Annotated in this window: 47 protein-coding genes, 4 tRNA genes and 1 pseudogene (1 of these 52 running past the window's edge); 16 read left to right on the top strand and 36 right to left on the bottom strand. The window is 44.3% G+C overall.

Going from position 1 to position 57,671, the window contains the following annotated elements; all coding sequences use genetic code 11:
• The 8 genes from nqrF to MHM87_RS16085 all read right to left on the bottom strand — a co-directional run.
• Window positions 1-251, bottom strand: partial view of an NADH:ubiquinone reductase (Na(+)-transporting) subunit F gene (nqrF, locus tag MHM87_RS16120; protein WP_014950793.1) — the beginning only. 982 nt of this gene lie to the left of the window's left edge; only the first 251 of its 1,233 coding nucleotides appear in the window; it begins with the start codon at window positions 249-251; the stop codon falls past the left edge of the window.
• Between the two features lie 20 nt (window positions 252-271).
• Entirely contained in the window at window positions 272-880 is a 609-nt protein-coding gene (nqrE, locus tag MHM87_RS16115; RefSeq protein ID WP_014950794.1) for an NADH:ubiquinone reductase (Na(+)-transporting) subunit E, read from the bottom strand.
• 3 nt (window positions 881-883) lie between these two features.
• A complete protein-coding gene (locus tag MHM87_RS16110) occupies window positions 884-1,516 on the bottom strand; it encodes an NADH:ubiquinone reductase (Na(+)-transporting) subunit D (protein ID WP_014950795.1) in 633 nt (210 codons plus the stop codon).
• Window positions 1,517-1,526: 10 nt separating this feature from the next.
• Window positions 1,527-2,291: a Na(+)-translocating NADH-quinone reductase subunit C gene (locus MHM87_RS16105; RefSeq protein ID WP_014950796.1), complete on the bottom strand. Its 765-nt coding sequence runs from the start codon at window positions 2,289-2,291 to the stop codon at window positions 1,527-1,529.
• Window positions 2,281-3,483 carry an NADH:ubiquinone reductase (Na(+)-transporting) subunit B gene (locus MHM87_RS16100; protein ID WP_014950797.1) on the bottom strand — a complete coding sequence of 401 codons (1,203 nt, stop codon included), beginning with the start codon at window positions 3,481-3,483 and terminating at the stop codon, window positions 2,281-2,283. The genes MHM87_RS16105 and MHM87_RS16100 overlap by 11 nt, the downstream gene beginning before the upstream one ends.
• A gap of 3 nt (window positions 3,484-3,486) precedes the next feature.
• Entirely contained in the window at window positions 3,487-4,827 is a 1,341-nt protein-coding gene (locus tag MHM87_RS16095) for a Na(+)-translocating NADH-quinone reductase subunit A (RefSeq protein ID WP_239260163.1), read from the bottom strand.
• A 512-nt stretch (window positions 4,828-5,339) separates the two neighbouring features.
• Window positions 5,340-6,518 carry an enoyl-ACP reductase FabV gene (fabV, locus tag MHM87_RS16090; protein ID WP_239220026.1) on the bottom strand — a complete coding sequence of 393 codons (1,179 nt, stop codon included), beginning with the start codon at window positions 6,516-6,518 and terminating at the stop codon, window positions 5,340-5,342.
• 299 nt (window positions 6,519-6,817) lie between these two features.
• Window positions 6,818-7,438, bottom strand: coding sequence for an FKBP-type peptidyl-prolyl cis-trans isomerase (locus tag MHM87_RS16085; RefSeq protein WP_239220028.1), 621 nt, complete (start codon window positions 7,436-7,438; stop codon window positions 6,818-6,820).
• Window positions 7,439-7,671: 233 nt separating this feature from the next.
• Here MHM87_RS16085 and ppc point away from each other — a divergent pair, with 233 nt between their 5' ends.
• Entirely contained in the window at window positions 7,672-10,293 is a 2,622-nt protein-coding gene (gene ppc / locus MHM87_RS16080) for a phosphoenolpyruvate carboxylase (protein ID WP_239260161.1), read from the top strand.
• A gap of 437 nt (window positions 10,294-10,730) precedes the next feature.
• Here the strand turns inward: ppc and mdh are convergent, their stop codons facing one another.
• Complete coding sequence (gene mdh / locus MHM87_RS16075) at window positions 10,731-11,669, bottom strand: malate dehydrogenase (protein WP_014950802.1); 939 nt, start codon at window positions 11,667-11,669, stop codon at window positions 10,731-10,733.
• A 237-nt stretch (window positions 11,670-11,906) separates the two neighbouring features.
• Here mdh and argR point away from each other — a divergent pair, with 237 nt between their 5' ends.
• Window positions 11,907-12,371: a transcriptional regulator ArgR gene (gene argR, locus MHM87_RS16070; RefSeq protein WP_014950803.1), complete on the top strand. Its 465-nt coding sequence runs from the start codon at window positions 11,907-11,909 to the stop codon at window positions 12,369-12,371.
• Window positions 12,372-12,436: 65 nt separating this feature from the next.
• On the opposite strand, the gene MHM87_RS16065 is transcribed toward argR, so the two are convergent.
• Both MHM87_RS16065 and MHM87_RS16060 read right to left on the bottom strand, forming a co-directional pair.
• On the bottom strand, window positions 12,437-13,120 hold the full coding sequence (locus MHM87_RS16065; RefSeq protein WP_014950804.1) for a type 1 glutamine amidotransferase domain-containing protein: 684 nt from the start codon (window positions 13,118-13,120) through the stop codon (window positions 12,437-12,439).
• Window positions 13,121-13,306: 186 nt separating this feature from the next.
• Entirely contained in the window at window positions 13,307-16,474 is a 3,168-nt protein-coding gene (locus tag MHM87_RS16060) for a TonB-dependent receptor (RefSeq protein WP_187447207.1), read from the bottom strand.
• Between the two features lie 424 nt (window positions 16,475-16,898).
• Between MHM87_RS16060 and MHM87_RS16055 the strand changes: the two genes are divergently transcribed.
• The 5 genes from MHM87_RS16055 to MHM87_RS16035 all read left to right on the top strand — a co-directional run bounded on the left by MHM87_RS16055 (window position 16,899) and on the right by MHM87_RS16035 (window position 21,765).
• A complete protein-coding gene (locus tag MHM87_RS16055; RefSeq protein ID WP_239260160.1) occupies window positions 16,899-17,753 on the top strand; it encodes a PhnD/SsuA/transferrin family substrate-binding protein in 855 nt (284 codons plus the stop codon).
• Window positions 17,750-18,700 carry a hypothetical protein gene (locus tag MHM87_RS16050; protein ID WP_239260158.1) on the top strand — a complete coding sequence of 317 codons (951 nt, stop codon included), beginning with the start codon at window positions 17,750-17,752 and terminating at the stop codon, window positions 18,698-18,700. The genes MHM87_RS16055 and MHM87_RS16050 overlap by 4 nt, the downstream gene beginning before the upstream one ends.
• 208 nt (window positions 18,701-18,908) lie before the next feature.
• A complete protein-coding gene (udk, locus tag MHM87_RS16045) occupies window positions 18,909-19,532 on the top strand; it encodes a uridine kinase (RefSeq protein ID WP_014950808.1) in 624 nt (207 codons plus the stop codon).
• A 12-nt stretch (window positions 19,533-19,544) separates the two neighbouring features.
• Window positions 19,545-20,756 (top strand): NupC/NupG family nucleoside CNT transporter, encoded by a 1,212-nt coding sequence (locus MHM87_RS16040; protein ID WP_014950809.1) that lies wholly within the window; start codon window positions 19,545-19,547, stop codon window positions 20,754-20,756.
• 169 nt (window positions 20,757-20,925) lie between these two features.
• Complete coding sequence (locus MHM87_RS16035) at window positions 20,926-21,765, top strand: 2OG-Fe(II) oxygenase family protein (protein ID WP_014950810.1); 840 nt, start codon at window positions 20,926-20,928, stop codon at window positions 21,763-21,765.
• A gap of 55 nt (window positions 21,766-21,820) precedes the next feature.
• Here MHM87_RS16035 and MHM87_RS16030 read toward each other — a convergent pair whose 3' ends face one another.
• Entirely contained in the window at window positions 21,821-22,978 is a 1,158-nt protein-coding gene (locus tag MHM87_RS16030; protein WP_061095918.1) for a tetratricopeptide repeat protein, read from the bottom strand.
• Window positions 22,979-23,263: 285 nt separating this feature from the next.
• Here MHM87_RS16030 and MHM87_RS16025 point away from each other — a divergent pair, with 285 nt between their 5' ends.
• From MHM87_RS16025 to MHM87_RS16015, 3 genes are all read left to right on the top strand, one after another.
• Entirely contained in the window at window positions 23,264-23,770 is a 507-nt protein-coding gene (locus tag MHM87_RS16025; protein WP_061095919.1) for a fasciclin domain-containing protein, read from the top strand.
• 207 nt (window positions 23,771-23,977) lie between these two features.
• Window positions 23,978-24,397, top strand: a complete 420-nt coding sequence (locus tag MHM87_RS16020; RefSeq protein ID WP_014950813.1) for an MAPEG family protein — start codon at window positions 23,978-23,980, stop codon at window positions 24,395-24,397.
• A 134-nt stretch (window positions 24,398-24,531) separates the two neighbouring features.
• Window positions 24,532-25,512, top strand: coding sequence for a diguanylate cyclase (locus MHM87_RS16015; protein WP_239260156.1), 981 nt, complete (start codon window positions 24,532-24,534; stop codon window positions 25,510-25,512).
• 32 nt (window positions 25,513-25,544) lie between these two features.
• Here the strand turns inward: MHM87_RS16015 and MHM87_RS16010 are convergent, their stop codons facing one another.
• The 4 genes from MHM87_RS16010 to MHM87_RS15995 all read right to left on the bottom strand — a co-directional run bounded on the left by MHM87_RS16010 (window position 25,545) and on the right by MHM87_RS15995 (window position 30,143).
• The gene (locus tag MHM87_RS16010; protein ID WP_039231290.1) at window positions 25,545-26,234 is read right to left on the bottom strand and encodes a 3'-5' exonuclease; all 690 of its coding nucleotides are present in this window, start codon (window positions 26,232-26,234) and stop codon (window positions 25,545-25,547) included.
• A 4-nt stretch (window positions 26,235-26,238) separates the two neighbouring features.
• Entirely contained in the window at window positions 26,239-28,068 is a 1,830-nt protein-coding gene (locus MHM87_RS16005) for a putative nucleotidyltransferase substrate binding domain-containing protein (RefSeq protein WP_239260154.1), read from the bottom strand.
• A gap of 98 nt (window positions 28,069-28,166) precedes the next feature.
• Window positions 28,167-29,873 (bottom strand): sodium:solute symporter family protein, encoded by a 1,707-nt coding sequence (locus tag MHM87_RS16000; RefSeq protein ID WP_239260152.1) that lies wholly within the window; start codon window positions 29,871-29,873, stop codon window positions 28,167-28,169.
• Window positions 29,874-29,876: 3 nt separating this feature from the next.
• On the bottom strand, window positions 29,877-30,143 hold the full coding sequence (locus MHM87_RS15995) for a DUF4212 domain-containing protein (protein WP_014950817.1): 267 nt from the start codon (window positions 30,141-30,143) through the stop codon (window positions 29,877-29,879).
• A gap of 257 nt (window positions 30,144-30,400) precedes the next feature.
• On the opposite strand from MHM87_RS15995, the gene MHM87_RS15990 reads away from it, so the two are divergent.
• The gene (locus tag MHM87_RS15990) at window positions 30,401-33,844 is read left to right on the top strand and encodes a PAS-domain containing protein (protein ID WP_039228591.1); all 3,444 of its coding nucleotides are present in this window, start codon (window positions 30,401-30,403) and stop codon (window positions 33,842-33,844) included.
• 47 nt (window positions 33,845-33,891) lie between these two features.
• Here MHM87_RS15990 and MHM87_RS15985 read toward each other — a convergent pair whose 3' ends face one another.
• Window positions 33,892-34,515 (bottom strand): mechanosensitive ion channel family protein, encoded by a 624-nt coding sequence (locus MHM87_RS15985; protein ID WP_014950819.1) that lies wholly within the window; start codon window positions 34,513-34,515, stop codon window positions 33,892-33,894.
• Between the two features lie 276 nt (window positions 34,516-34,791).
• On the opposite strand from MHM87_RS15985, the gene rimK reads away from it, so the two are divergent.
• From rimK to MHM87_RS15965, 4 genes are all read left to right on the top strand, one after another.
• Window positions 34,792-35,697, top strand: a complete 906-nt coding sequence (gene rimK, locus MHM87_RS15980; protein WP_014950820.1) for a 30S ribosomal protein S6--L-glutamate ligase — start codon at window positions 34,792-34,794, stop codon at window positions 35,695-35,697.
• A gap of 48 nt (window positions 35,698-35,745) precedes the next feature.
• Complete coding sequence (locus MHM87_RS15975) at window positions 35,746-36,777, top strand: succinylglutamate desuccinylase/aspartoacylase family protein (protein ID WP_014950821.1); 1,032 nt, start codon at window positions 35,746-35,748, stop codon at window positions 36,775-36,777.
• 17 nt (window positions 36,778-36,794) lie between these two features.
• The gene (locus MHM87_RS15970; protein WP_014977481.1) at window positions 36,795-37,229 is read left to right on the top strand and encodes a RimK/LysX family protein; all 435 of its coding nucleotides are present in this window, start codon (window positions 36,795-36,797) and stop codon (window positions 37,227-37,229) included.
• Window positions 37,230-37,297: 68 nt separating this feature from the next.
• A complete protein-coding gene (locus MHM87_RS15965; RefSeq protein ID WP_239260150.1) occupies window positions 37,298-38,287 on the top strand; it encodes an amino acid ABC transporter substrate-binding protein in 990 nt (329 codons plus the stop codon).
• Here the strand turns inward: MHM87_RS15965 and MHM87_RS15960 are convergent.
• Window positions 38,247-38,891, bottom strand: coding sequence for a response regulator transcription factor (locus tag MHM87_RS15960; RefSeq protein WP_014950824.1), 645 nt, complete (start codon window positions 38,889-38,891; stop codon window positions 38,247-38,249). The two genes, MHM87_RS15965 and MHM87_RS15960, sit on opposite strands and share 41 nt — an antisense overlap.
• A gap of 18 nt (window positions 38,892-38,909) precedes the next feature.
• Complete coding sequence (gene acs / locus MHM87_RS15955) at window positions 38,910-40,856, bottom strand: acetate--CoA ligase (protein WP_239260148.1); 1,947 nt, start codon at window positions 40,854-40,856, stop codon at window positions 38,910-38,912.
• 245 nt (window positions 40,857-41,101) lie between these two features.
• Between acs and MHM87_RS15950 the strand changes: the two genes are divergently transcribed.
• Window positions 41,102-42,265 carry a DcaP family trimeric outer membrane transporter gene (locus MHM87_RS15950; protein ID WP_239260146.1) on the top strand — a complete coding sequence of 388 codons (1,164 nt, stop codon included), beginning with the start codon at window positions 41,102-41,104 and terminating at the stop codon, window positions 42,263-42,265.
• Window positions 42,266-42,358: 93 nt separating this feature from the next.
• Here MHM87_RS15950 and MHM87_RS15945 read toward each other — a convergent pair whose 3' ends face one another.
• From MHM87_RS15945 to MHM87_RS15865, 17 genes and pseudogenes are all read right to left on the bottom strand, one after another.
• Window positions 42,359-43,513 (bottom strand): Na/Pi symporter, encoded by a 1,155-nt coding sequence (locus tag MHM87_RS15945; RefSeq protein ID WP_239260144.1) that lies wholly within the window; start codon window positions 43,511-43,513, stop codon window positions 42,359-42,361.
• A 109-nt stretch (window positions 43,514-43,622) separates the two neighbouring features.
• The gene (locus MHM87_RS15940; protein ID WP_239260142.1) at window positions 43,623-44,675 is read right to left on the bottom strand and encodes an aldo/keto reductase; all 1,053 of its coding nucleotides are present in this window, start codon (window positions 44,673-44,675) and stop codon (window positions 43,623-43,625) included.
• Window positions 44,676-44,757: 82 nt separating this feature from the next.
• Window positions 44,758-44,898, bottom strand: a complete 141-nt coding sequence (locus tag MHM87_RS15935) for a hypothetical protein (RefSeq protein ID WP_239240177.1) — start codon at window positions 44,896-44,898, stop codon at window positions 44,758-44,760.
• 242 nt (window positions 44,899-45,140) lie between these two features.
• Window positions 45,141-45,755 (bottom strand): ankyrin repeat domain-containing protein, encoded by a 615-nt coding sequence (locus MHM87_RS15930; RefSeq protein ID WP_239260140.1) that lies wholly within the window; start codon window positions 45,753-45,755, stop codon window positions 45,141-45,143.
• Between the two features lie 158 nt (window positions 45,756-45,913).
• A pseudogene (locus tag MHM87_RS15925) lies at window positions 45,914-46,381 on the bottom strand (catalase-related domain-containing protein); the annotation flags it as partial.
• A gap of 7 nt (window positions 46,382-46,388) precedes the next feature.
• A complete protein-coding gene (locus tag MHM87_RS15920) occupies window positions 46,389-46,565 on the bottom strand; it encodes a hypothetical protein (RefSeq protein ID WP_155279885.1) in 177 nt (58 codons plus the stop codon).
• A 274-nt stretch (window positions 46,566-46,839) separates the two neighbouring features.
• On the bottom strand, window positions 46,840-48,192 hold the full coding sequence (locus MHM87_RS15915; protein WP_239260136.1) for an alkaline phosphatase PhoX: 1,353 nt from the start codon (window positions 48,190-48,192) through the stop codon (window positions 46,840-46,842).
• Between the two features lie 172 nt (window positions 48,193-48,364).
• The gene (locus tag MHM87_RS15910; protein WP_239260134.1) at window positions 48,365-50,923 is read right to left on the bottom strand and encodes a GGDEF domain-containing phosphodiesterase; all 2,559 of its coding nucleotides are present in this window, start codon (window positions 50,921-50,923) and stop codon (window positions 48,365-48,367) included.
• A 415-nt stretch (window positions 50,924-51,338) separates the two neighbouring features.
• Complete coding sequence (gene tuf, locus MHM87_RS15905; protein WP_014977498.1) at window positions 51,339-52,523, bottom strand: elongation factor Tu; 1,185 nt, start codon at window positions 52,521-52,523, stop codon at window positions 51,339-51,341.
• Window positions 52,524-52,590: 67 nt separating this feature from the next.
• Window positions 52,591-52,666 (bottom strand) — tRNA-Thr (locus MHM87_RS15900).
• A 7-nt stretch (window positions 52,667-52,673) separates the two neighbouring features.
• Window positions 52,674-52,748: transfer RNA gene (locus MHM87_RS15895), tRNA-Gly, on the bottom strand.
• 33 nt (window positions 52,749-52,781) lie between these two features.
• Window positions 52,782-52,866, bottom strand: a tRNA-Tyr gene (locus MHM87_RS15890).
• 7 nt (window positions 52,867-52,873) lie between these two features.
• Window positions 52,874-52,949, bottom strand: a tRNA-Thr gene (locus tag MHM87_RS15885).
• Window positions 52,950-53,058: 109 nt separating this feature from the next.
• Complete coding sequence (locus tag MHM87_RS15880; protein ID WP_239260132.1) at window positions 53,059-53,817, bottom strand: type III pantothenate kinase; 759 nt, start codon at window positions 53,815-53,817, stop codon at window positions 53,059-53,061.
• Window positions 53,818-53,964: 147 nt separating this feature from the next.
• Window positions 53,965-54,951: a bifunctional biotin--[acetyl-CoA-carboxylase] ligase/biotin operon repressor BirA gene (birA, locus tag MHM87_RS15875; protein WP_239260130.1), complete on the bottom strand. Its 987-nt coding sequence runs from the start codon at window positions 54,949-54,951 to the stop codon at window positions 53,965-53,967.
• Window positions 54,948-55,979 carry a UDP-N-acetylmuramate dehydrogenase gene (murB, locus tag MHM87_RS15870; protein ID WP_239220445.1) on the bottom strand — a complete coding sequence of 344 codons (1,032 nt, stop codon included), beginning with the start codon at window positions 55,977-55,979 and terminating at the stop codon, window positions 54,948-54,950. Before murB ends, birA begins: the two co-directional genes overlap by 4 nt.
• 172 nt (window positions 55,980-56,151) lie before the next feature.
• Window positions 56,152-57,498 (bottom strand): methyl-accepting chemotaxis protein, encoded by a 1,347-nt coding sequence (locus tag MHM87_RS15865; protein WP_239260128.1) that lies wholly within the window; start codon window positions 57,496-57,498, stop codon window positions 56,152-56,154.
• Between the last annotated feature and the right edge of the window lie 173 nt (window positions 57,499-57,671).

Genomic DNA, 57,671 nt, shown 5'->3' with positions numbered 1-57,671 from the left:
TCTACACGACACTGGCCACACGAGCCACCGCCGCCACACGCAGACGATACGAAGTAACCTGCGTCAGCTAGTGCACCAAGTAGTTTGCCACCCGGTGCAGTTTTGATTGCCTTGTCTGGGTCACCATTGATAGTGATAGTTACATCACCACTTGGTACCAATTTAGACTTGGCAAACATAATGATAAATACTAGCGCCAATACGATGGCAATAAACATGCCGACGCCAAGAAATATTTCTACGTTATTCATTTATATGCTCCCGAGCTCTATTACAGCTGAATACCAGTGAATGACTGGAAGCCAAGTGCCATTAGGCCAGCGATCATGAATACAGAACCAAGACCACGAACACCATCAGGCATATCAGCATACTTCAGCTTTTCACGTACTGCCGCTAGCAATACAATTGCTAGTGCCCAGCCCATACCACTACCAACGCCGTAAACGATGCTTTCAGTGAAGTTGTATTCACGCTGTACCGCAAACGCCACACCACCGAAGATTGCACAGTTAACGGTAATTAGCGGAAGGAAGATACCTAGTGCGTTGTAAAGCGCAGGGAAGAACTTGTCTAAGCTCATCTCTAGAATCTGTACCAACGCCGCGATAACACCGATAAACGTTAGGAAGTTAAGGAAGCTTAGGTCAGCTTCTGGGAAACCTGCCCATGCTAGTGCGCCTGGAGCAAGAATGTTTACATAAATAACTTGGTTAACGGGTACAGAGATACCTAGTACCACGATAACTGCAACACCAAGACCCATAGCAGTTTTAACTTTCTTAGATACCGCTAGGAATGTACACATACCTAAGAAAAGTGATAACGCCATGTTCTCAACGAAAATTGAGCGAACAAATAACGACAAATAATGTTCCATGACTTACTCCTTAGGCTCTACTTGCTCTGGACGGATAGTACGGATAAACCAAATCATACCGCCGATTAAGAAGAATGAGCTGAATGGTAGGATTAACAAACCGTTACCCTGATACCAGCCACCGTTTTGAACCAGTGGAAGGATTTCGAAACCTAAAATAGTACCGAAACCAAATAGCTCTTTAATTGTACCAATAACAATTAGAATGAAAGAGTAACCCAAGCCGTTACCAATACCATCAAGGAAGCTCATCAGAGGTGGGCTCTTCATGGCGTAAGCTTCAGCACGACCCATTACGATACAGTTAGTAATAATCAGACCAACGAATACCGACAGCTGCTTCGATATTTCATACGAATACGCTTTCAGAATTTGGTCAACAACGATTACCAACGACGCAATGATAGTCATCTGGATAATAATTCGAACGCTAGATGGGATCTGGTTACGAATTAGTGAAATAAACAAGTTTGAGAACGCTACAACGCTTGTAAGCGCAAGCGACATTACCAATGCTGTTTCCAGCTTAGTGGTAATTGCCAGTGCTGAACAGATACCCAACACCTGTAGGGCGATCGGGTTGTTGTCCAGGATTGGCCCAAAGAGGGCCTTTTTCATTTCTTTAGTATCTGCCATGAGACTTCCCTTATGAACGCCATGCTTGGTTCTTCAGGAACTGGCCGAAGCCTTGCTCGCCTACCCAGTAACGAATAGTGTTTTCAACACCGTTGCTGGTTAGGGTTGCACCTGAAAGCGCATCGATAGTGTGAGGATTGCTAGGGTTAGCATTTTTCACTACGCGAATAGCAACTTCGCCATTCTCGTAAAGCTCTTTGCCGTCCCATTTGTCCTGCCAAGCAGGGTTTTGCACTTCACCACCTAGTCCTGGCGTTTCTTTTTGCTGATAGTAAATAAGCTCGCGAACCGTTTGGCCGTCTGCGTCTACCGCTAAGAAACCGTACATAAGATCCCAAAGGCCGCTGCCGTGAACAGGAAGGATGATACGAGATACATCACCTGCGTCGTCGCGAACTAAGTAAACACTTGCCACGTTAGGGCGGCGTTGGAAACCAACATTGCTGTTAGTTACCTTTGTGCTGTACTCAGTTTCTTTGGCTGCTTTATACATATCGTAATCTGGCTTAGGCGCTTCTACGAAAGTACCTTCGTCAAGATTAACAAAACGCTGTTCTACTCGCTCGCTGTACGTGCTTTCAATTGCGCTATTGCTCATGCCCATTTCATAAAGGCCTGCAGCATTAAGAATGTTGCTCTTTTTATCTAGAGCTGCGTTTGTTTGTTGTAGAGAGCGAAGGCCAACAGCCGCACCAGAAACAACAATTGAACAAACTAAACATACGGCAACAACAATACCTACCGTTTTGCCTAAAGATTCTTTCTTAGCCGACACGTGCTACCCTCCGCTTGATATTGCTTTGTGCGACGAAATAGTCGAACAGTGGCGCCCACAAGTTAGCAAATAGAATTGCTAGCATTACACCTTCAGGGAAGGCTGGGTTTAGGACGCGGATTAGTACCGTCATGAAACCAATGAAGATACCGTAAGCCCACTTACCTTGGTTTGTGAATGACGCAGAAACTGGGTCTGTCGCCATAAAGAACATACCAAAAGCAAGACCACCAACAACAAAGTGCCAATGAGCAGGCATTGCAAACATAGGGTTCGTATCGCTGCCGATTAGGTTTAGCAAGGTTGCGAAGAACGCCACACCAATTGCTACACCAGCAACAATGCGCCAGCTTGCTATACGCATGTACATGATGAACAAGCCACCAAGAATAATAGCAAGGGTAGACACCTCACCCGCTGAACCTGAGATAGTACCGATGAAGCTGTTCATCCACTGATCCATGTTCGCGTAATCAAGGTTGCCTGAAGCCGCTTGGCTTAGAGACGTTGCACCAGAATAACCATCTGCCGCTACCCATACTTGGTCACCTGAAATTTGCGCAGGATACGCAAAGTAAAGGAATGCACGACCAGACAATGCTGGATTAAGGAAGTTACGACCTGTACCACCGAATACTTCTTTAGCAATTACAACACCGAAGGTAATACCTAGTGCAACTTGCCATAGAGGAATAGTAGCTGGAAGTGTTAGTGCGAATAGTACCGATGTAACGAAGAAACCTTCGTTAACTTCGTGCTTGCGCACAGACGCGAACAATACTTCCCAGAAACCACCTACCGCGAACGTTACCGCGTAGATTGGCAGCCAGAAACATGCGCCATAGAAGAATAGACCTAGTGTACCCGCATTTGCCAAGTCACCGCCAAGGGCAGCGAATAGGCCTGCTTGCCACGTATCAGGTAGTGTTCCTGCGCCAGCAGCAATTGCTTCTTGCGCTTGGAAACCAATGTTATACATACCAAAGAACATAGCTGGGAATGTTGCCATCCATACCATGATCATGATGCGCTTAAGGTCAATGCTGTCACGCACGTGCGTGTTAGCTTTATTTACTTTACCTGGGGTGTAGAAAATGGTCGCCGCAGCTTCGTAAAGCGCATACCACTTTTCATGCTTACCACCTGGTTCGAAGTTTGGTTCGATCTTTTCTAAATACGCTTTTAAACCCATGACTTAACCCTCTTTCTCTATCGTGGTCAAACAGTCGCGTAAGATAGGAGCGTAGTTGTATTTGCCAGGGCATACATAAGTACACAATGCCAAATCTTCTTCGTCCAACTCTAAGCAACCCAACGTCTGAGCACCGTCAGTATCACCAGAAATCAGGTCCCTAAGCAGAAGCGTAGGAATGATATCTAGGGGCATAACGCGTTCGTAATTACCAATTGGAACCATAGAACGTTCAGAACCATTGGTAGTTGTTGTCATATCAAATTTCTTGCCGCCACTTAGGTGACCTAAGTAAGCACGAGTCACTGAGTGTTGGTTTGAACCAGGTAGGATCCAACCGAACAATTTCTTCTCGCGACCTTCTTTTAGTAGTGAAACTTGGGTGTGGAAACGACCAAGGAAGCCGTGAACGCCCATCGCTGTCGTACCGCTAAGTACAGAACCAGAGATAACACGTACTTCACCGTCTACTTGCTCGTTAGCAGTAAGCTCGGTCAAGTCTGCGCCCATTACGGTGCGCACTAGGCGTGGGTTAGTTGCTGCAGGACCTGCAAGTGAAATAACACGACGGTTATCTAGCTCGCCAGAGGTCAGCAATGCACCAATTGCCATAACGTCTTGGTAGTTGATGTGCCAAACCGTTTTGTTCATGCCAGCAGAATCAAGGAAGTGGATGTGAGTACCCGGTAGGCCCGCAGGGTGAGGACCGCCAAATTCTTCAACATCAACTGCCGCATCGCCAGTAGCAACAGATGCACCTGCCGCTTTACAAACGTAAGTCTTGCCACCGCTCAATTGCGTTAATGCTTTAAGACCATTTACGAAATCGTCTTGGCGCTCAGCAATAATCACTGCAGGATCTGCTGCTAGTGGATTGGTATCCATTGCTGTAACGAAAATTGAACTTGGAACAGAGTCTAGCTTAGGAGATTTGCTAAATGGACGTGTACGGAACGCTGTCCACATGCCTGACTCTACAAGGATTGACTGAAGCTGCTCGCGTGAAGCGCTCGCGATCTGGTCAGCTGCAATTTTATCAAAAGTTACAGCATCGCTGCCGTTCACTTTGATAACTACAGACTGAAGAACACGTTTTGCACCACGGTTAACCTCTACCACTTCACCCGCTGCTGGGGCAGTGAATTTAACGCCAGGGTTCTTTTTGTCTTCAAAAAGCACCTGACCTTTCTTCACTACATCGCCAACTTGGACGTGCATGGTAGGGCGCATACCCACATATTCTTCTCCCAGAATGGCAACGCGCGTTGCAGCAGATGCATCAGCAATCTCCTGCTTTGGCGCTCCCTCAATTGGGAGGTCGAGACCTTTCTTGATTTTTATCATATGTAATCGCACTACTCTAATAGAAATACCCTTTTGCATGACCGCAGAAAACCTGCCTGTCAGCATGCAAAAACGCACTATTAACAGGTGTAGAACACCTTTTCGTTGTTGATTGATGGAACTTGCTGCAATTGCTACGGTCAGCCTGTTATGAAGCCGTAACGCATAATTCCTTTTGCGGACGCTTAATTCGCCCTTTCTTTATAGACCACCAGCAGAAATTTACACTTATTATTGTTGTTGTGTAGCTGCAATCGCTACTGCTGTTTTGGTAGAGGCAGAAAAGACCCCTACTTAATTTCGGGATTTTAGCATTAACCCATACGTTTGTGCCACGCTATTTCTAGATAAAGGCAAATTTTTCTACAATTTAATGTAAACCTTTGGTCTTATTCATTTACATTTTGCAAATCCATATGCCGTATCAACTTGTAATCAGGTACAAAAAAGCCGTCAAATCAGACGGCTTTTGCGCATATAAGCATTAGGTTAATTAATGGTAAGTTTAGGTTTTACCAATTAACCATTGGGTCAACTTCACTGTCGTAATCAACACTTGAAATGTCAAAACCGAACAGTTTTAAGAACTCATGGTTGTAACCTTTGTAGTCACTTAAGTCATGAAAGTTCTCTTGTGTCACTTGATCCCATAGCGCCTTAATTTTTGCCTGTGTTGCGTCGTTAGTTTCTTTGCCATCCATGCGATAGCGATTTGCTTCATCTAACGTTGGTGTATTGCCGAACAGGCACTGTGTGAACAAGCCATGAATCTGCTCAATGCACCCTTCGTGGGTGCCTTCCTCTTTCATCACTTTGTAAATAAGTGAAATATACAGAGGCATTACAGGAATGGCTGAGCTTGCCTGCGTTACCAGTGCTTTCAACGAGCTCACATTGGCTTGCACAAGCAAATCACTGTTTTTACCAATAATGGCTGCGGCAGCGCGATCTAGGTCTTCTTTCGCTTTACCAATCGTCGCTTGACCATAAATAGGCCATGTTAGTTCTTTACCGATATAGGTATATGCGGTGGTTTTACAGCCTTCAGCAAGCACATCGGCTTCACGTAAAAAGTCCATCCAACGTTCCCAATCTTCACCGCCCATCACTTTGATGGTGTTAAGGATTTCTTCGTCGTTGGCTGGCTCTAGCGATACTTCATGCACTTTGTCTTTATCAGTATCGTAGGTTTTCGTAGTGTACGCCTGCCCTACAGGCTTAAGCGTAGATTTATACGTTACGCCTGTTTCTGGGTCGGTTCTACGCGGGGATGCAAGGCTATAAATGACCAAATCAACCTTGCCCATTTCAGCTTTGATTTTTTCGATGGTTTCATTTTTGATTTCATCGGAAAACGCATCGCCATTAATAGTTTCTGCATACAAGCCTTTTGCTTTGGCTTTTTCGTGGAATGCAGCGGTGTTGTACCAACCGGCAGTACCCGTTTTACGTTCCGTTGGTGCTTTTTCAAAACACACACCCAGCGTTTTAGCGCCATAGCCGAACGCAGAAGTAATGCGTGATGCTAGGCCGTACCCCGTAGAGCTACCAATAATCAATACATTTTTAGGGCCTTCGCCTAAGTCGCCTTTTGCTTCTACATAAGCAATTTGTTCGTCAACCGCCGTTGCACAGCCAACAGGGTGCGCGTTTGTACAAATGAAGCCTCTCACTTTAGGCTTGATAACCATAATAATTTTCCTTATTTGAGCGTGGGGCTATTGTAATGCCGAAGCCACTGATAACAACTCGGAGCAGATGAAACCTAGCATATCGCAAACGCAAGGCGACACCAATGAAACAACGTGCCAAATTTAGCTTTGCTTTGTATTTACGAGAAAAGACAGAGAAGAAAAGAGATAGGAAAAAGAAACATTAGGCCATATCGCTAAATTCAACGAAGTGCGGGCTAGTTTTTAAAACGTTATGAACTATGAATAAGAAAAAATGGAACACAGGTGTACAGAACTGCACACCTGTGAACAACACATTAACCTAGAACGTCTAGAAGCTCTACGTCAAAGATAAGCGTGCTGTATGGTGCAATAGCTGCACCCGCACCTTGCTCACCGTAAGCAAGCTCATGTGGCACGTATAAACGGTACTTAGCACCTACTTTCATAAGTTGAAGTGCTTCAGTCCAACCTTTAATAACGCCGCCTACTGGGAATTCAGCTGGCTGGCCGCGCTCGTAAGAGCTGTCAAAAGTGGTACCGTTAATAAGTGTACCGTGGTAGTGAACACGTACAGTGCTAGCCGCAACTGGTGTTTCACCGTCACCTTCAGCAATAACTTCATACTGAAGACCAGATTCAGTAACGGTTACTTCGTCACGCTTCGCATTTTCTTCAAGGTACTTTGTGCCTTCTTCAATAACCGCTTTGCTTGCTTCTTCTTTAGCCGCTTGCATACGCTTGTGAATTTCGCCGAACGCATCACGTAGTGTGTCGTTATCAACCTGAGGCGCTTGACCTGCGAAGGCGTCTTTTAGGCCAGCTACAACAGCGTCAATCGCTAGTCCGTCAAACGGATTTGATTGTAATTGTTGACCCATTTGAAAACCAATGCCGTAACTTGCTTGGGTTTCTACTGTATTGAATGTATCAGTCACAAGAACTCCTGAAATTAAATTACAAATGCAGTACAAATTTCAAACAAAACGCATAACGCGAGAATGTTTCTGCATTTTCCGGTGCAAGAGTGTATCACACCACAAAATATCTTGCTTTGAGCAATGTTAACTAGGGTGCAAAAGTATCAAAATGTTGTAAATTATAACCGAAAGTGGTTAGACAAGTCGCAAAGGACACAGTATGGTTAAGGCCATATATTTAGGAGGATAGCATGCAAACACACTACGATGCTGAACTGAAAGATACCGTTCGATACCTAGGTAAAACCTTAGGTGAAACAATCAAAAATCAATTGGGTCAAGAGTGGCTAGACCGTATTGAAAAGATTCGTAAAGGCGGCCGAGCTTCTTATCAGGGAGACGCTACATGTAGCGAAGAACTGAAAGAAACTTTCAAAACAATGTCTGACAGCGATTTGCTTACTGTTGGCCGTGCATTCGCACAATTCTTGAATTTGGGCAACATTGCTGAGCAAGAATACAATGCGGCAATGAATGTTGATGCGTCTATTGATGCACTATTTAAACACCTAGATAAAGCTGAATTAACAGCTGAAAAAGTGCAGGATGCGGTTGCAAAACTGAACATCGATCTTGTACTGACCGCGCACCCAACTGAGGTTACGCGCCGTACACTTATTCACAAACATAAAGAATTGGCGAACTGCCTTCAGGCTATTCACCAAGAGTCGCTTAATGATGTTGAGCGTAAGAAAATTGAAACCCGTATTGCTGACCTTATTGCACAGGCTTGGCACACTGAAGAAATTCGTTCAGTACGTCCAACACCGGTTGATGAGGCACGCTGGGGCTTCTCTGTTATTGAAAACTCATTATGGGAAGCAGTGCCAGACTTTATGCGCGAGCTTGATGGTCGCCTAAACGAAGATTATGAAGTATCACTGCCACTAGATGCGTCTCCCGTTCAGTTTAGCTCTTGGATGGGCGGCGACAGAGACGGCAACCCATTTGTAACGTCAAAAGTGACTGAGCAAGTATTATTACTTGCTAGAAAACGTGCGGCCAAGCTTTTCGCGATTGATCTTGATCGCTTGCAAGTTGAGCTTTCAATGTACGACTGCAACGACGCGTTACGCGAAAAAGTCGGCGACGCCAACGAGCCATACCGCGCCCTTCTTCGTCCACTTGTGGACAAGTTCATCGCAACCCGCGATGGCATTAGCGACTACTTAGCAGGTAAAAACCCAGATACTTCAAACTGGGTTGAAAGTGATGATGAGCTAATTGAACCACTGATGCTTTGCTACCAGTCACTGTTAGACTGCGGAATGCAAGTTGTAGCAAACGGTCTGCTGCTAGACACTATTCGTCGTGCTCGTGTATTTGGCATTCACCTTCTGCGCCTTGACGTGCGTCAGGACTCTGAACGTCATGCAGACGTTTTCAGCGAACTAACACGCTACCTAGGTCTTGGTGATTATGCTCAGTGGAGCGAAGCCGACAAGCAAGCGTTCTTATTGCGCGAGCTTGGCTCAAAACGCCCGCTATTCCCTGCTCAATGGGATGCGTCTGATGACGTGAAAGAAGTGCTTGATACCTGTAAGGTAATTGCGAAGCACAGCAAACACGGTTTTGGTATCTATATTATCTCTATGGCCAGTGAGCCATCGGACGTTATGGCCGTTCAGCTGCTACTTCAAGAAAGTGGTGTAGATTGGGCAATGCCAGTGGCGCCATTGTTCGAGACGCTAGACGATTTGAACAACTCGCCTGACGTAATGCGCAAACTTCTGTCTATCGACTGGTATCGCGGTTACGTTAAAGGTCGTCAATTCGTTATGATTGGTTATTCAGATTCAGCCAAAGACGCAGGTGCACTTGCTGCGGGCTGGGCTCAATACCAATCACAAGAAGCCTTGGTTGCGATTGCTGATGAGTTTGACGTAAGCCTGACGCTATTCCACGGCCGTGGCGGTACAATTGGTCGTGGTGGCTTGCCAGCACATGCTGCCATTTACTCTCAGCCTCCTGGCTCGCTAGACGGCGGCTTCCGTGTAACTGAGCAAGGCGAAACTATTCGCTATAAATTCGGTATGCCTAAGCTGGCTAAACGCAGCCTAGGTATTTACGCCAGCGCCATAATTGAAGCCATGTTATTCCCGCCTCCGGCACCAAAAGAAGAATGGCGAGAGCTTATAACTGCAATGGCAGCCCAAGGTCGTGACAACTATCGTGCAACCGTGCGTCACGATAAAGAGTTCGTACCTTACTTCCGTGTTGCAACGCCAGAGCAAGAGTTAGGCAAACTCCCACTAGGTAGTCGCCCAGCGAAGCGTAAGCCACAAGGCGGTATTGAGAGCCTACGCGCTATTCCATGGATATTTGCTTGGGCACAAACCCGTTTGGTGCTACCAAGCTGGCTAGGCGTTATGCGTGCTATTGATAGCGTGAAGACCCCGGAAAACGAAAAAGTGGTTAACGAAATGTTCAGCGAATGGCCGTTCTATCGTTCACGTCTTTCAATGCTGGACATGGTGTTCCATAAAGCCGATCCGCGTATCAGTGAAGCTTATGATGAGCGCTTGGTACCCAAAGAGCTCAAACATTTTGGTGAAGCGCTGCGCAGCGAGCTAAAACAAAGTATCTCCTCGCTGTTGGCTATCACTGGCAACGACGACATAATGAAGAACGACCCGCAGGGTAAAGAATCGATGGAGATCCGCGCAGGATACCTTCAGCCCCTTCATTACCTGCAAATTGAGCTTCTAGATCGTATCCGTAAAGCCGGTGACGATGCACAGAACACCAGTCTAGAACGCGCCATGATGGTTACCATCGCGGGTATTGCCATCGGTATGCGTAATACGGGGTAATACCCAATTAAGCGCTTAGCGTTGTTACTAGAAGCCTGCTCATTGAGCAGGCTTTTTTTTGCATGTTGCTTAACTCTAGCGAGCGAGTTTTATAAGGTTTTAACAGGCTCGCTTCTTTCTCAAGTCATGAGTGTGCCAAAGGATGTTCGGTAATGGATTGAATTGGCAGGAGTTTGAGAAACAGGCTCTCCTATAACAAGGATGCGGTGACGAAGCCTACAAAGACGCAACAAAAAGACTGGATACGTAAGGTCGTTACAGGCTTTCTACTCTAGAGTAATGAGGACTTATAAAATCGCATCTTGATGTAAAGACTGGGAAGGCACTTAAAATGTAGGCTCTCCACCGCAGGGATGCGGCGGCGAAGCCTACATGGACGTATTAACGGCGGGCCTACGTTTTGATTGCCTTTTCAGGCTAGCCCGCCAATAGCGCTATTAGCCGTTTACGAAGTCAACGCCTAGCTTGATGTCGCCACGTAGGCCTTCAAGCATGTCGTTTTTCGCTTTTTCTTCGAATGCGCTTAGCTCGCCGTATGGCAAGATTTCTTCAACACCATTTGCGCCTAGGCGAACTGGGTGTGCAAAGAATGCTGCGTCGTCGCTGTCGTCAGTTTGTACATAAGTGTACTCAACCACGTTCTCGCCTTGCATTGCTGCAACTAGAGATAGACAGAAGCGTGCTGCTGCTTGACCCATTGATAGGGTTGCAGAACCGCCGCCCGCTTTAGCTTCAACAACTTCAGTACCCGCGTTTTGGATACGAGTAGTTAGGCTAGCAACTTCTTCGTCTGTGAACTCTACGCCTTCAACTTGTGAAAGTAGAGGAAGGATAGTTGTACCAGAGTGACCACCGATTACCGGTACGTGCACAGAAGATACGTCTACACCTTTAAGTTCAGCAACAAACGTTTCAGCACGGATAACGTCTAGTGTCGTTACACCAAAAAGCTTGTTCTTGTCATAAACGCCTTTTGCTTTAAGCGTTTCAGCTGCAATAGCAACAGTAGTGTTAACTGGGTTAGTGATGATACCAACACACGCGTTCGGGCAGTTATCAGCTACACCTTCAATTAGGTTTTTAACAATGCCGGCGTTGATGTTGAATAGATCAGAACGATCCATACCTGGCTTACGAGGCATACCCGCTGGAATTAGAACAACGTCTGCTCCAGTTAGTGCATCAGCTAGGTCATCTTTACCGTGACCGGTTACTTTTACCGCAGTGGGGATGTGGCTCAAATCAACGGCAACACCAGGAACAACTGGCGCTACGTCGTAAAGCGCTAAATCTGAACCTGCTGGCAATTGTGTTTTCAACAACAAAGACAGCGCCTGACCAATACCACCGGCAGCACCTAACACGGCTACTTTCATACCATTTCTCCTATGGGATTACTTCACGTATTTAAACGGAACGTCACACTAATGCAACGCGGGGGAAAACTCAATCACCGGATCGTCTTATTAACGTTATTTATGGCGATTTTATCTCGATATTCATTATCATGAATGATTATGCAAAGAAATTGCGCAAAGTCTACCTGTACGGCACAATATACGCATACTAAATATAATTCCTAACGATAACCCTCAAAAAAGAAAAGAGCGCTAATGGCAAACGCAAAACAAGAGCTACTCATCAAAGCTTTTAAAGAAATTCTTAAAGCAGAAAGTTACGGTTCACAGGGCGAAATTGTTGATGCATTAAAAGCACAAGGCTTCGACAACATCAGCCAATCTAAAATCTCTAGAATGCTAAGCAAATTCGGCGCGGTACGCACGCGAAATGCCCGAGGTGACATGGTGTATTGCTTGCCTCCAGAGCTAGGTATGCCTACGGCTAAAAGCCCTCTTAAACAGCTGGTACTGGATATCGTTCACAACAACGTAATGGTAATCATTAGAACCAGCCCTGGTGCTGCACAGCTTATTGCGCGCTTGCTTGACTCATTAAGTAAGAAAGACGGAGTTTTGGGCACCATAGCAGGTGACGACACTATTTTCATCGCGCCAGCGGATGTGTCTAGAATCGAAGAACTAAGACAGCGTGTTGAAGACCTGTTTGAGAACGTTTAGGTAGCCACGCTATTAAAACGGTGCCCTCTCATTGAGGGCACTATATATTCTGCTGTTCGCTGACGCTAACTCAATAGCTTAATCAGCGCATCGGCTGCTGGTCGTGATGACGGCGGATTCTGTCCCGTCACCAGTAACCCGTCGGTACACACTTTTACAGCAAAATTGTCGGCGCTCTCATACTTACCGCCTTTTTTAACCAGTTCATCTTCAACCAGATAAGGCACTACGTCTGTAAGTTCCATTGCAGCTTCTTCACTGTTTGAAAATCCGGTAACAGATTTTCCCTCTACCAGGTATTTGCCATCAGGCGTTTTAACGTCCTTAAGCACAATTGGCGCGTGACATACTGCCCCAACGGGTTTATTAGCTGCGATAGTGTCTTCGATTAGTTTTATCGAGTGCACATTGTCAGAAAGGTCCCACAACGGACCGTGTCCCCCTGGATAGAACACCGCGTCAAACTCTTCAGCTCTCACATCTTCAAGCGGAATAGTCGACGCTATAGCGCTACGCGCCAGCTCATCTTTCGTATATCGCATAGCGTCATCGGTCATTGCATCGTCAGCCAGACTATTGGGATCGATAGGCACTTGCCCTCCCATGGGTGACGCCAAAGTTATCGTATATCCTTGGTCTTTAAATGCGTAGTACGGCGCAGCAAACTCTTCCAACCACATGCCTGTCTTTTTGCCGGTATCACCCATAATTTCGTGAGATGTCATTACCATTAGCATACGTTTTGACATAAGCCCTCCTTGCGAGCATTTAAAAATTTGTCGTCAATTACTTCGGCTAATGTACGTAGTTAGATCATTAAAAAAGCGGAGGATCGTTTGATTGCATGATTGTGAGATTAATGGCGGGCATAAAAAAGTGCCACTTCCTGTTAAGGAGAGTGGCACCTAACACTACAATAGGTTCACACCATTGGATTAGAAGCTGTACTTAACACCAACTCGGATTTGCCATAATGATTGCTCATTAAAGAATCCATTTTGATTAGTGTTACCTTCAAAGAACTCGTTGTACGTATATGTACCATCGCTATTTAGCGATGCATCAAGTACAGGAGCTGAAACGAATGGACCAATTTTACGAACGCCCCAATCATCATTTAAGAAGTTACCAACGTTCTTAAGGATGAAGTATGCACTTGCGCGATGACCTTTCATGAAACCAGGAAGTTGCTGGTCAATACGGAAGTCAACTCGAGAATACCATTCAGCATTTTCAGAGTTACGCTCAAGGATTTCGCCGCGAGCAAAACCACCTTCATCGATGAATGAGTTGAATGCACCTAAGTCGAAGCCTTCTGCATACGTCACGTTTGGATCATCAACTTCTGGGATGTAAAGAAGTGCATTGTTTGTTCTAAACTGCGCGTCGCCGATCGTGATACCGTCAAAGGTGTACGAGAATGGACGACCTTGCTGGCGAGATCCGAATAGCGAGAAGCTTGTTTTGTAACCGTCAACAATTTCAGTCGAATAACGCAAGTTAAACGTAAAGCGATGTGGCACTTCGTAGTTCGAAGTTGCGATACCAGGGTTTAACGGGTCTGATGAAGCAAAGTTAGTAAAGTTCGAGAACGCTACTGAACTTGCCATTGGTGTAACGTCTTCAGAGCGGTTGTATGCATAACCGAATGAAGCATCTAAACCAAAGTCATATTCTTTTTGAACAGCAAAAGAGATAGTGGTCGACTTGCCATCTTCACGAGCATTGGTAAGTACTAAGTCACTCTTACGGAAGTTACGGAAAACAGCGTCACCATCGTCATTAGTTCCAACTTGAATATAGTCGTAGATAGGTCGACCGTCAGCTGCAAAAGTAACGTTTTCTGTGTCCCAACCAACATTTATGATTTGTGCACTATCTTGCTTCTTGTTGTGAAGAATATCTGCTTGGAATACATAATCGCTGTCTGTTACCCAAGTGAAACCAAGATTGAACTTCCATTCGCTAGGAATCTCAAAATCAGGGTCTACGGCATTCGTTGAAGGCTCATTACCCAAAGATGGATCTGCATCAGCAACTTCATCAAACATCTCTTGAAGTGGTGAGTAAATTAGGCGACCACCATTAACCAGCGGAACCGTGTTACCGTTCTCATCGAACAACTCAAAATCACTGCGATAAGTATCAATATTTGTAATACCGTCGTTAGAGAAAGAGTTTGATAGCCAAACGTTAGGGTTACCACCAGAGTATAGGCCTACACCACCACGTACTTCCATATTGTCATTCAATGTATAGTTGAAGCCAAAGCGAGGCTGCAATAAATCAATTCCATCGAATGTTGAAGTGTTGTCATAACCATAGCGTTGAGCAAATACTTCATTGCGCTTAGGCTTGTCATCACTGCTGTATTTGTCATAACGAAGACCGAACAACAAAGTTAGGTCATCAAGGATCCACTCGTCTTGAACATAAAGCGTGTTCGTTTCATAAGAGAATCGTTGCGCTGCGTCCTGAGGATTATTTGTGCCAGCAGAGTTGTTGTAGTAGATGTCGTCAGCCAAACCAGCTTCAAAATCATCAATAGTTTCGAAACGGTATTCACCAATAGTATGTTGCATGAACAAGTTAAATGCTTCTAGCTCTTCATACTCATAACCGAATGTAATTGTATGGTTATCTAGGTAGTACGTACCAGCGAACTTGGCAGTTGTGCTATTCCAATCCATTTCGTTAGATTGACGAGAGTCATCTGGACCGAAAAAGACGTCTGCACCGTTTACTCTATCGATGCGAATTTCACCAAAACCACTGTCAGCATCTAGTGAGTTTTGACGGTTGGTAAGCTTGATTCGACCTAAGCGAACTTCGGTAGAGAAGTCGTCGGTCCAGTCTGAGTACAATGAAGCAACTGTTGAATTAAGCTTTGCACCTACTTCGTAGAAATGGCTATCTAAAGAAAGAGCTGTCGAGTAGTCATCAGATTGGTCGATTCTAAAGCCATCGTTATAGTTATAAACTAATGATGCACGGTGAGCGTCGTTGATGTTCCAATCAAGCTTAACAAGTACTTTCTCGTCTTCCACAGGCATTGAGCCAGGCGTACCGCCGATATCGTAATCGTAAACACGTGACGCAATTTCACGAATGCGATCGATATCTTGTTGTGATACTTGGTTACCTAGAGGGCCGTAAGAGAAGATTTGAGCGCCTTCAAGTTTTTCATAAGCACCAAAGAAGAAAAGTTCATCTTTGATTAGTGGAAGACCAACGTTTACACCGTAGCGCTTTTCAGTAAAGTCGCCTGTATCAACGTCTGTATCTTCTACTTTATCACCCATTAATGAATCACTAGTGTAATCATAGAAAGCACTACCGTGAACTTCATTTGTACCCGATTTTGTAACTGCGTTGATGTTACACGCCGTAAAACCACCGTATTGCACGTCAAATGGTGCAAGCTCAACGGTTACTTGGTCAATTGCATCGAAAGAGAATGGCATTCTAACAGTCGGATAACCATTTTGGTTCAAACCGAAACTGTCGTTCATACGAACACCATCAACAGTTAGTGCACTAAAACGTGGGTTACCACCACCACAGATGATCGCCTCTTCGCCGTCGCTTTCAGAAATACTAATACGAGGATCTACACGAACGATATCTTTTAGGTCACGGTTTGCAGAAGGAGCAGACTCTAAATCTTCAAGATTGAATGTTGACGCAGGACTTTTTTGACCGAATACGTCGTACCCCATTTGAGAAGCTGTAACTTGAATTCTTTCAACGTCAGCTTCGTCAGTTAGCGCTAAATTAAGAACTAAAGGCTCACCTAGTTGCAAATAAACATCACTTATGACTTTATCATCAAACTTATCTGAATCAAATTCAACAGTATAAGGACCACCTACGCGTAGACCTTGAGAGCTAAATTGCCCTGCGTTGTTAACTTGAACGGTTTTTCTGGCGCCAGTGGGGACGTGGGTAATAATAACTGTAGTTCCTGCTGCTGGAGCTCCTGCTGGACCAACTAGGCTACCTTTAATTGATGAAGACGTTTCTTGCGCCATTACAGCGGTAGACAACCCGATGGACAGCGCAACAGCAGCCGCAATACGGCTGAATTTAGCTGGAGAGTTCATGTGTGTGTTTCCCTTTTTGTTTAAAATTCTTTTTTATGGACTTGCGCAGGGCGTTGTCCCTATCAAGACCACTTACTATTCTAGTACCACGAAGAATTGTTATCGAGATTCATGTCAAATTTATTACAGTTTTACATTTTTGTTTAACACCAATTGCCCGACGCTAGTGACTTTGTAAAAAATTACTTGACCATGTAGTCAAGTTAACTTACTTGTTATTGTTGTTGTCTATCTGCAGCAATTGGACAGTGCTATTCTTGGCAGATGTGCGACTAATAAACAGCGTTTAATAAAAATCAGATTTACCTATAAAAATAAACTATATTTCAATAGCTTAACGATTTAAAATAAATTTACCTATTGCAATAAATAACCTTAACTGATGAAATCCCCACATAAATCGTTAATTCATTTGGTCGTTTTTTTGGCGAATTTTAGAATTGTTGCCTCCGGAAAGTGGATATTATTTGTCATCGTCGCTATCGCGTGCGGTACTTTTAGCTATTTACAAAAAAACAATGTTTATAGTGACATCACCCCACAAGCTGGTCAATTTTTATACTGCAAAACTAAATTAAGTGCGAATAGCGACATTTTTTCAGTGTATGTTACCGACGGTCGCATTGCTGAAATGGCAAGAGATAGATTGTGCGCTGACAGCACAATAAAGAAGCAATTCGGCGAAGTAAAAATTATCATCGGTCAAAGCGACTATGACACGTTTCGCTACATCAACCACGGCGTTGTTGACCTTGCATTAGTGAAAAAGAACGTGGTCGACGCGTTTGGCGCTGACCAAATATATGGGCTGTCTAAAGTGGCATCGCACCCTAATTACAGCGCCTTTTTCATTGCGTTACGCGAACGCCCGCAATTAAGTAAAGAATACTTGCTCGGTAAAAAAATTGGTTTATTAGATTACCCAAGTAGTCGCTCAGGCCACATTGTACCCAAAACTATCCTACAAAATTTAGGGTTAAGCGACACAAACGTATCAATTGTATATTACAGTTCCCATCAAGAGCTTCGCAGAGCACTGTTAGCAGGTGATGTTGACATTATTTCGTCTTATTGGGCTGAAGATGACAGTGATCGCTTTTCAAGAAATTACGCAACACCCTTACAAGAAAGCATAGGTGGAATGCAGTGGTACCTGAAAATGCAGACACAAAACACCGATTTGTTCTGTGCTATGCAGTCTGTTGTACATGAAATAGCAATGGCTCGCCCGCGACCATATTACAAAAATATTACACTTGAAGCGGGGTGTAACAAATGATCAAACCTAAGTTCAAATCGCCTGCATGCATAACGTTAAACTGGGCACTGCTATTTCTGTGCTTACAGACTATCGCGCTGATTGGCCAGTACTTTTCATTTAAGGCTGATATTCATGAAGCGCAAGATAAAGTCGAACGTCGTATAAGCCTAGACAGCGCATTTCTAGATGTGGGCAATGTAACGCTTAATACGCCGGTCAATCAGCATGCTATCTATAGCTATTTAGATAGATTAAATAGCGAACTAACCAAAGAAGGCTATCCTATTTTAGTGAGCCATATTCAGGAAATCAGCGTTCAATCTCAAGATTTCACACAATACCCTAACGTGACATCTACCTTACTGATAAATGCAGAGCAACGTATTGTACTTGAAATGCGCAGTAAGTCGTCATGGAGTGGAGTAGGATTTAGTTTTATAGCATTGCTCTGCTCACTTTTACTACTTCCAGTATTTTCTATTGCAACGAAAAAGCGTAAGAAAGTGTCGGCTGTTGAAGAAGAATTGCTGCCGCCAACACCGAAGCTCATTATTAATCTCAAAGATAAAACACTTTCAAACGGTGTTGATGACAAGGTAGTTGCACTACAGAATAAGCCATTATGTTTCTATACTGCTTTAGTTAAGTTTTGTATTGAGTACCCCAATCAGCCGCTTCCTCCGCATAAAGATGTACCACATGAACTTATGATTCTTGCTAACAAGAGCTTTGGTAGACTGATTGAACTTGGGCATACTAAACGCAAAAGGCCAGACTTCAACGCGAATTTAGACAAAACCTTGAGCGAGATCCGTGCAGCCCTTGATGAAGTGTTTGCCGGATTCACTGAAGAAAAAGAAACCTATTATCCGCCTAGAGCTCAAGGTGAAGGCTCTCGCTCTAAACAACACTCGTACGCATTGCCGAATATTAAGGAAGACGATATAGAAATTATTGGAAACTAGTAATTTTTTAATTCTGGCAGTTAAAAACTGACCACTTGGAGAACTTTTTACTATTTTTTGCAAGTCGACTAAACGCCCTGCAATACCTTGAAAATACAATAAAGTTCTAGCAAAGACCGATCCAAATACCGATAACTTGTGAATATAACATTGATTCGCGAGGCCTAAACGCGTATCTTTGCACCAACAAAATCAGCTTTATAGTACTATGCAATCGCCACTTATTATTGCCATTTCTGGAGCTTCTGGCTCTGGGAAGTCTCTTTTTACAAAAAATTTGTTTAACGGCTTCAGTGCTCAGGGCCGCCCTGTTCAAGTGCTGCGCGAAGATCACTACTATCGCGCGCAAGATCATCTTCCCATGGAACAGCGTGAGAAGAATAACTACGATCACCCAAATGCCTTTGAACATGAGCTTTTGAAAGCACACTTACAAGCATTGCGCGATGGTCAGCCTATTGACTATCCACATTACTGCTATAAAACGCATACGCGTTTGCCTGAAACTGAGCGTCTAAATCCTGCGCCAGTCATTATTCTTGAAGGTATCATGCTACTTGCCCGTACTGATCTACTTCCTTTGTACGACGTGAAGATCTTCATTGATACTCCGCTTGATATTTGTTTGATGCGCAGAATGATGCGCGACCTAAAAGAACGCGGTCGTAGTATTGAATCTGTGGCAAAACAGTACGAAGAAACTGTTAAGCCTATGTATCATCAATTTATCGAACCTAGCCGCTTCACTGCCGACGTAGTAGTGACGCAAGGTGGCAAAAACCAAATTGCATTAGATGTGATCAAATCACACATTCAGCAAGCGCTTCTTTAAGGGAACATTACTATGGTGAGTTTACTGGGCATTGCAGTCCTTCTGGGTATTGCCTTCGCGTTATCATCGGCGAAACGCAATATAAATTGGCGCACCGTTGGTGGCGCATTTGCTATTCAAGCATCCGTTGGCGCGTTTGTCCTGTATTCTGAACCTGGTAAAGAAGTATTGTTGAGCGCGACGCGTTTTGTCGCCAACATCATTGCTTATAGCCAAGAAGGCATTAATTTCTTGTTCGGTCCTATTGGCGACAAGTCGATCGCGTTTATTTTTGCCTTTAACGTGCTTCCAGTTATCGTGTTTTTCTCGGCGCTTATTGCCGTTCTTTATCACCTCAAAGTAATGGGTTTGATCATCAAGGTTATCGGTGGCTTTTTACAGAAAGCGCTGGGAACTAGCCGACCTGAATCCATGTCTTCTGCTGCCAACATTTTTGTGGGCCAAACAGAAGCGCCTCTTGTGGTTCGCCCTTTTATTCCACACATGACGAGCTCTGAGCTATTTGCCATTATGGTGGGTGGTTTGGCGTCAATTGCTGGTTCAGTAATGGCGGGCTACGCTGGCATGGGGGTAGATCTTAAGTATTTGCTAGCAGCTAGCTTTATGGCTGCGCCAGGTGGCTTACTTATGGCAAAAATCATGTTGCCAGAAACCAGTAAGCCAAATGAAGATTTACACGACGTAGATGCGGAAGATACCGGCTACGCCAATGTATTTGATGCAGCCGCCAGTGGCGCTGCATCAGGCATGCAACTTGCGTTAAACGTAGGTGCAATGCTACTCGCTTTCATAGCACTTATTGCCATGTTTAACGGCCTTATTGGCTGGACAGCAGGATTATTTGGCTATGAAAACGTGACGTTTGAAGGGATCCTGGGTTATGTGCTTCAACCTCTTGCATGGGCAATCGGCGTACCATGGGAGGAAGCGCAACTTGCAGGCAGCTTTATTGGTCAGAAAATGGTAGTTAACGAATTTGTTGCCTACCTAAACTTCCTAGAGAACCAATCACAGCTATCTGAAGCATCTCAGGCCATTATCACCTTTGCACTTTGTGGTTTTGCAAACTTCTCTTCTATCGCTATTTTGATGGGTGGAATTGGTGCCATGGCACCAACACGCAGAAAAGAAATTGCGAGACTGGGGTTAAAAGCTGTTATTGCTGCAACGTTATCTAACTTAATGAGTGCCGCGCTAGCGGGCTTTTACCTCTCTCTTGGTTAAATTTCATTAATTTGGACCAGTTGGTCAAGATTTTACTAGACTAACTGGTCAGGTTTCTGTAAATTACGCGCAAATTCCTCGCGGGGTTGATTTATGTCAATTTCTGCGACTTTTTTCTGTAGCCCGTCTACCTTTATAATGCCGCAGTCAAAATATACGGGATAAAGTTATGCAATTAGTTGCTGTTGATTACCAAGCGGAGAACGCACAAGAAGAATTCGTGAAGTCACTTCGCGAGACAGGGTTCGGTGTTTTGAAAAATCACCCTATCCAGCAGTCATTAGTTCAAGGCATTTACGACAATTGGCAGGGCTTCTTCGACAGTGAAGAAAAGAATGATTACCTGTACAACAAAGGTAAACAAGACGGATTTTTCCCTCAGAGCGTATCTGAGGTAGCCAAAGGCTTTACGAAAAAAGACATTAAAGAGTATTACCACTTCTATCCGTGGGGTCAGTGTCCAGAAGCGCTACACCCGCAGATTTCCCAGTACTATGGGGAAGCAAACACACTAGCGAAAGAGCTATTGGGTTGGATAGAAAAACATTCTCCTTCAGAGGTGAGCGATAAGTACAGTCAACCGCTGGGTGACATGATCAAAGATTCTGATCAAACCTTGCTACGTATACTGCACTACCCACCACTAAAAGGTGATGAAGAAGTAGACGCAATTCGCGCAGCTGCTCACGAAGATATTAATTTGATTACTATCTTGCCTGCAGCCAACGAGCCTGGATTGCAAGTACAAGCTAAAGACGGTAGTTGGATTGAAGTTCCTTGTGATTTCGGGAACTTGATTGTGAATATTGGCGACATGCTTCAAGAAGCGTCTGGCGGATACTTCCCATCAACTACGCATAGGGTTGTAAACCCAGATGGTGCTGACATGACGAAATCTCGTATTTCATTGCCACTGTTCTTACACCCTAGACCAGATGTTGTTCTTTCAGAACGTCATACCGCAGGGTCATACCTGCAAGAGCGCCTTCGTGAGCTGGGCGTTATATAAATTAAGTTCCTTTTGTAGTGTTATTCTTTTGCCGCAGCTAGTCTGCGGCTTTTTTTTAGCTGCTTGCTAACGTTGCCAGTTTTGAAGAATAGCGTTGCTTTTCTTGCTCATTGGGCGAATACCTGACCGCTCGCTCTAGATAACGTTGAGCTTCACTTACATCACCTAACTCGTGATAGGCCTTTGCCATCCCAAATAGAATCTCATGGCGCGCGTTATCAAGTCTTAGTCCTCTTTCGTAATGAACTATTGCCAATGCAATATCACCTGCCTCAAGTGCCTGTTCTCCTAAAATGTAATGGTAATATGGATTATGCTTCCGCTTAGCTTCTACCATTTGTGTTATTTTTAAAGCCTCGTCATCTCTATCTTGATAAGTGTAAAGAATGGATAAATTTTCCCATGCGGTTAAGTTTTCTTCATTTAGCGATAGTGCGTGTTTGTATGTCATTTCAGCCTGCTCATATTCATCCACCATTCTATAAAGCACACCTAAATTCACCCAGCTCTGCTGAAGTTCGGGAGCGACTTTTGCTGCTGCACGAAAATAGCTATAGGCCCGAGTGTAGCTGTTCGCCACTAAGGCATCCGCTCCTTTGTTGTTGTAATACATTGCTATTACTTTGTTTTTGGAAACGGCATTTCTTGGGAAGTAATTTCGCAGCATTTGTGGATCAAAATCAACGTCTGCCCACGTTCCTCCCACAGCTGCAACAGGACTTTCATTTGGCAATGAGAGTCGAAGGTTAATGTGCCCATTCAGTAAGCTATACCCTTCTCGTCGTGTCCAGTATTCCGGAATTTCCACCTCGTAAAATGTTGCATTGAGTCCAACGTGTTCTGCCAAAGCGTACGTCATAATAGAAAGAGACAGACAGTTCGCGGCTCGGTTATTAAATGTTGTATTTGCCGTTGTATTTGCGCTGTTACGATAAAGCATCCCATGATCAGAATGATCGAAAATTGCTTTTACTAACCCTTTTACATTCTTTTGCAGGATACTTTTTTCGTAAACTGCCCTTTCGGCAAAAAACTGTGCGTCTTCGTCTAAGTAAAAAATTTCATCTGAAGACTCTACTGGAAATAACGTATAGGAAGGAAAGAGACTGTCATTTAACAAAGTGGGCGCAGCTTTTACATGCTGATTATCTGTGGATTGGCAAGCGGCAAGCACTATGCATAACAGCAAAGGAACAGCGAGTCGAGCATTCATAATAGGCACCTTTCTTATTTACTCGATAGATTAAGTATAGCAGCGCGCCATGAATTTACATTTTATTTACAACCCAGTTTAAAGCTCGTTCAACGCATAATTTTACTCGCTTCCTTAGGTGCTCATACATTGCGACTTGGCATTACACAAAGTTAATCATCAAATTTCCCTGAAGTGCCGTAACAATTCTCAATTCAGTAGCTTTCAGTGGCGTAGGTCAGTAGTTGGCGAAACGAAGGATGTTGAATTTCACTTAACGTAATGTAATAGGTAAAAGGAAAGAATATGAAAAAGTTAATTAGTGCGTTCTTCTTAGTTGTATTGAGTGCCTCAGCGCTTGCCGGCCATCATGCCAAGGATGGGCATAAAGATATTGTCGACACCGCTGCAAGCAACGACATGTTCTCTACACTTGTCACCGCAGTTAAGTCTGCCGACTTGGTTACTACACTAAAGGGAGATGGGCCATTCACTGTTTTCGCTCCCACCGATGAAGCTTTTGCTGCACTGCCGGCAGGCACCGTTGAAATGCTATTGAAACCTGAGAATAAACAAACCCTTGTTAAAATTCTCACTTATCACGTAGTAACGGGTAAAGTCACAGCAAAAGATGTAGCTGGGCTATCTGATGCCACTACCGTTGAAGGAAGCAAGGTAATGGTCTCAACTGATATGAATAAGGTTATGATAAACGACGCAAATGTGATTAAAGCCGACATCATGACGAGTAACGGTGTTATTCACGTGATCGATACTGTGTTGCTTCCAAACGATGTTAAAGCGGCGCTGTAATCCCTCTTGCAAAGAAAAGCGCTGAAAACGAAAGCACTAAAAATTAGTGCTTTCGTTCATCGATTTATGCATGTGCTTCGATCTCTTCAACAAGTCTCGGCGTAGAAACATTAAACGGTTAGTTGGTCACGGGCATGTTTAAACAGGCCTTCGTTGTCATCTAACCAGTCGTCTGAATCCATTCAAGGAATAAAGAAAGGAGTTCACGTGTTCACAGTCTACACATATAGTATTGCGGGCCTTTTGCTTATAAGCTTTACCGTTTTCGTGCAAAACATCGTTGCCGCTATCGCTCACAGAAAACAGTCTCGCTATATTCCAGGGAAAGTCAGCGAGGAATTGAGTCATGATAGTTTCGTATTCAGAAGCCACAGAACATTTCACAATTCGCTCGAAAATATTCATCAGTTTACGCTCCCAGCTCTTCTTTGCATTTTTCTTGGCGCATCAACCAGCATACTTGCAGCACTTGTTTGGATTTACGCGCTAAGTCGCATCATTCATATGGGACTGTATTACGCAATCGCTACAGAAAAAAATCCAAGCCCGAGAAGCTATTTTTATATGATAGGCACGCTGTGTACCTTCGGCGTATTTGGTCTTGCAGTGTTTAATTTGTTTTCCTAGAAACGATATAAAGTAAGAAGATAAGAGTGAAATTGAACCAAATGGTTAAATATTAAACTTTTGGTTAATCCACATTTTCTAAAATTAGGCGTACTCTTGAACCTGAACACTCACCTTTGTGTTTAGGAGTACTTGTGTATATTGAACAAGTTGGCGACCGAACTTTAGCAGATTGCAAAGTACTGATTGTCGACGACCAAGCCAGCAGCAGACTTGTTCTGGAAACTTTACTTGAAGACACAGTCGCCTGCGCCTCTGTGGGCTCAGGTAAAGAAGCAATTGAATATTGCAAGTACCATACGCCTGACCTAATCCTCATGGATGTTTCAATGCCCGAATTAGACGGGCATCAGACCACCGCATTGTTAAGAAAAAAGCCGTTGTGTGCTCACATTCCTATTATTTTCGTGACCTCTTCGTCAAGTGATGAAGAAGAGTCGAGATGTTGGGAATCAGGCTGCGTAGACTTTGTGGTGAAGCCGGTAAACGCTTGTACCCTACGCAACCGTGTAAAATCACACATCAATCATAAGCTTAGAAACGATTTGCTCGAAAAGCTTATCTATGTAGATAAGTTAACAGGTGCCTACAATCGCCACTATTTAGATGACTATTTACCCCGTTTAGTGAGAGATGGGTTACGTAATGTTACTCCTCTCTCCTTGGTTATTTTTGATGTTGATCACTTTAAACTGTTCAATGATATGTATGGTCATATAGATGGCGATAGCTGTTTGTGGAAGGTCAGTAAAACGATCAACGACGCCCTACTTCGACCCATGGACAAATTAGTGAGAATTGGCGGTGAAGAGTTTTTGGTTATTCTACCTAACACCGATGTAGACGGCGCGAAGGCTGTCACTGAGCGCTTATTGCGAACGGTTTATGACCTGAATATTCCTCATGCAGCATCTGAGTATGAACGCGTTACGCTAAGTGCTGGCTTAGCCGTCAAGCATGCTGATGACAATAAAACTATCGACTACGTCATGTTAGAAGCAGACAAAAATCTGTATGTGGCCAAAACCTCTGGGCGAAATCAACTAGTGGCGCCGACAGCAGTAAGCGCTGGCAAAATAAAAGCACCGAGTCATCCCACAAAACTTAAGGCCTAAGCGCTATAGCTAGAATTGCCTTGTCTTCGACGCTAGTGCAGTACTCCCAGCCTAAAACGGCCAACAGCATTCGTATGAGCCAAAGACTCGAGTGAATTCTCCAAAGTAATTCCCAATTCATTTAGCTGGGCGTAAAACAACTGCATTGTCGCTAGCGCGTCATCTAGTGCGTTGTGTTCAGGAAACGCGGGTAAGTCTAACCGTTGCCTACAAACCGTTAGCGTTGCACTATTACTCGGTAGCACCTGATGTTGTTTGTTTAACTGATAAAGTGCGAGCTGAAGTGTATCAATATAGAGTACTTCCATCTGCGGTAATCCACACCGTTTGAAGGCACTATCAAGCGCCATCAAATCTAATCGCGCATTGTGAAAAATTAGAACATGTGTCTTCAGTAGTGGTAGCAATGAATTGATGGCGTCTGCCAAGCCTTCGCCTTGTTGCAAAATATCTAAGGTCAATCCATGTATTACAGGGCTTTGTCCTAAGTCCGCTGACGTATTTATAACGTGATAGCCACTGGAGGAAAGCGCAATTTTTCCAGCTGAACCACTTACATAACCAATCGATGTAATTTGAGTTGTCACAGGGTCTAACGATGTGAGTTCTAAATCAACAGACGCCAAAGGGGTGTCGCCCAACGTTTTATCACGTAACGACTTTCTGAATTGACGATTCCCAAACAGTACCGATGCACAGGCTTCGATTATTCGCGTTATCATGGGGCTAACTTACGCCGCCAGAGAACTTCATAACCATTGCTTGATTGGTTCGCTCTATAGCCTTGAATGCGGCTTTTAGCTGATGCTTTTCTATCGATGATAAACTTGAAACCGACACACGATTGTCCGTTACTTTATTTTCCAACTGATGACGCCAACGCAAACGATTTAAGAACAGCCAAATATCACGTAGGTTAGTCGCATCTCTTTTTGAGAGCTGTGAATTTTCCGATAGCGCGTCTAACCGGGCAAGTGTATTAGGCAACGTCACGCCATCAGCTAGCGCGTATATACGGGCGATATTGTTGATTAAGGCCACGGCTCGGGTTTTAAGGTCGATCACGTCCCTCTCTTTACGGCCTTTTTCATAAATGAACTTTTGAAACATGGAAAGCGGAACCGATATTTCGTTACTATTTCTCGTAAGCGCTGCTAAGAACATATTTTGCTTCATCAAGGGGGCCCTTTGACGCTGCAACTGCTTAAATAAACTTATATCCCCGGCTGCGCAGCGAACATCAAGAAAAATATTAAAGTGCATAATCGCATCTTTAGTTGGTGCTTTTACCCATCGCTTAGCTTCTTCAATGGCTTCTTCAAGCGAGAGTCTAAGCTTAGGATTACTCGCCATAATATTACCATCGCACAGTTTAATGCCGCATTTGGCCAAACCGTTACACACATAATCAGCCATTTTTGCGAAATATTCAGCTTGCGTTTTGCTTGGCCGCTCAGCAAGAAGCAGTCCATTGTCTTGATCCGAACCCATCGTCTGATCCTCTCTTGCCTGTGATCCATAAACAAGCCACGCAAACATCATGGGGGCTTTCCCGTTAGCCTGTTGGAAAAAGCCAATAAGCTTTCTTGTCATGATATCGGTAGCTTGAGATAAAATTTTGCCAGCAATGTCATAGTCTCCTGCTTTTTTCGCATGAGCAGAGAAATAATGCGGCAATTGCCAGGATAGCCGTGTTAACTCGTAAAGGTTCTCCGCTTTGCTTAGCTCGCCAATAATAAAAAGAACGTTACCACGCTGATGACGAATAATATCGCTGGCTGTCACCATACCCAATGGCACAAGCGTTTGCTGGTCGATAACGGGTAGGTGATGGATGTTCCTTTCGGTCATAAGCGCCAAGGCATCAAATAGCGTTCTATTTTCCGTTATCTGAGCAGGATTAGTCGTCATTATCTGGCTGACTGGAAGATGAGTATCGAGAGAGGCGGCAACCACTCTTGAACGTAAGTCTCGGTCGGTGATAATGCCAATAAGCTTATCTTCTCGTGTAACCAGTAATGACGATACCTTTTGATTCGTCATGATCTGCGCCGCCATTGTTATTGACGTTTCTACGTCCACCGACACGGGAGACTTATTAATAACGTCCTCAAGCCCTTTATAAAGCCACATGGAATTACTATCGGAAATAGCATGGTTTTGAAGGGCATTATTGCGCAGCCCATCAAAAAAATTTCGAATTGCTGGCAGTTCAAATAACGGGGTAACAGCAGATGCTTCAAAACAGTAAACCAGACCTGGACTGTCTACACTGATGCTTAATGAAAAATTACGTTTTTCCATTATATTGGTGTAGCCGAAGTAGTCGCCCTCACTTAAATGGCGTAAAGGGGCATCAGAATCTTGGACGGAAAACTGTCCATTTTGAATAAGAAAAAGTGACGATTTACCCTTTTGAAGGTCGCCCACATTATCCGCTGTCAGGTAAATCAATTCAGTATGTTTTACTAGCTCAAGCTTTTGCTCTTTATCCAGCATGTCAAAAGGTGCTGATGTGTTGAGAAAGTCTTCAACTTGTTTGGCCATCGCAGTCATAGGAAATGTCCAGTTTACAAAAAGAAAAAACCAACCTACTCACTTTCGCCAGTAGATTGGTTTTATTTTGCTAAAGCCTATCTTAAGGCAACATTAGTTTAGTGCGCTGATGCTTCACCCGCTCCTTTAGGATAACGAATGCTTTCAACCAGTTCTTGGATTTCTTCTGGCGCTTCATCTGTTGCTTTGAACACAAGGAAAGCCACAATAAAGTTCACTATCATACCTAAGGTGCCAATACCTTCAGGAGAAATACCAAACCACCAGTTGTCAGGCGTATTGGCCGCTGGGTTTACGAATTTGAAGTAAATAATGTAAGCCGCAGTGAAGGCAATGCCTGAAATCATACCAGCAATAGCACCTTTATCGTTCATGCGCTTGCTAAAGATACCCATAATAATTGCCGGGAAGAAACTCGACGCCGCTAAGCCGAAGGCAAATGCCACCACCTGTGCAACAAAGCCTGGCGGATTGATACCGAAGTAACCTGCTATAACAATGGCCACCCCAGCAGCAAGTCGCGCATACATGAGCTCGGCTTTATCGGTTATGTTTGGCATAAAGTTTCGTTTCAGTAAATCATGGGAAACAGAGGTTGAAATAACCAGCAGCAAGCCTGCGGACGTTGACAGTGCTGCTGCCACACCACCCGCTGCAACGAGTGCAATAACCCACGCAGGTAAGTTCGCAATTTCAGGATTAGCCAATACCATGATATCGCGGTCAACTTTCATTTCGTTGCGCTCGTCACCCGAATAGAACATCTTGCCATCACCGTTCTTATCTTCATATGAGATAAGGCCAGTTTGTTCCCAGTTTTTAATCCACGACGGCGCTTCTTCATAGCTGGTTCCCGTCATTTCAGGTCCATTAATGGTTTCGATCATATTCACACGGGCAAACGCTGCTAGTGACGGTGCTGTGGTATATAAAATTGCGATAAACGCTAGTGCATAGCCTGCAGATTTACGCGCATCGTGAACCTTAGGCACAGTGAAGAAGCGAACGATTACGTGTGGAAGACCCGCTGTACCTACCATTAACGCAAAGGTGATAAAGAATACATCAATGGTACTTTTTGTTCCTGAGGTGTATTCGTTAAAGCCTAACTCGACAGACAAATTATCGAGTTTCTGCAGCATATGCACCCCCGAACCGTCTGCTAAGGTCGCACCAAAGCCGGTTTGCGGCAGGATATGTCCTGTTACCATCATAGAGATAAATACCGCCGGTACAATGTAGGCGAAAATCATTACACAATACTGTGCAACTTGCGTGTAAGTAATGCCTTTCATACCGCCAAGTACGGTGTAGAAGAACACGATAACCATACCGATAACCACGCCAGACACAATATCAACCTCTAAGAAGCGGCTGAATACCACACCTACGCCACGCATTTGACCTGCAACGTATGTAAAGCAAACGAAGATTGCACAAAATACAGCAACCGTACGCGCGGTTTGTGAGTAGTAACGATCCCCAATGAAGTCAGGTACCGTGAATTTGCCAAATTTACGTAAATAGGGAGCTAAACAAAGCGCAAGTAGAACATAACCACCTGTCCACCCCATTAGATATACTGCACCGTCATACCCCATAAATGAGATAAGACCCGCCATTGAAATGAACGAGGCTGCCGACATCCAATCTGCTGCCGTTGCCATCCCATTCATAACGGGAGGTACGCCGCCACCTGCAACGTAAAAATCGTTAGTTGAGCCTGCGCGAGCCCAAATAGCGATGGCGATATAAAGCGCAAACGATGCGCCAACGATAATAAACGTTAAAGTTTGAACGTCCATGATTTACTCCTCATCTACGCCGTAGCGTTTGTCCATGGCGTTCATCTTCGCCATGTAGACAAAGATCAATGCAACAAATACGTAAATTGCGCCCTGCTGCGCAAACCAGAAGCCTAATTTAAAGCCAAAGAATTGGATTTCATTTAAGATATCGACAAAAATAATGCCGGCACCGAATGATACGATAAACCAAACGACTAAAAGCTTGGCGAGAAGAGCGAGATTCTCCCTCCAATACGCTTTTTTGTCCTCTTCGTTTCTAAATGCCATTGTTTCACCCTCATGTCAGGTTAATTGATTGTTATGATTTTACATATTCCTAACGCCCGGCTTTGTTAACGTTATTGCTGCGTGTTACGTGGTTGAGGAAAGACAATCACAAGCAGCAAAGTCAAGCATTTAGGAGCTCGCGTATTACTCTAGACCTGCCTTGAAAAATTCAAAATGAGACCATGGTCGTAGGTAGACCATGGTCGAAATGATTATAATAGCGACAGCATTGTTAAAACTAAGTTAAAAGGAACGTTATGGTTTTTGGTTGGGTAACACTTGCAGTACTGTACCTCTTCTTGCTGTTTTCACTGGCGAGTTGGGGTGAAAAGAACTCGCCCACCGCTAGAGCACTAACGTCACATCCCGCTATATATTCGCTGGCCCTCGCTATTTATTGTACCGCATGGACTTTTTTCGGCATGGTAGGCCAAGCAAGTAGAGACACCTGGATTTACCTGCCAATCATGCTTGGGCCTATTCTCGTTTACGTCTTGGGTTATAAGTTTATTTACAAGTTAACCCTCGTCAGCAAGAAGCAACACATCACTACCATTTCCGACTTCATCGCGTCGCGCTATGGCAAGCGCCAAACCGTAGCTTTGGTAGTTACGCTTATCGCGCTCCTTGCCACTATTCCTTATATCGCGCTTCAATTAAAAGCAGTGGGCGCTACTTTCCAACTTCTTACTCAGCAGCCTAACAGCAACGGCATTATTATTGCCGCCACTGGCTTCATCGCGGCATTCGCAATATATTTCGGTACCCGGCAAACGGACGTCACCGAATACCGACGGGGCTTGATGCTGGCTATCGCCTTCGAGTCGACCATTAAATTGCTGGCGTTAGTGCTGGTTGCCATTGTTGGTTATAGTGCGTGGAAGCGCACCCAGTCTGGTCCATTCTTCGAAAGTTTCACCAATGAAATAGCCTTGGCGCAGTTTGGTTCGTTTACTTTCATCGCTCAAACTATCATGGCGGCAGCGGCCATTGTTTGTTTGCCTAGGCAGTTTCACGTTGCCATTATTGATAACCTAAGCCTAGGTCATCTGCGCACGGCAAGGTGGTTATTCCCTCTCTACCTGACCATTATTTCAGCGGTAATTCCTATTATCGCCATTGCAGGCAAAGCCATTTTTGCTGGCGCTAATATCGAGCCCGACTCTTACGTACTGTCGCTAGCTGTATTTTCAGAGTCAGTTCTTCTTCAAGTGATTGTTTTTGTAGGCGGGCTCTCTGCCGCAACAGCTATGATCATTGTGGCAACACTCACACTGAGTACTATGCTCACCAACGATGTGATTCTGCCGCGCATTCTCGCGTTTACAGGTAATACCGATGACAAACAGGATGTGTCGAGCAAAATCAGGCTTATTCGCCGTATCGTCATCGCGTTTATCTTGCTTATGGCGTTTTTGTACCACCAGCAAATGACCAGCAGCCGCTCGCTTCATTCAATTGGGCTTATTGCGTTCTCGTTAGTTATCCAGCTTATGCCAGCCATTGTTGGCGGACTTTACTGGAAGCGCGCGCATGCGCACGGGGTTTACGCAGGGCTAATGGTGGGATTAGTGATTTGGGTATTGTGGCTTGTGCTTCCCATTGTGAGCGAGCAAGTTTCACAAATGGAACAAAACGAACTCATTAGCCAAGGCGCTATGATTAGCTTAGCGGCAAACAGCTTTGTTTACATACTCTTTTCACACTTTGCACCGCAGCGTCTTATCGACAGAATGCAAGCTGAAGCCTTTGTGTCTCCTGCCATTTCCACTAACAATACCGTTAAAGCGCAGGCAACTAACGTGACCGTCTCCGATCTTATAACGCTATTGTCGACCTTTATGGGATCCGGTCGTTGTGAACAATTGTTGGAACAATATCAACAACTCAATAATTGCCAATTAAAGCACGACGATACGCCGAATGAGTCGTTTTTATCATTTTGCGAACGCGCCTTGGGTGGCGTTATTGGCGCATCGAGTGCCAAAGTACTGCTAGACAGCGCATTGCGTGGTAAGAAGATGGACTTTACCGAGGTTATCAACTTCTTCGATGACACAACGCAAGCCATGCAATTTAATATGACTGCACTACTCACGTCACTTGAAAACATGGACCAAGGCATTAGCGTAGTCGACAAACACTTAAATTTGGTAGCGTGGAATAAACGCTATGCCAACCTCTACCCTTACCCTGATAACTTGTTGGCAGTAGGTACGCCTATAGAAAAGCTTATTCGGTATAACGCTTCACAAGGTGAGTTCGGCACAGATAACGTAGACGGTGAAGTAGAAAAAAGGCTGGCTCATTTGCGCTCTGGTATGCCCCATCGCTTCACACGACAACGAATGGATGGACGGGTTATTGAGATGGTAGGTAATCCTTTACCTGGCGGAGGCTTCGTAACAAGCTTCAACGACATCACCGGACACGTGGAAATACAGCAAGCGCTTGAAGAATCAAACATTGATCTTGAGGCTCGTATTAAGAAGCGTACTGAAGAAGTACACTCCATAAACGCCGAGCTTCGACTTGAAATAGAACGGCGCTCTGATGCCGAGAAAGAACTGATAAGGGCACGAAAGGCTGCAGAAGATGCCAATGCCAGTAAAACCCGCTTCTTAGCGCTCGCAAGCCATGATGTTTTGCAGCCGCTAAATGCGGCCAAGCTCTACGTGAGCGCCCTTGAAGAACAAGAACTGACTGAGTCAGCGCTAGCCATTATTCAAAAGCTTAGCCATAGCGTGACGTCTAGCGAAACACTCATTGGCACTTTGCTGGATATTGCACGCTTAGATCAAGGTGAAATGAAACCCGATATTGAGCCTATTGATGTAAGGACCCTGCTGTCACCACTTGTGGACGAAATGGCAATGCGCGCGCGGGAAAAAGGACTTGGTTTTAAAGCGATTATACGCCCGTGCTGGGTAAAAGCTGACAAAACGTACTTATATCGAATAACGCAAAACTTGCTTTCAAATGCGGTGAAATACACGGAAAATGGCCGCGTCTTGTTCATTATCAAGCCTGTCAAAGACACCGTTTATTTCAAAGTTATCGACACGGGCATTGGCATATCTACCGATAAAAAAGACAGCATTTTTGGTGACTTTTTCCGCGCAAACGAAAGTAAGGAACACGGTATTGGTCTTGGCTTGGGGGTTGTTCGACGTTTAAGTCTGCAGTTGAACAGCGATATTAGTGTTACCTCGAAAATAGGCAAAGGCAGCTGCTTTGCGTTTAGCTTGGATAAAGCTGAGCCAAAACAGGTATCCAACGTTACAGCAAAGCCCCGCAGTACAACATTTACAGGCATGGACGTACTTTGCGTGGACGATCAAAGAGAGAACTTAGATGCCATGCAGACCCTATTACAGAAATGGGGAATCAATGTGGTGCTTGCGAACAATTGGGATGACGCGTTGAAAGTCTGTGAGACTATTCAGCCTCAAATCTTACTCATGGATTATCAGCTCAGTCATGACAGCGAGAAAAATGGGCTAGCTTTGATTGAAGAGATAAGACATCGACTTAATATTGTGGTGCCAGCAGCGCTTATAACGGCGACACCAGATGAAAGCTTAGTTACACAGTGTAAAGCCCAAGGCGTAAACTTCTTAGCTAAACCGCTAAAACCAGCGAAACTGCGCGCACTACTTCAAAGTATGACGCGCTACATCAGGGAGGCGAAAAACGTGTAGCTAGTAGCTCGCTGCAGGTTTTTCGCTATATGTGTAAGGAAAGACGTCTAGAGTAATTCGTCGTGTGGTTTACTTTCTTCAATTTTGACCACCGGCGTTTCTACGCTCGACTTTGCCACCACTTTTCCCATTGCTCCCCACTTCTCTTTAGGGTTGAGCAAAACAGGACGGGTTAAAATTAGGTTATTAGGATACATGAGGGTTTCACGCTCAGCGGTAAGCAAGCGCGTGCTAAACGGCCCTACATCGGCAATCACACCTTCAATGAAGTTATCGCCGTCGAGAATGCGCACATAATTACCTCTGCGATAGGCTACGTTTGTGAGCAAAATAAAGTACGCAGTGATGTTACTGATGAGTGACCAACTAGCAAAAAGCGCAACACCGGTTACCGTGATGATAGAAGTGGAAAGCACTAAGAGCCCAGAAAAATCGATCCCCCATGCTAGCAACAACAAGGCTAACGATACTGTAGCGACAATAACCCGTGCAGCAAAAAGCCCTTTAATAGCACTATTTGATTTTAGCTTTGACTTTACGATGTTGGTTTCTAATTTTGGCAGCAACTTACGAGACATCGCCAAATAAATTAGTAAAACCAAACCACTCCACACGACATTTGACTGGTACTGAGTTAACCACGCCAAAAACCCATGCCACCACTCATTCATTAACACAAATCCTTACATTTTTTCGTTAAGCAGACTGACCTTAAATTCTGATTTTACGTTAAAAAGGCCGACGCGCTCTAATGCTAACGCGAAAAACAGTCAAGTTCATGCATTAAAAGCAATCGACACAACAAGAATTATTCGTAAGACACCCCCGAACACTTACATTAGTATGCGCGCAAAAATGACTTGTCTATTTAACAATCACGTTCTAACGTGGTAGTAGATTGGTCGATAAAACGACAAAATAAAACACAAACTACAGGCTTTTTTATAATGCGCATTGCAATTCTTTCTAGAAATCCTCGTCTTTACTCTACTTCACGCTTAGTCGAAGCTGGGCAGGCTCGCGGGCATCAGGTTGACGTTATCGATACCATGCACTGCTACATGGATATCACCAGTGCGCGACCGTCAGTTCGCTATAACGGTAAGCGACTACCCTATTACGATGCAGTGATCCCGCGAATTGGCGCATCGGTTAGCTTTTATGGCACATCAGTCGTTCGCCAATTTGAAATGATGGGCACATACAGCCTTAACGAGTCGGTTGCTATCAGCCGCTCTCGAGATAAATTGCGTTCATTGCAGCTTTTATCACGTAAAGGCATCGGTATGCCGAGAACAGGCTTCGCACACCACCCTGACAAAATCGACGATGTTATTAAGACGGTTGGCGGCGCCCCAGTGGTTATTAAGTTACTTGAAGGCACGCAAGGTATTGGCGTGGTATTGGCAGACACGCAAAAAGCGGCAGAGTCGATCATCGAAGCCTTTATGGGTCTTAACGCCAGTATTTTAGTGCAAGAGTTCATTAAAGAAGCGGGCGGTGCAGATATTCGTTGCTTTGTGGTAGGTGGAAAAGTTGTAGCAGCGATGAAGCGCCAAGCAGCACCTGGGGAATTCCGCTCTAACCTTCACCGTGGCGGTCAGGCAAGTTTAGTTCGCCTAAGTCCAGCGGAACGCAAAACAGCGGTAGATGCGGCTAAAACGATGGGACTAAATTGTTGTGGCGTAGATATTCTTCGTTCGAACAACGGTCCAGTCGTTATGGAAGTAAACTCATCGCCGGGCCTTGAAGGCATTGAGAAAGCGACCAATAAAGATGTCGCCAGTATGATCATCGAGTTCATTGAAAAAAGCGCAGAGCCGCACAAAACAAAAACCCGTGGAAAGGGCTAGCGCCCTTTAACCTTTGCTATGCAATAACGTAAATATAGGAAAACGTTAGTGGTAAATGATGTTTTAAGAATTGGGGGTGAAAACATTGCTCCTGGCGAAACAAAAAAGATTGAGTTAGAAATGCCGCCGTTGTACACGGCCACCAATATGAGCATTCCGGTTTACGTTAAACGAGGAAAGCGACCAGGTCCCATTATGTTCGTCAGCGCAGCCATTCACGGTGACGAATTAAATGGCATCGAAATAGTAGGCAGACTTATCCGCTCAAAAGCGATTGAACGCCTAAGAGGAACCCTTATCGCGGTGCCTATGGTTAATGTGTACGGTGTACTAAACCAGTCTCGTTATTTACCCGATAGACGCGATTTGAACCGCAGTTTTCCAGGGAGTAAAAAAGGTTCGCTTGCCGGTAGGTTAGCCAACTTGTTTTTCAAAGAAGTGGTAAGTAAGTGCGATGTCGGCATTGACCTTCACACCGGCGCTATACACCGTAGTAACTTGCCACAGATTCGCGCTGACTTAGACGACCCAGAAGTACTGGAAATGGCAAAAGCGTTTGGCGTACCTGTACTTCTTAACGCAGAGTTACGCGATGGCTCTTTGCGCGAATCGGCCAGTGAAAGTGGCGTTAAAATTCTGCTTTACGAAGCAGGCCAAGCGTTACGTTATGACGAGTTTTCTATTCGTGCTGGCGTAAGAGGCATTATTAATACCATGCGTCATTTGGGCATGCTGAATAAAAGCCGCAGCAAGGGCCACAGTATCGAGCGTTTTATAGCGCGCCAAAGTGGATGGGTTCGAGCGCCAGAAAGTGGCTTTGTGACGCATTTAGCACAGCTAGGTGACCATGTTGAGAAAGGTGACAAACTGGCCATTATTGCTGATCCGTTTGGCAATTATTTAGACAGCCTTGAAAGCCCTGCAGAAGGTGTTGTAATTGGTAAACAAAATATTCCGCTTACCCAAGAAGGTGAAGCGGTTTACCACATTGCATACTTTTCAGAGCCTGATACTGTTGCAGAACACGTAGAATTATTACAAGACAATTTATTGCCACCAGAACAGGGGCCTGTTTTATAAAATTGGTAGAAAAACTGATGAACAATAAAAAAATTGTTGGTGCGGTAGAGCTGTGCGATTTACCAAAACTCGCCATCTCTGATTTGAACGTACGCGTTGATACAGGGGCGGCAACGTCTTCACTTCATGTTGACAACATTGAAGAGTTTGATCAAGACGGTGAATTATGGATTAAATTTGATATTCATCCGGACATTCACAACGTTGAACGCGTGGTTCGCAGAGAAGCACGTGTAGAAGGACAAAAACGCGTAAAAAGCTCAACGGCTACACTTGAGAAGCGCTATGTTATAATTACGCCTATAATAATGGACGGGTACCAGTGGGATATTCAGTTAACCCTAACGGACCGCTCTGAAATGACCTATTTGATGCTGCTCGGAAGAGAAGCGATGAGGGGTCAATTTATTGTAGACCCCGAGCACGACTTTTTGCTGACGGGAAAAGACTAGCAATACAAGTTTGCCAATGGATATTCAGCGTTAAAACCTGCGGCAACTTGCAGTAAGGCATGCGTTTAGTGCATGAAATACAAAATATGGACGTTACGAAAAAAGCCCTAAGTGTTGCCTCTCTGCTGTTGAGTGTATTTACACTATTGAGTGCTAATGCTCAGCAGCAAAACACAAACGAGGTAAGTACTGACTTACCTCACACCGTTCTCCGCCTGCCAAATATTCACCCTGGGCGAGACGCCGTATACGCCTACGCTAAACGTCTTCTCACAGAATCACTACGCGTTACTGAACCTCAATACGGTTCTTTTGAACTGATTGTCAGCGACCAAGAAACCGCGCAAGAACGTCAATTACGCAGCCTCGAGCACAACATGCTGGACGTAACGTGGAGCGTTACATCAACAGAGCGTGAACGCCAGTTTCTTCCCATTCGCATTCCCATTATGGCCGGACTATTTGGTAAGCGTGCATTGTTTGTAAGAGAAGACGACACGCGGTTAAAAAGTGTAGAGTCATTGGAAGAGTTGCGGGCCTTTAGAGCGGTTTTAGGCTACGACTGGCCAGATACAAAAATTTTTCGCGCAAACGACATTCCTGTTCTAGAAACGACTTATCGAGCATCATTTCGCATTGTCTTTGAAGGCTTTGCTGATATGTTTCCAAGAAGCGTAATGGAAATCAAAGAGGAACTCTCAGACAAAACCCTTTCTCGCGGCCTAACTATTGATGAACACCTTATAATATCGTATCCAAGCCCCATCTTTTTCTTTGTAGGAAGCGACAACCAGGCATTAGCCGGGCGGATAGCTGAAGGCCTGTTAAGGCTCTTCGAAACGGGTAAGTTTCAGGAGCTACTGTTAGCTCACGATAATTTTAGAGAAGGTATGGCACTTACCGAAGGGCGAACGGTTATTGAAATTGACAATCCTTTGCTAAGTGAACAAAGCCGCTTGGCATTGGAAAAGTTCTTACCGGAATTTGCTACCTCAGAAGCCGTGCTTAAGTTCGACGCTACTGAACCGGCGGCTCCAACTCAAGTTGTGAAGCAATAAGTACCGCTTGTGTGCGGTTGTTTATGCCCAGCTTTTTAAAGATAGCAGTAACATGCGCTTTAACCGTGGCCTCTGCGATATCTAAATTAAAGCCAATTTGCTTGTTCAGCAAGCCGTCTCGCATGTAACAAAGCACTTTGTATTGCGAAGGCGTTAGCGAGGCAACTTTGTCCGCTAATTCAGAGAATTCTTCATTCACCTCATCAACGTCTTCACTTAAGTTATCAGGTAGCCATACATCGCCATCCAGAATTGCTTCTACGGCGTTTGCAATATCTTGCGCACTGGCTGTTTTTGGGATGAACCCTAGCGCGCCCACGCTAATAATCTTTGAAATAAGTGTGGTGTCTTCTGTGCCAGAGACTACGGCAACAGGAAGTTCGGGAAAGAGTTTTCGAATATGCAGCAAGCCAAACAAATCATTGCTACCCGGCATGTGCAAATCAAGCAACAATAAGTCGATATCCTCGTTGTTGAGAATATCGACTGTAGTGTTAAGGTCTCCCGCCTCTTTGAGGGTTAAGGCTGGAAGTGACAACGACAACGCGCCTCTTAGTGCATCGCGATACAGCGGATGATCATCAGCGATTAGAAGGGTTATCATTGTCTATATCCTTAGTTTTTACTTATTTAGACGTTCCTCTATCAGTGTATCAACAACCGATGGATCCGCCAACGTAGATGTGTCACCTAATTGCTCATGCTCATTGGCGGCAATCTTACGCAAAATACGGCGCATAATTTTACCAGAGCGGGTTTTAGGTAATCCACGAGACCATTGGATCATATCAGGTGTAGCAATCGGGCTTAGCTCTTGACGCACCCACGCCTTAAGCTCTTTAGTAAGGGCTTCATCTGCTTCAACCCCTTCATTTGGCGTTACGTAAACGTAGATACCCTGCCCTTTGATATCATGTGGGAAGCCAACAACGGCAGCCTCAGCCACTTTAGAATGGGCAACAAGTGCACTTTCGATTTCAGCGGTGCCCAAACGGTGTCCAGAAACGTTTAGCACGTCATCTACACGACCGGTGATCCAGTAAAAGCCATCTTCGTCGCAACGAGCACCATCACCGGTGAAGTACACACCTTTGTATGCGCTAAAGTAGGTGTTAATAAAGCGCTGATGATCGCCATAAACCGTTCGAGCTTGGCTCGGCCAGCTGTCTTTAATAACAAGATTACCTTCTGCTGCCCCTTCAAGCTCATTACCGTCAGCATCAAATAGCGCAGGCTGAATGCCGAAGAATGGACGAGTCGCTGAGCCAGGCTTCAACTCCGTAGCGCCAGGTAAAGGCAGGATCATGTGTCCACCTGTTTCTGTCTGCCACCATGTATCGATGATAGGACAACGGCTCATACCAATTACGCGGTGGTACCATTCCCATGCTTCAGGATTAATAGGTTCACCTACTGTTCCTAACAGACGAAGCGATGAGACATCACACCCTTCAACTGGAACATCTCCGTGGGCCATTAATGCGCGGATCGCAGTTGGCGCGGTATATAAACTATTTACTTTGTATTTTTCCACTACCTGAGCAATACGCTTAACGTCTGGATAGGTGGGTACACCCTCAAAGAACACTTGTGATGCGGCGTTCACCATTGGGCCATAAACCATGTAGCTGTGGCCAGTGATCCAGCCTACATCAGCGGTACACCAATAAACATCGTCTTCTTTGTAGTCAAAGGCATATTTAAAGGTCATCGCAGAATATAAGAGATACCCGCCCGTGGTGTGTACTACACCTTTTGGCGTTCCAGTAGAGCCTGATGTATAAAGGATAAACAGTGGGTCTTCCGCGTTCATTACCTCTGGTTCACACTGCGCTGACACGCCATCAACAGCGTCATGCCACCACACATCGTGCTTAGCATTCCAGTCTACTTCTCCTCCTGTGAGCTTATGAACTAAAACATGAGTAATAGACGGACACGCATCACCAGACAGTGCTTTATCCACATTCGCTTTCAGTGGAATACTTCTTCCAGCACGACGGCCTTCATCAGCAGTAATCACGACTTTGGCGTTGCTGTCGTTGATACGATCGGCAATAGCGTTAGGTGAAAATCCACCGAAAATCACCGAATGTACTGCACCAATTCGGGCACACGCTAGCATGGCGTAGGCAGCCTCAGGTACCATCGGCATGTAAATCGCAACACGATCACCTTTTGCTACGCCCATTTCTTTAAGTGCATTTGCTAATTTACAAACTTCATAGTGCACTTGTTGATACGTGATATCTTGGCTATCTTCTGGTGAGTCACCTTCCCAGTGAAAGGCGACTTTTGTGGCATTATCAGCTAGATGGCGATCAATACAGTTATAGCTGGCATTTAACTCACCATCTTCAAACCACTTAATAGACACATCGTTTTCACCAAACATTGTGTTTTTAATTTTGGTGGGCTTTTGATACCACTCAAGCATGGATGCGTGCTCAGCCCAGAACGCTTCAGGTTGCTCTACAGATTGCTTATACATCTCATCATATTGAGATGCGGTTAAATGTGTAGACTGAAGAATGTTCTCAGGCACAGGATAAGTTTTGCTGGCGGTCATAAAGATTGCCTCCAATATCAATGATGTAAAATTCTTGTTGTATGGTGAAACACTCTAGCCATTCACCCACAAAGCAAAATGAGACTTTGGTCTTAGCAGCATACAACTAAGGTTCTACTAGAAAAGTATTACGACTATAGTCTTATGCGACCATTGGCTTATTTAATTTTGAGATAATAAGTACACAATCAGCAATGTTAACGTTGAATTTACATTTATTTAACCACTTTTTTGGAACAGACACGATGAAAGCTAAAATAAAAAATACGGCTACAGCAGTAGCGCTGTGCCTAGCAGCATCTACCGGTGCAGCGCAAGCAGCAACAATCGGCGACACAAGTGTGAAATTCACAGGCTACATTAAAGTCGACGCTATGGTCAGTGACTACTCAGATGGCACCATTGCATCGGGTAGCGTAGGTCGCGATTTCTATATTCCTTCACTAACACCTGTTGGTGGCGTTGACGAAGATCCACAATTTGATGCTCACATTAGAACATCGCGATTCCGCTTTGCTACTTCAACACCAACCGCTGAAGGCGATACCATTAACGGTGTTTTCGAGCTCGACTTTTTAGTGACCGATGGCGGCGATGAGCGCATCAGTAACTCTTACGTTCCTCGTGTTCGTCACGCATACCTGACCTACAAGAATTGGTTGGTGGGCCAAACATGGACGACCTTTATGGACGTAGGTTCATTACCAGAATCACTTGATTTTATTGGTACCACTGACGGCATCACCTTTGCCCGTCAAGTTATGGTGAGATATACCAACGGCGGCCTACAGCTTGCGCTTGAAAACCCAGAATCAACCATTACGCCATTTGGCGGTGGTAGCCGAATTACGAGTGACGACAGCAGCGTTCCAGACTTTGTAGCTGCCTATACGTCAAAGTATGACTGGGGTTATGTAAAAGTAGCGGGCTTATTAAGACAGTTGTCTTACGATAATGCCGCTGGCATTGATGCGGACGAAACCAGCTTTGGTGTATCGGTAACCGGTAAATACAATTTGTCTAATGGCGACGATATTCGCTTCACGTTCAACACGGGTAAAGGTTTAGGCAGATACTCTGCGCTAAACGCAGTTAATGGTGCAGTACTTACCGAAAGCGGCGACCTTGAAGCCATAGACTCAACAGGTTACGGCGTTGCGTATCGTCACAAGTGGAGCGAAAAAGCGCGCAGTAGCATCATGTTCTCGGCGTTTGAAGCAGACAATGACGTATCATTAACGGGTTTAGCTACCACTGAAAGCACTTATAGCACACGTGTAAACTACTTGTACTCGCCAACTAAAGCGCTAACCGTTGGCGCTGAATACGCTTTCGCAAAGCGTGAAATTGAAGCCGGCCTTGAAGGCGACATGAACCGCTTCCAAGTTTCAGCAAAATACGCATTCTAATACATGCACTAAGTTAAAAAAGAGAAACGGCACTGCGCTCATCAGCGCCGTTTTTTTGTGCATACAGAAAAATAGAATGGCGCGCTACATTAGCTACATAGTAGTGAAGATAATACCCAAAGGCATAATAAAGAATAAGCCACCGATATAAGCTGCGCCGTACATTTTCCGCTCTGCCGCTATCACTGATAATTGATAAGACAAATTGAGCGGAATATTGCGCAATAAAGGCAGCCCGTAAATAAGCGTAACGCCCAGAACGTTATAAATCAGGTGCACAAGCGCTATTTGTAGTGCAAATCCACTATTAACCCCCACTACACCCAACGCTGCGATAAGCGCAGTGATACATGTGCCTATATTTGCGCCCAATGTGAACGGATAGATATCCTTAGCTTTTAAAATTCCACTGCCAACCAAAGGAACCATGAGCGATGTGGTGGTTGACGAGGATTGCACTAGCACTGTCATCACAGCACCCGACGTTATTCCAGAGAGTGGCCCTTTTCCTATGCTGGTATGCAATAACGCCTTTGCCTTGCCTACCATAAGTGATTTCATAATTTTACCCATGTAGGTAATTGAAAACATAATAAGGCCGATACCAAGAATTATTTTCGCTACGCCCGGATAAATAGAAGGTAAAAAGGAGAATGCTTGTGTAACTATGTCTGTTACCGGTTGCGTCATCGCTTTAATAGGATTAACACCAGACACACCGATGGCTTCACCTGTATGGATAAGCGCAACCAATTGGGCACTTAAGAACTCCAAAATACCAAACGCCATTTCAAGAGGTAAGAAAATTAGTACCGACAGCACATTGAAGAAGTCATGAATAGTGGCCGCATTGAAGGCTCGTTGAAACTCATCTTTTTTTGCAACATGACCAAGGCTCACCAAGGTGTTGGTAATACTGGTCCCAATGTTGGCGCCCATCATCATGGGTATAGCGATAGTTATGGGTAAACCACCCGCTACCATTCCGACAATAATAGAGGTAACCGTACTTGAAGACTGAATAAGTGCGGTACACACCATACCAATAATCAATCCCATGACAGGATTAGAAGCAAAACTAAAAAGAGATTTCGCGTGGTCGCCAGTAGCAAATTTGAATCCGCTGCCGATCATGCTGACAGCTAATAACATCACATAGACTAACAAGGCTAAAAGAAGCCACTTACGCCAGCTATGTGCTTTTTCTAGCACACTGTTCTTGGCTAGTTGAGGGTCAATCATTGACATAATACGCACAACTTCATACTTGAAAAGCTCATAATATGACGTGCGTATTACACAAAAATGACGGGGAGTGAAGTGCTACCCCGCCAATCTTAGGAAGAAAAAAATTCGCTTAGAAGCCTAAAGGATACTGCCTTAGTACACCGTGAATGTCGTCCAATGTTTCCTTCGAAAGTGAAATATCAAACGCATCTATATTTTCTTTAAGTTGAGGCACAGTGGTAGCACCAATAATTGTTGAGGTAACACCAGGCACTTGCTTACACCACGCCAACGCGAGTTGAGAAGGTGTTATTCCTGCTTTTTCTGCAATCTTCATATATTCAGCTGTAGCTGCCTGCGCTGGCGCTTTATCTCTGAATAACCCCATACGCTGAGCTAGTGTCCAACGACTACCTTCCGGTCTGGCTCCATCCTGATACTTACCACTTAACATACCCGTTGCTAACGGCGACCACGGAAGGTAAGCAATGTTCTCTAATTCACACATTTCAATTAAATAAGGCCAGTCTTTCGCATGAAGTAAACTGAACTCATTTTGGATAGAAACTGGAAGCGGCATATCCAGCTCTTTGCAAAGTGTAAGAAAGGCGTGAATGCCCCAAGGCGTGTCATCTGACAGCCCCCAGTGTCTAATTTTCCCTTCATCCAGCGCGCGCTTAATGCCTAAAAGGATATCACGCATACCATCCAGTTCTTTTTCTCGGTTGGTGTTCGTTGGATCAGCACCATCCGGCCAATGCTTACCGAAATGAGGTGTAACTCTATTCGGCCAATGAAGCTGGTAAACGTCGATATAATCGGTTTTTAAGCGCTCTAATGAATAGGTGAGTGCGTTTGCGATAGCGTCAGCTGTAATGGGCCCTGCGTTGCGAATGTACTTCAAACCGCTGCCAGCAATTTTAGTCATTAAAACAATGTCAGAGCGCTTTGATTCGTTCCTCGAAATCCAATTACCGATAATGCGCTCTGTATCGCCATAGGTATCTACATTTGGGGGAACAGGATACATTTCCGCCGTATCGACAAAGTTCACGCCTTTATCCAGGGCAAACGCTATTTGCTCGTCTGCATCTTGCTGGGTGTTTTGAATGCCCCATGTCATTGTGCCCAAACACACATCCGACACCTGTAAGTCGCTATTTCCTAAGCGGTTAAACTTCATTTTTGCTTCTACCTTGCTTGGCTTATACCTTATTGATGCAATAATGAGTCGACCGCTTAAGAAATAAAAGTGCCCTCTGTGGTTATGAGGCTTTCTTAGTGGCCAACTCGGCTTCTACACTTGCTAGCCGCGCCTCAATATCTCTTTTGGACTCGACCATTTCATTCGCCAATTCTGCGAGTGATTTTAACTCTGCAAACCCTAACTTTCTCGTATCAATCATTTGATACTGACGCTTACAGCGATAAAAGAAAGTAAGAAAGTTAACAAAAGCGCGGTGAAATGTCGCAAAACTCTTGATCAATACCAGAATTAACACGATAGACGTGAGCGCAGCAACTAAACGGTCAGCCTGTAACCCGTAATTTGGGTAGATTCATGGTTTTCTAGTATTAGTGGCGAAGCAGCAAGCGCATCAGCCAATGTTTTTCTGCTTCCCCTATTTCGTAAAGCCGGTGAGGTAAGCTACTTATTATCTTTGTTCAGTGCCTCAGCCAGCGCGTAATTGCCTTGCGACAAGGCTATATCTGCCACTGAGTTACCAGCTTTATCTACATGCTTGGGATTTGCGCCTTTTTCTATTAGGCTGCTTACAACCTCTTGTCTATTGAAGAGGCTTGCAAACATTAGCGCCGTTTGCCCTTGTGCGTTTTCTTCGTCTATATCGCAATCGGCAAATACCAGCTGCTTTGCCACACTGACATGACCTTTAAATATAGCGCCCATAAGTGCAGTATTCCCGCGGTTGTCTTCTTGACACGGGTTTACCTTCGCCTGCTCAATAAGAAAGTTCACGGTGTCAGTGTGACCGTGGTACGCCGCAAGAATAAGTGCTGTATAGCCTTTTTCATCTGAGACGTTTACATCTAGCCCAGCGTTATAAAAGGCTTGCAACAGGGTGCTGTCGCCTTCTCTAGCTGCGTCGAAATACCGCACTTTTAGTGCTTTAATCGATAGCGAAGCTGATTGCGCAGGTTTATCCGCCGCGCTAGTTACTTGTGTTACAGCACTGGCATCGAAGCTGAATAGAGTGACAATAACGAACAGTGTTGGTAGTAGTGAGGTCTTAAAAATAGACATTGTGCCCTCTTTATTTATCGACGCATGAAGTGAAAAGTAATTGAAATTAGGTAGCTACGCATTGGGTGGACTATTTATCAACGATAAATAGTCCACCTTTTAGTACTTCTGACTTTAATATTTCTGACTTAAGTAGCTCTGACTTTAGTAGCTCTGGTTTATTGCATTAGCGCCGTCAGGCTTTCTGCAACTTGTTTCGCTTTAGCTGCACGTGCAGCCTGCTGTTCCATCAAGTCTTTCGCCGTTTGACGAACTTTAGCTATTGGTGCTTTTGCTAGTTTCGCTACGCCTTTGCCGTAGTCTTTATCTGCGTTGTACATATAAGCACTAATAATGACGCGGATTTCTTCTTCAGGCACCGATGCCAGTGCTCCACCTAAGTTATTAATCAGGTTTTGCTGGCCTTCTTTGGTTAGCTTTCTGAAAAACTCCCCTGCTTGTTTAAAGTTCTGCTCTTTGTAGAACGGAATTTGTTGCGTCATACCTGCAAGCGGTTTGCTTGAGTAACGGAACGCCGGTTCTTCGTTAAGATCAAGACGTCGACTTGGCTGGTAGTTCACATCGCGATTAGTACTCGTTGTGCGTAGCTGACCATGCTGTTCGTGGTTATTGATAACCGCATTTTTGAGGTTCTCACAGCTGTACTCCCACATGAAGGTTGGTACGAGGTTTAGGGGCTTTGACTTCTACGCAAACTTGGTCGCCATAATAGTTATCAGCGTAATTGCATTGCGTTCGAATGGGTTGATTAGTTGTGGAGGAAACACGGTGGCTATTCGCCGTTGTTAGCTTTTTTAATAGTGCGCTCATTTGGCTCTCCTTCTTAAGTTAAGCGCATTATCATTAATTGAACAAAACTATTAAAACGGGTTAAAACGATTCAAATAATTAATTTATTAGATTGTAAAGGTACTCGTTAATCGAGAAAAGGTATGAAAGTAAGTAAATGATGCGTGACGAAAGAAAGGTCGATAGAAATTTGCAGTTCACACTTTGGGGATAGCGGCGCCATTTTAAAGTAATAAGAATAAATGACGCCAGTTTACTAGAGAACCCTTAATATCTGGTCTCCAACTTCTGCTCTCTAACCTTCGAGCCATGGCCCGGTTATAGCTAAGGTCTTCGTTGGAGAGTAAATATTCACGAAAAGCGTATTGCCGTCAGGCGAGAAACACGCGCCGGCAAGTTCAGTTTGCGCATGGAGCTTTGCAAAGTTATACACTTCTCCATTTGGTGTAACACCGCGTAAGTGATTATCAACAATGTCGGTATATTGGTCTTCGCACACCAATAGATGCCCGTTTGGACATACGGTTAGGTTATCGCCAAAGTTATATAAGTTCTTGTCTTCACTTTCTAAAAATAGCTGAAGCTTGTCTTGTTTACCATCAGCAGAAGGAACAAGTTTCATCACCTGACCGAGCTGCTTTTGGCCACCATTAGTACAGCAAAAATAAAGCTCATTTTCCCCCCAATGTATACCTTCACCGCGAGCGAATAAGGCAGCACCTTTCTCATATCCTCTAGCGCGTAAGTCATCGTTCGGGCTTTCTGGGTTGTCTAATACTATCCACTCAACGTCGAACCACGTCGCCAATGGCATAGTTGTGGAACTCCAATTACGTGTATCAAACTGAGGTTTGTTTTTTACTACCAGAGCTTCTAATTGGCCGCCAGCTGCCAGGTTAGCGTACTCGTTAGGCACAAAGCGATATAGCAAGCTGTCACCCTGATCTTCAGTCAGGTAAACAATGCCTGTTTTGGGGTCAACACATGCCGCTTCATGGTTAAAGCGCCCCATTGCTTTAAGTGGTTTAGCTTCAATGAGTGAGTCAGCATTTGCAGGTACTTCAAATATGTAGCCGTGATCTTTGTTTACTACATCGCCGTTCGGGCCATGAGGTCGGTCTACGGACTCTTCACACGTTAGCCACGTGCCCCAAGGCGTAGTGCCGCCCGAGCAGTTTCTTACCGTTCCAACAAGACTGATAAACTCTCGCTCTACCATTTTGGTAGTAAGGTTATACACCATGGTTGTGGTGCCGCCTGGTAAAGCAACGCCACTATGATAGTTGTCATAGGCCAACTCGCTAGTATGCATTTGAATAGACTGTGGCTGAGCACTCAAATGTTTGGGGTGCAGTTCGTGGTTACGTATAAGCGCCACTTTGTCGCTACTGCCTTCTACAGGCAAACAACCCATACCGTCCGCTCTGTCAGGTACATGCATACCATCAGACATGCTATTTCCAAGGCTTGATATAACCTTATAGCTAAAGCCTTTAGGTAAATCGAGCAGCTTTTGAGGGTCGGCGACTAGTGCACCATAGCCTTCACTAATAGGCATAGACGCCAAATTTATTTTCTTACCAAAAGCACTGGTCGCTAGGCCACCAAATGCCAAAGAGCCTACTAAAAACTGGCGTCGTGTTATCATCAAAGTCTCTCACAGCATTAAATTCAAAAATTATAACTCGGTATTGTTACAGTATGACAAAAGGAGCTTATAAAACTTACAAGAAAGCCGCTTTTTCAGGTGGAAAAGAGAACCTAGAACACGATCAAGACTTGGCTAGCCAATAGCGGATAATTGCAAACTTTCTTTAAATTTAGGGTAGTTTTGTGTTTTCATTGATTCCCGCCCAATGTGCTTCCGGTTCAGGCCTTGAGAAGTAATAGCCTTGAAATTTTTCACAGCCTTTACTTATTAGGTATTTTAGCTGCTCTTCACTCTCTACACCCTCTGCAATACATGTGACATTCAGTGCTTTGGCCATTTCAATAATTGCATCAACAATCTGCGCCGCTTTTCCATCAAAGTCTTTTCCTATGTCGTCCACAAAGTACTTATCAATTTTAAGCTCACTGATCGGGAGAACTTTCAGGTATGCAAGACTGGAATATCCAGTACCGAAATCATCAATTGAAAAGCGAAAGCCGAATCTTGCGAGTTCAAGCATGGTTTCCTTAACCAGCTCAATATCCACCACTAAAGCGGTTTCTGTTAATTCCAGCATTAACATGTGAGGTGGAATGCCGTATTGATTTACGCGAGAAAGTAGCGAATTTATAAAGTCAGGCACAACGATTTGTCTAGCGCTTATGTTGATCGCAATACTGGTTTTTAAACCGCTTTTCACGAAGTTACTAATAACGCTCAGCGTTTTTCTTAAAACTATGTCACCTATTTCGCAGATAGCGTAGCTCTCTTCGGCAATAGGAATAAATTCACTTGGGCTTACTGGACCTAACTCTTTCGAGTACCACCGCACCAACGCTTCGAAAGAAGAAACCGTTCCATCATGGGTAACTTGAGGCTGAAGTACTATTGATAATTCATCGCGTTCTATCGCTTGTTCAAGCTTAGATTTTATATCTAAATAACGGTCGAACTCTTTAAACCCATCCTCTGAAATATGACAAAGACCAAAAGGTGCCGACCTTTTTGCCCTTTTAACAGCCTGTTCGATTACATTGATGATTGACTCAAAGCTTTGACCTTGCGGGTTAAAGATAGCACTGCCAAGTGACGCGGTAAGAGACCATTTCACTGAATTTATGACAATATCGAAATGACGTGGACTAAGGAGTGCGCTTTCCACTAAGTTCGCATCAAATTTATGGAGGTCTTCTTTTATGTAGGTTTTTTTAGACAGTACGACAAAACTATCACCGCCATATTTAAAAATTTCATAATCGTGGCCGATGACGAAAAGCAACTGCTCTGCAATCTTTCTTATAGCATAGTTGCCGTTACCAAAGCCGAAACGCGTATTGATTTGCGCCATATTATCGATATCTAACAACAAAATATGTATATATTCTTGCTTCAACGATGCGCGTAACATCAAGTCTTTAAAGCGTTGATGGAACCACTGCTGATTTCGAAGGCGGGTAACAGAGTCAGTATAAGCGAGATTATAAATGGTATCCTGCGCTTCTATACGTTCACTAATATCCCGTATAACACCTATAAATCCCCTTTCACCCTGGTCAAAACTCTCCGACAATGACAATTCCATCTGGAATATATCGCCGTTTTTTCGCTTAGCCGGAAGCTGACGACCTACTCCTATAATTTTACCTACCCCAGTCTCCATATAATTGCGCATATAAAAAGCATGGTTAGACGCATAAGGTTCTGGCATTAGAATCTCTACAGACTGAGCGATTAACTCCCTTCGCGTGTAACCAAACGTTTTAAGCGCAATGTCGTTACAATGTGTGATTGTGCCCTTGACGTCGATACTAAATACAGCATCATTGATATTATTCAAAATATTTTGAATTTTCATCGCTCGCTCTTCATTGAGAGTAAGCGCGGTTTTATATTCAGTAATATCTTCAAATGCACCGAAAAGACGCTTCACTGCGCCATTCTTATAAAGCTCCGCTTTCCCAGAGGCTCTTACCCATCGAATAGTGCCTGACGAATCGATAATTTTGCACTGAATGTCATAGGGCTGTTGGTGAAAACGGAGGTTATCAAATGCGAGCGTTAACTCCTCAGTATATCCCGGGGCGAAAGAGTTGATGGCTTTTTGGACGTTTATGGCACTACCGACTGGTAAACCGAAGATACGGTATGTCTCTGATGACCATATTAACTTTTCAGTTTCAGGATAAAACTCCCATGACCCTGTTTTCGACATACGGCTTATTTCATCAATAAGGCTTAGGTTACGCGCGGTTTTTATTGCGAAAAAGTCCTTCTGCAGTTGTGTAGAAAACAACTTAGCTTGAAGTGAGAAAACTTGTAACCACTCATTGATGTCATGCTTGGGAGTGTTAAAAATAGCAACGAGTAAACCAATATCTTGGTTTTTCTCATTAAAGAGGCCCGCGCCTAAATACGCTTGCGCATTAAGCTCACTGAGGGTTTGATCATCGGGAAAATGCTCGCAAATGTCCGACTTGTAACCACACGCTCCAGTTAGCAAGACAGTTTCACAAGGCGAACCCTTCAGGTCATATTCAATTTGTGAAATTGGAGAGTCGTGCGCAAGCCCTACTAATACGGAAATTTTATCCGCTTTTTTGACGCCTAAAAAGAGATAGTCAGCGTGAAGTAACTCATTAAACCCTAATAAATCTTGCTCATAAGCACTACGATTTTCCAAAACAATTGTGCTGAACTCCGATTCATTTAAAACTGACTCGAATGACATTACTTATAAAACCTTGTTAAAACATTAAAATGGAGTTTGCCACTTCGCACTGACGGAAAAAAGGCAGGACGATAATAAGTTTCAAATTTATCAATGCCTAAGCATAGCTCAACTTGCGATTAAGGCTAGCCTCGAACCTAGTCATTTTGAAATAAGTTTGTCCGCTTCCCCATAAAACCCACTGGGCCTTAAGTTATTTCTGTATTAGAGAGTGGGTGCTGTGCCCTCTGAAACTCTACAACGCAGGGGGGGGTGTCGAAGCTCTAACTTAAAAAGAAGGGTAAGTTTACGGCGTGTTTCCTTCTCTCCCCAAAGCTTTCTGTTATGCAGATTGCGAGGGAGTGACGTTCTAAATCGCAGGCATAAAAAAGCGCACCTAAGTGCGCTTTTCTTGGCTTGTGTTGCTAAGTCTAGATTAGTCTAGGATCTTAGATACAACACCAGCACCTACTGTACGACCACCTTCACGGATTGCGAAACGAAGACCTTCTTCCATCGCGATCGGAGCAATTAGCTCAACTTTGAATTTAAGGTTGTCACCAGGCATTACCATTTCTACGCCTTCTGGAAGCTCTACAGCACCAGTTACGTCAGTTGTACGGAAGTAGAACTGTGGACGGTAGCCTTTGAAGAATGGAGTATGACGGCCACCTTCATCTTTAGATAGTACGTATACTTCTGCTTCGAAGTTAACGTGTGGAGTGATTGAACCAGGCTTAGCTAGTACTTGACCACGTTCAACTTCATCACGCTTAGTACCACGTAGAAGAACACCAACGTTCTCACCTGCACGGCCTTCGTCAAGAAGCTTACGGAACATCTCAACACCAGTACAAGTAGTCTTAGTAGTATCTTTGATACCTACGATTTCTACTTCTTCACCAACCTTGATGATACCTTGCTCAACACGACCCGTTACAACTGTACCACGGCCTGAGATTGAGAATACGTCTTCGATTGGAAGGATGAACGGCTTGTCGATTGCACGCTCTGGCTCTGGGATGTATGAATCAAGCGCTTCACCAAGCTCGATGATTTTCTTTTCCCACTCTGCGTCGCCTTCAAGCGCTTTAAGAGCTGAACCTTGGATAACTGGTAGGTCATCACCTGGGAATTCGTATTCGTTAAGAAGTTCACGAACTTCCATTTCTACTAGCTCTAGAAGCTCTTCATCATCAACCATGTCACACTTGTTCATGAATACGATGATGTAAGGGATACCAACCTGACGACCAAGTAGGATGTGCTCACGAGTCTGAGGCATAGGGCCATCAGTCGCAGCTACTACTAGGATACCACCGTCCATCTGAGCAGCACCAGTGATCATGTTTTTAACGTAATCAGCGTGTCCTGGGCAGTCTACGTGTGCGTAGTGACGAGTAGGCGTGTCATATTCTACGTGTGAAGTAGAAATGGTGATACCACGTGCTTTCTCTTCAGGCGCGTTATCGATTTGATCGAAAGCCTGTGCGTTACCGCCGTAAGTTTTAGAAAGAACTGTAGTGATAGCTGCAGTTAGGGTAGTTTTACCGTGGTCAACGTGGCCGATTGTACCCACGTTTACGTGGGGTTTCGTACGTTCAAACTTTTCTTTTGCCATTTCTATTATCCCAGCAAAGTTACATTAAAAAATTTAGAAATTTTACATGAGCTGGGGAGAAATAAACTGGTGCTGATAGGCAGATTTGAACTGCCGACCTCACCCTTACCAAGGGTGCGCTCTACCAACTGAGCTATATCAGCACTGATTTGGAGCGGGCAGCGGGAATCGAACCCGCATCATCAGCTTGGAAGGCTGAGGTAATAGCCATTATACGATGCCCGCAATCCTAATTCTCTGGCCACCTCATAGAGAAAGTGGTGGAGGGGGCAGGATTCGAACCTGCGAAGGCTGAGCCGGCAGATTTACAGTCTGCTCCCGTTGACCGCTTGGGTACCCCTCCAGATTGATGGTGCCGACTGCCGGAATCGAACTGGCGACCTACTGATTACAAGTCAGTTGCTCTACCAACTGAGCTAAGTCGGCACTACATCAAGTGGGTGCGCATTCTAGAGTATTGTTTAACTCTGTGCAAGTGTCTTTTTGAAAATTTTTCAATTTTCTTTTTTGACCAATTTTTCAACTAATCAAAAACTTACGTCAATGTTCCCTTTAGAAGTTCACTTCGAGCGTAGCGGGCAAGACCCTGCATCACCAAATGAGCGAGGCGCATGTTATCAGCAGATTTTAAGAATGCAAACACTTTTTTGTCTCCACCCCCTAAAATTATGTCAAATTCGGTTTGTTTGCTTGATATGTAATCAACCGCGCTCAAATAAACACCATATAGGGCTGCATGACACCCTGTTGCCACACAATCTTCTGTATCGGTCCCCACTCCAAAGGTGGTCGGAATTTCATCATTCGCGTACACTTTTTTAGTAGAAGCGACCAATGCATTACGCATAACTTGAAAACCAGGCACGATCCAACCGCCTAAATGTTGACCATCCACCACAAAATCAACCGTTATTGCCGTACCTACATCCATAACAAAAAATGCTTTTTTTGATTTTTCTGCAGCGCAGACCATGGCAAGCCATCTATCAACGCCCATTTTTTGAACATTCGCGTAACTATTTTTTATGCCGAAGGCTTCTTTCTCTGTGTGCTTTTCTACAAAAACAATATTTCGCTCGTTACACATGGCGGATATTTCATCAACCAGCTCCTGATTTCTTACCGAGGCGATATATAAATGGGAAATTTTTTTCTGAGAATCGATAAAAGAGAAGAGAGAATTGGCATCTTCACATGCATTAGGCTCTTCTTCTGCATGACAAAGCAGTGAATATTTTATTCGGGTGTTACCGATATCCACTAATATGACGTGGTTTTCTTCAATATTGTTCATATTTTTGGTTTCAATCGCAAAACAATACGTAAAACGAACGGATAATATGCTATTTAAAAATCACAAAGATGAACTACGAAGTACTTCTATTATAAAAATGGTCAAAAATCTTCGTAGCTCAGCTATAAAGTAAAACAAAATAAAACGTTAATTGCCTCTAAGGCTAACTTCGCCGCCGTGGAATCGGGTAATACCGTCTTGCGTTTCAACAAGAAGCGCGCCACTGGCGTCCACTCCCCTATCAATTCCGGAAAAACGCTTCTCACCCATTTGTAAAACAATGCGTTTATCGGCATATAAGTCGAGCGCTTCCCAATATGCTGTAAATGGCCCGAAGCCCTGCTGGGTAAATTTAGGTAAATACGACCACAGCGATTTAATTATTTCTGCCGCCAATGCATTTCTATCTGGGATAATGCCCAAATATGACGCAAGATCGCTATGAGGCTGACCAACATCGTACTGATTATCAGGTACGCAAACATTCAAACCTATGCCGATAACACTATGCGCCGTAGCGCCTATTTGCCCTTCTACTTCAATAAGTACGCCCGCAAGTTTTTTACCTTGCAAATAAATGTCATTCGGCCATTTAAGCTCGGCGTCTTCTACGCCAAACTCTTTAAGTGCATCGCAAACAGCCAAGCCTACCAATAAAGAAAGTCCTGCCATGCTTTGATAACCGTCGGGAAAAGACCAGTACATAGAAAAAGTTAGGCTTCCGCCAACTGGCGCTAACCATGAGCGCCCATGTCTACCGCGTCCATCGGTCTGAATTTCAGCAAAAACCACATCGCCGTTCTCAAGATCTTCTCGTTTACTCGCAATACGCTTCTTCATTTCCGTATTGGTGGAAGGTAATACCGACTCCACATCAATAACCGCTCGTTTTGTATTGCCTAAATGACGTTTAATGCTGTCAGCGCTTAACAATGGAAAACCTCGTTCTAATCGGTAGCCTTTACCTTTTACTTTAAATACATCTAATCCCCAATCGGCGAGTTGAGAAATATGGCCAGCAACTGCTGTGCGCGAAAGGCCCACTTGCTGTGCAATGGTTTCCCCTGAGTGAAACTGGCCGTCGGACAACAAAGCGAGTATATGTTTTCTTATAGCTTTTGATGCTTGTCTCATAGCGAAATAAGTCCTTTGCTTCCTAATAAGCGCACTTCTGGCTCTAGCTGTATGCCAAACTTACCCTGTACGCTTGCTATGATATCTTTTGCCATGGTTATTACATCGTTTCCGGTGGCACCACCTAAGTTAGTAAGTACCAATGGCTGTGTAGGGTGGCATCGCACTTTATTCAAAGTCTTGCCTTTAAAACCTGCCTGGTCGATAAGCCATGCGGCAGGAATTTTTATTTGTTCGTTTTCAGTGGCTGGCAGCTCAACACCTCCGTGCACCACAAAATGGGGTACTGAATCATAGTCTTGTGCAATCGCTTGAAACACTGCTTTTGAAACCACTGGGTTTTTGAAAAAACTTCCTGCATTGCCTAGCTCGGTAGGATCGGGAAGTTTGCTCTTCCTAATTTCTATTACCTTACTATACACCTTTTCTGGTGTAGGCTCAGTGAGTGCCGCTAGTTCGCCATAGCTGGTTTCAAGTTCGTAGTGCTTGGGAAGTTTAAAGTTTACATGAGTGATTAGCACTTTGTTCGCTAGTGCGTGTTTGAACACACTGTCTCTATAGCCAAACTGACAGTCTTCATTGCCCACCAATACCTGCTCGCCGGTTTCAAGAAATACACACTCTACTTTGTCGATTAACGTATTCACTTCTCGCCCGTACGCACCAATATTCTGAATTGGGCATGCGCCTACTGAGCCAGGTATTAAGGCGAGATTTTCGAAACCATACCACTTCTCTTTCATACACAAAGTGACGAAGTCATGCCAGTTTTCACCTGCACCTACACGTAAGTAATGGTGACTTTCAGTATCAAAATGGCTTATTCCCTTAATCTCGTTAACCAGAATTGTACCGTCAAAGTCGTCAGTGAAGACTGAATTGCTTCCACCGCCCAATATATAAATGGCTTTGTTATTGTTTTTAGAAGTTTTGAAGATAGACAGGAATGAAGTAACGTCGCTAAACGACTGGATAGAATCACAAGAAGCGGCGAGGCCAAATGTGCTGTATGGTTGTAGTGAAGGCATAGAGTTTTACGAACTGCGAACAATTCGCTAATGGTAGGGTAACGAAGCAGCAAATAAAAGCGCAAAGAAGGAATAATATTGTTGACAATATTGCTAAGCGCTAGAGCATTACCACTTTCATTCGTTAAAGTGAGAAAACGGAAGCTAGCGCTTATACGTAAATACAGAGAACTTACTGCTCTTTGGCTTTATAACCAATACGAAACCCTCCCCAATGTTTACCGTTCACATATATCGGTGCAGATAGATCATGCATGACCTCACCTGTATCTCGTTTGTAAGTTTGTAGCAAGAAAGTAGAGGTATTGCTGCCACAACGACTTCCGGTTTTGTCATCGAATATCCGTTTCGTTCTGTTATTTGCTAAATCCGTATCGTAATTACCAGTAAGGGGCTGACTAAACTTCTTGTTGTGGGTAGGAAAGTAACCATTTACGTCAACTGCGCCGGCATAAATAATGAAACTATGTGTTTCTAATAAAGGTTCTTGGATAGCGGGAAGTACGTCGTCGGTGAACTTATCAAAAGGTGTCGTGTGCTTTATAGGATTAGTATTCGGTAGAGGTGAATAGTCAAAATTAAACAGCTTTGCTTCCGATATTTTCCCTTCTGAAATCGCTTGCTCGAAACGCTTTCCAACAGTTTTAGCTGCATTTACTGCAATGTCTCTAACTTCGCTGTTTCGATCATTTACATCGAAGCTTTCCAGTAGCCTGAAAATATCTTCAGCTTGACTACTCAGTGATAGCGCCTGAGTAGAAACATCAGTGAGGTCGTGCTCTAATTTTTCTGTCGTCGTGTGCAACTGAAGTATATTGGTACTTATACCTGCGCTATGTTCTGCATTATTTTCTACCATTGCCTGCATAGCGCCCATCGATTCCCGAGCTTTTGTAGAGAGCATACTGGAGTGTGAGATAGCTTCTTCGCTCTCCTTTAATTTCAAATTCATGTTATCACTAGAGTTAAGCACCGTTTCCATAGTAGCCACTGCGGCCTGGCTACTTGTATTCATATCCTGCAGCAAACTTTCAATTCCTGAGGTGGCATCGGTTGTTTTCTTGGCAAGCTCGCGTACTTCATCAGCAACGACGGCGAAACCACGTCCTTGATCTCCCGCTCTTGCAGCTTCAATAGCCGCATTAAGCGCTAGCATATTTGTTTGATCGGCCAATTGGTTAATGGTGTTTGTTATTGTACTTATTCCCTCGGCCTTACTTTTTAATGTAGTGAGCGCTTCAGATGACGCATTTATGTTTTTGACCAGCTGCTGTTGCTGTCTTAATACTTCTTTTAACGACGTACTTCCGAACTGCGTTTTCTCGTCAGATTCATTCATAGAAGATGCAGCATTCTTCGAAAGATCATCTAACTGAGTTGAGGAGACTTCTAAGTGTTGGAGTCTACCGCTCATCTCGCCGATTTTCGCGACTTGTTCATTAAATGCTTTTGATAACTGTTCTAAAAAGAAAGAGATAGAAGCACCACCAATTGCAATGTTACTCGCGGCATGACTCACTTTCGTTGCATCATTGCTGTGTGCATTGTTCTTATAATCGTCAGTTATACCAATTGTCTTAAAAGTTTGATCTAATAGTGGTATTCATATTCGAGTGATTTTGATATGCATACAGCCGACGACTTTAAACAATTAGCAAAGCAAACCTCCAACGGGCAACTGCGAACCCGCTA

It is taken from the genome of Alteromonas sp. Cnat3-28, from assembly GCF_022348265.1.
In the GTDB taxonomy this organism is placed as follows: domain Bacteria; phylum Pseudomonadota; class Gammaproteobacteria; order Enterobacterales; family Alteromonadaceae; genus Alteromonas; species Alteromonas macleodii.
The sequence above is the reverse complement of the archived record's forward strand: the minus strand, read 5'-3'. Positions and strand labels throughout refer to the sequence as shown.

What these genes read in the sequence shown, in the direction of transcription:
- MHM87_RS16065 (WP_014950804.1), bottom strand. Translation starts at nt 13,120, where the DNA reads ATGTCAAAACGTATGCTAATGGTAATGACATCTCACGAAATTATGGGT.
- argR (WP_014950803.1), top strand. Translation starts at nt 11,907, where the DNA reads ATGGCAAACGCAAAACAAGAGCTACTCATCAAAGCTTTTAAAGAAATT.
- nqrE (WP_014950794.1), bottom strand. Translation starts at nt 880, where the DNA reads ATGGAACATTATTTGTCGTTATTTGTTCGCTCAATTTTCGTTGAGAAC.
- MHM87_RS16040 (WP_014950809.1), top strand. Translation starts at nt 19,545, where the DNA reads ATGGTGAGTTTACTGGGCATTGCAGTCCTTCTGGGTATTGCCTTCGCG.
- udk (WP_014950808.1), top strand. Translation starts at nt 18,909, where the DNA reads ATGCAATCGCCACTTATTATTGCCATTTCTGGAGCTTCTGGCTCTGGG.
- MHM87_RS15910 (WP_239260134.1), bottom strand. Translation starts at nt 50,923, where the DNA reads ATGTCATTCGAGTCAGTTTTAAATGAATCGGAGTTCAGCACAATTGTT.
- MHM87_RS15960 (WP_014950824.1), bottom strand. Translation starts at nt 38,891, where the DNA reads ATGATAACCCTTCTAATCGCTGATGATCATCCGCTGTATCGCGATGCA.
- MHM87_RS16000 (WP_239260152.1), bottom strand. Translation starts at nt 29,873, where the DNA reads ATGGACGTTCAAACTTTAACGTTTATTATCGTTGGCGCATCGTTTGCG.
- MHM87_RS15940 (WP_239260142.1), bottom strand. Translation starts at nt 44,675, where the DNA reads ATGAAGTTTAACCGCTTAGGAAATAGCGACTTACAGGTGTCGGATGTG.
- rimK (WP_014950820.1), top strand. Translation starts at nt 34,792, where the DNA reads ATGCGCATTGCAATTCTTTCTAGAAATCCTCGTCTTTACTCTACTTCA.
- MHM87_RS16025 (WP_061095919.1), top strand. Translation starts at nt 23,264, where the DNA reads ATGAAAAAGTTAATTAGTGCGTTCTTCTTAGTTGTATTGAGTGCCTCA.
- MHM87_RS16100 (WP_014950797.1), bottom strand. Translation starts at nt 3,483, where the DNA reads ATGGGTTTAAAAGCGTATTTAGAAAAGATCGAACCAAACTTCGAACCA.
- MHM87_RS16010 (WP_039231290.1), bottom strand. Translation starts at nt 26,234, where the DNA reads ATGATAACGCGAATAATCGAAGCCTGTGCATCGGTACTGTTTGGGAAT.
- MHM87_RS15935 (WP_239240177.1), bottom strand. Translation starts at nt 44,898, where the DNA reads ATGATTGATACGAGAAAGTTAGGGTTTGCAGAGTTAAAATCACTCGCA.
- MHM87_RS16005 (WP_239260154.1), bottom strand. Translation starts at nt 28,068, where the DNA reads ATGACTGCGATGGCCAAACAAGTTGAAGACTTTCTCAACACATCAGCA.
- fabV (WP_239220026.1), bottom strand. Translation starts at nt 6,518, where the DNA reads ATGGTTATCAAGCCTAAAGTGAGAGGCTTCATTTGTACAAACGCGCAC.
- MHM87_RS15985 (WP_014950819.1), bottom strand. Translation starts at nt 34,515, where the DNA reads ATGAATGAGTGGTGGCATGGGTTTTTGGCGTGGTTAACTCAGTACCAG.
- MHM87_RS15970 (WP_014977481.1), top strand. Translation starts at nt 36,795, where the DNA reads ATGAACAATAAAAAAATTGTTGGTGCGGTAGAGCTGTGCGATTTACCA.
- MHM87_RS15880 (WP_239260132.1), bottom strand. Translation starts at nt 53,817, where the DNA reads ATGAACAATATTGAAGAAAACCACGTCATATTAGTGGATATCGGTAAC.
- mdh (WP_014950802.1), bottom strand. Translation starts at nt 11,669, where the DNA reads ATGAAAGTAGCCGTGTTAGGTGCTGCCGGTGGTATTGGTCAGGCGCTG.
- MHM87_RS15930 (WP_239260140.1), bottom strand. Translation starts at nt 45,755, where the DNA reads ATGTCTATTTTTAAGACCTCACTACTACCAACACTGTTCGTTATTGTC.
- tuf (WP_014977498.1), bottom strand. Translation starts at nt 52,523, where the DNA reads ATGGCAAAAGAAAAGTTTGAACGTACGAAACCCCACGTAAACGTGGGT.
- MHM87_RS15995 (WP_014950817.1), bottom strand. Translation starts at nt 30,143, where the DNA reads ATGGCATTTAGAAACGAAGAGGACAAAAAAGCGTATTGGAGGGAGAAT.
- MHM87_RS15950 (WP_239260146.1), top strand. Translation starts at nt 41,102, where the DNA reads ATGAAAGCTAAAATAAAAAATACGGCTACAGCAGTAGCGCTGTGCCTA.
- acs (WP_239260148.1), bottom strand. Translation starts at nt 40,856, where the DNA reads ATGACCGCCAGCAAAACTTATCCTGTGCCTGAGAACATTCTTCAGTCT.
- MHM87_RS16035 (WP_014950810.1), top strand. Translation starts at nt 20,926, where the DNA reads ATGCAATTAGTTGCTGTTGATTACCAAGCGGAGAACGCACAAGAAGAA.
- MHM87_RS16095 (WP_239260163.1), bottom strand. Translation starts at nt 4,827, where the DNA reads ATGATAAAAATCAAGAAAGGTCTCGACCTCCCAATTGAGGGAGCGCCA.
- murB (WP_239220445.1), bottom strand. Translation starts at nt 55,979, where the DNA reads ATGCCTTCACTACAACCATACAGCACATTTGGCCTCGCCGCTTCTTGT.
- MHM87_RS15920 (WP_155279885.1), bottom strand. Translation starts at nt 46,565, where the DNA reads ATGAGCGCACTATTAAAAAAGCTAACAACGGCGAATAGCCACCGTGTT.
- MHM87_RS16030 (WP_061095918.1), bottom strand. Translation starts at nt 22,978, where the DNA reads ATGAATGCTCGACTCGCTGTTCCTTTGCTGTTATGCATAGTGCTTGCC.
- MHM87_RS16050 (WP_239260158.1), top strand. Translation starts at nt 17,750, where the DNA reads ATGATCAAACCTAAGTTCAAATCGCCTGCATGCATAACGTTAAACTGG.
- MHM87_RS15945 (WP_239260144.1), bottom strand. Translation starts at nt 43,513, where the DNA reads ATGTCAATGATTGACCCTCAACTAGCCAAGAACAGTGTGCTAGAAAAA.
- MHM87_RS15915 (WP_239260136.1), bottom strand. Translation starts at nt 48,192, where the DNA reads ATGATAACACGACGCCAGTTTTTAGTAGGCTCTTTGGCATTTGGTGGC.
- ppc (WP_239260161.1), top strand. Translation starts at nt 7,672, where the DNA reads ATGCAAACACACTACGATGCTGAACTGAAAGATACCGTTCGATACCTA.
- birA (WP_239260130.1), bottom strand. Translation starts at nt 54,951, where the DNA reads ATGAGACAAGCATCAAAAGCTATAAGAAAACATATACTCGCTTTGTTG.
- MHM87_RS16060 (WP_187447207.1), bottom strand. Translation starts at nt 16,474, where the DNA reads ATGAACTCTCCAGCTAAATTCAGCCGTATTGCGGCTGCTGTTGCGCTG.
- MHM87_RS15990 (WP_039228591.1), top strand. Translation starts at nt 30,401, where the DNA reads ATGGTTTTTGGTTGGGTAACACTTGCAGTACTGTACCTCTTCTTGCTG.
- MHM87_RS16110 (WP_014950795.1), bottom strand. Translation starts at nt 1,516, where the DNA reads ATGGCAGATACTAAAGAAATGAAAAAGGCCCTCTTTGGGCCAATCCTG.